This is a genomic window from Winogradskyella aquimaris (assembly GCF_042676105.1).
Classification (GTDB): domain Bacteria; phylum Bacteroidota; class Bacteroidia; order Flavobacteriales; family Flavobacteriaceae; genus Winogradskyella; species Winogradskyella aquimaris.
Window position 1 is genome coordinate 1 of the sequence record NZ_JBHTJQ010000003.1, and the last position, 57,671, is coordinate 57,671.

General features: G+C 33.9%; 56 protein-coding genes and 1 other RNA gene (1 of these 57 running past the window's edge). 27 read left to right on the plus strand and 30 right to left on the minus strand.

What is annotated here, in order from left to right; all coding sequences use genetic code 11:
- Positions 1-3,671 (minus strand): HYR-like domain-containing protein (locus tag ACFQ1K_RS02855; RefSeq protein WP_386133769.1); only part of this gene is annotated, 3,671 nt, incomplete at its 3' end.
- Positions 3,672-3,996: 325 nt separating this feature from the next.
- On the opposite strand from ACFQ1K_RS02855, the gene ACFQ1K_RS02860 reads away from it, so the two are divergent.
- The 4 genes from ACFQ1K_RS02860 to ACFQ1K_RS02875 all read left to right on the plus strand — a co-directional run bounded on the left by ACFQ1K_RS02860 (position 3,997) and on the right by ACFQ1K_RS02875 (position 8,085).
- Positions 3,997-4,491: a SixA phosphatase family protein gene (locus tag ACFQ1K_RS02860; protein ID WP_320554897.1), complete on the plus strand. Its 495-nt coding sequence runs from the start codon at positions 3,997-3,999 to the stop codon at positions 4,489-4,491.
- Positions 4,484-6,538, plus strand: coding sequence for a polyphosphate kinase 1 (gene ppk1, locus ACFQ1K_RS02865; protein ID WP_320554898.1), 2,055 nt, complete (start codon positions 4,484-4,486; stop codon positions 6,536-6,538). The genes ACFQ1K_RS02860 and ppk1 overlap by 8 nt, the downstream gene beginning before the upstream one ends.
- A gap of 1 nt (position 6,539) precedes the next feature.
- A complete protein-coding gene (locus tag ACFQ1K_RS02870; protein WP_320554899.1) occupies positions 6,540-7,451 on the plus strand; it encodes a Ppx/GppA phosphatase family protein in 912 nt (303 codons plus the stop codon).
- A gap of 100 nt (positions 7,452-7,551) precedes the next feature.
- On the plus strand, positions 7,552-8,085 hold the full coding sequence (locus tag ACFQ1K_RS02875; RefSeq protein ID WP_320554900.1) for a porin family protein: 534 nt from the start codon (positions 7,552-7,554) through the stop codon (positions 8,083-8,085).
- 158 nt (positions 8,086-8,243) lie between these two features.
- Here the strand turns inward: ACFQ1K_RS02875 and miaE are convergent, their stop codons facing one another.
- From miaE to dnaX, 3 genes are read right to left on the minus strand one after another with little or no spacing between them, the layout of a single operon-like run.
- Positions 8,244-8,825, minus strand: a complete 582-nt coding sequence (gene miaE / locus ACFQ1K_RS02880) for a tRNA-(ms[2]io[6]A)-hydroxylase (protein ID WP_320554901.1) — start codon at positions 8,823-8,825, stop codon at positions 8,244-8,246.
- A 4-nt stretch (positions 8,826-8,829) separates the two neighbouring features.
- On the minus strand, positions 8,830-9,417 hold the full coding sequence (locus ACFQ1K_RS02885; RefSeq protein WP_320554902.1) for a hypothetical protein: 588 nt from the start codon (positions 9,415-9,417) through the stop codon (positions 8,830-8,832).
- Between the two features lie 4 nt (positions 9,418-9,421).
- On the minus strand, positions 9,422-11,146 hold the full coding sequence (gene dnaX, locus ACFQ1K_RS02890; protein WP_320554903.1) for a DNA polymerase III subunit gamma/tau: 1,725 nt from the start codon (positions 11,144-11,146) through the stop codon (positions 9,422-9,424).
- 102 nt (positions 11,147-11,248) lie between these two features.
- Between dnaX and rnpB the strand changes: the two genes are divergently transcribed.
- Positions 11,249-11,564: RNase P RNA component class A (gene rnpB / locus ACFQ1K_RS02895), an RNA gene on the plus strand.
- Positions 11,565-11,619: 55 nt separating this feature from the next.
- On the opposite strand, the gene ACFQ1K_RS02900 is transcribed toward rnpB, so the two are convergent.
- The 4 genes from ACFQ1K_RS02900 to ACFQ1K_RS02915 all read right to left on the minus strand — a co-directional run bounded on the left by ACFQ1K_RS02900 (position 11,620) and on the right by ACFQ1K_RS02915 (position 14,392).
- Positions 11,620-12,147, minus strand: coding sequence for a nuclear transport factor 2 family protein (locus ACFQ1K_RS02900; protein WP_320554904.1), 528 nt, complete (start codon positions 12,145-12,147; stop codon positions 11,620-11,622).
- Positions 12,148-12,315: 168 nt separating this feature from the next.
- Complete coding sequence (locus ACFQ1K_RS02905; protein ID WP_320554905.1) at positions 12,316-12,858, minus strand: RsmD family RNA methyltransferase; 543 nt, start codon at positions 12,856-12,858, stop codon at positions 12,316-12,318.
- Positions 12,858-13,664 carry a DUF3822 family protein gene (locus ACFQ1K_RS02910; protein ID WP_320554906.1) on the minus strand — a complete coding sequence of 269 codons (807 nt, stop codon included), beginning with the start codon at positions 13,662-13,664 and terminating at the stop codon, positions 12,858-12,860. Before ACFQ1K_RS02910 ends, ACFQ1K_RS02905 begins: the two co-directional genes overlap by 1 nt.
- A gap of 2 nt (positions 13,665-13,666) precedes the next feature.
- On the minus strand, positions 13,667-14,392 hold the full coding sequence (locus tag ACFQ1K_RS02915; RefSeq protein WP_320554907.1) for a hypothetical protein: 726 nt from the start codon (positions 14,390-14,392) through the stop codon (positions 13,667-13,669).
- A gap of 149 nt (positions 14,393-14,541) precedes the next feature.
- Here ACFQ1K_RS02915 and ACFQ1K_RS02920 point away from each other — a divergent pair, with 149 nt between their 5' ends.
- Genes ACFQ1K_RS02920 through ACFQ1K_RS02940 form a run of 5 tightly spaced genes read left to right on the plus strand, consistent with a single transcriptional unit; the run spans position 14,542 to position 19,128 of the window.
- Positions 14,542-15,984, plus strand: coding sequence for an ATP-dependent DNA helicase (locus ACFQ1K_RS02920; RefSeq protein ID WP_320554908.1), 1,443 nt, complete (start codon positions 14,542-14,544; stop codon positions 15,982-15,984).
- A gap of 40 nt (positions 15,985-16,024) precedes the next feature.
- Positions 16,025-16,753, plus strand: coding sequence for a 3-deoxy-manno-octulosonate cytidylyltransferase (gene kdsB, locus ACFQ1K_RS02925; protein WP_320554909.1), 729 nt, complete (start codon positions 16,025-16,027; stop codon positions 16,751-16,753).
- The gene (locus tag ACFQ1K_RS02930) at positions 16,744-17,454 is read left to right on the plus strand and encodes an HAD family hydrolase (RefSeq protein ID WP_320554910.1); all 711 of its coding nucleotides are present in this window, start codon (positions 16,744-16,746) and stop codon (positions 17,452-17,454) included. Before kdsB ends, ACFQ1K_RS02930 begins: the two co-directional genes overlap by 10 nt.
- 41 nt (positions 17,455-17,495) lie before the next feature.
- A complete protein-coding gene (locus ACFQ1K_RS02935; RefSeq protein WP_320554911.1) occupies positions 17,496-18,578 on the plus strand; it encodes an iron-containing alcohol dehydrogenase family protein in 1,083 nt (360 codons plus the stop codon).
- A 1-nt stretch (position 18,579) separates the two neighbouring features.
- On the plus strand, positions 18,580-19,128 hold the full coding sequence (locus ACFQ1K_RS02940; protein WP_320554912.1) for a 1-acyl-sn-glycerol-3-phosphate acyltransferase: 549 nt from the start codon (positions 18,580-18,582) through the stop codon (positions 19,126-19,128).
- A 97-nt stretch (positions 19,129-19,225) separates the two neighbouring features.
- Here ACFQ1K_RS02940 and ACFQ1K_RS02945 read toward each other — a convergent pair whose 3' ends face one another.
- The 4 genes from ACFQ1K_RS02945 to ACFQ1K_RS02960 all read right to left on the minus strand — a co-directional run bounded on the left by ACFQ1K_RS02945 (position 19,226) and on the right by ACFQ1K_RS02960 (position 21,552).
- Complete coding sequence (locus tag ACFQ1K_RS02945; RefSeq protein ID WP_320554913.1) at positions 19,226-19,690, minus strand: nuclear transport factor 2 family protein; 465 nt, start codon at positions 19,688-19,690, stop codon at positions 19,226-19,228.
- Between the two features lie 283 nt (positions 19,691-19,973).
- The gene (locus ACFQ1K_RS02950; protein WP_320554914.1) at positions 19,974-20,945 is read right to left on the minus strand and encodes a sodium-dependent bicarbonate transport family permease; all 972 of its coding nucleotides are present in this window, start codon (positions 20,943-20,945) and stop codon (positions 19,974-19,976) included.
- Positions 20,946-20,986: 41 nt separating this feature from the next.
- Positions 20,987-21,298: a hypothetical protein gene (locus tag ACFQ1K_RS02955; RefSeq protein ID WP_320554915.1), complete on the minus strand. Its 312-nt coding sequence runs from the start codon at positions 21,296-21,298 to the stop codon at positions 20,987-20,989.
- A 32-nt stretch (positions 21,299-21,330) separates the two neighbouring features.
- A complete protein-coding gene (locus tag ACFQ1K_RS02960) occupies positions 21,331-21,552 on the minus strand; it encodes a hypothetical protein (protein WP_320554916.1) in 222 nt (73 codons plus the stop codon).
- A gap of 107 nt (positions 21,553-21,659) precedes the next feature.
- Between ACFQ1K_RS02960 and ACFQ1K_RS02965 the strand changes: the two genes are divergently transcribed.
- The gene (locus tag ACFQ1K_RS02965) at positions 21,660-22,583 is read left to right on the plus strand and encodes a LysR family transcriptional regulator (protein WP_320554917.1); all 924 of its coding nucleotides are present in this window, start codon (positions 21,660-21,662) and stop codon (positions 22,581-22,583) included.
- Here the strand turns inward: ACFQ1K_RS02965 and ACFQ1K_RS02970 are convergent.
- From ACFQ1K_RS02970 to ACFQ1K_RS02995, 6 genes are all read right to left on the minus strand, one after another.
- Entirely contained in the window at positions 22,580-23,674 is a 1,095-nt protein-coding gene (locus ACFQ1K_RS02970; protein ID WP_320554918.1) for a heparan-alpha-glucosaminide N-acetyltransferase domain-containing protein, read from the minus strand. The genes ACFQ1K_RS02965 and ACFQ1K_RS02970 overlap by 4 nt on opposite strands.
- A gap of 114 nt (positions 23,675-23,788) precedes the next feature.
- Complete coding sequence (locus tag ACFQ1K_RS02975) at positions 23,789-24,535, minus strand: YebC/PmpR family DNA-binding transcriptional regulator (RefSeq protein WP_320554919.1); 747 nt, start codon at positions 24,533-24,535, stop codon at positions 23,789-23,791.
- Between the two features lie 53 nt (positions 24,536-24,588).
- On the minus strand, positions 24,589-24,876 hold the full coding sequence (locus tag ACFQ1K_RS02980) for a 4a-hydroxytetrahydrobiopterin dehydratase (RefSeq protein ID WP_320554920.1): 288 nt from the start codon (positions 24,874-24,876) through the stop codon (positions 24,589-24,591).
- Between the two features lie 53 nt (positions 24,877-24,929).
- Complete coding sequence (locus tag ACFQ1K_RS02985) at positions 24,930-25,763, minus strand: sugar nucleotide-binding protein (protein ID WP_320554921.1); 834 nt, start codon at positions 25,761-25,763, stop codon at positions 24,930-24,932.
- A 27-nt stretch (positions 25,764-25,790) separates the two neighbouring features.
- On the minus strand, positions 25,791-26,873 hold the full coding sequence (gcvT, locus tag ACFQ1K_RS02990) for a glycine cleavage system aminomethyltransferase GcvT (RefSeq protein WP_320554922.1): 1,083 nt from the start codon (positions 26,871-26,873) through the stop codon (positions 25,791-25,793).
- Between the two features lie 110 nt (positions 26,874-26,983).
- On the minus strand, positions 26,984-27,460 hold the full coding sequence (locus ACFQ1K_RS02995) for a hypothetical protein (protein ID WP_320554923.1): 477 nt from the start codon (positions 27,458-27,460) through the stop codon (positions 26,984-26,986).
- 141 nt (positions 27,461-27,601) lie between these two features.
- On the opposite strand from ACFQ1K_RS02995, the gene ACFQ1K_RS03000 reads away from it, so the two are divergent.
- A complete protein-coding gene (locus ACFQ1K_RS03000) occupies positions 27,602-30,526 on the plus strand; it encodes an FAD-binding and (Fe-S)-binding domain-containing protein (protein WP_320554924.1) in 2,925 nt (974 codons plus the stop codon).
- Here the strand turns inward: ACFQ1K_RS03000 and ACFQ1K_RS03005 are convergent.
- Positions 30,518-31,366: a UDP-2,3-diacylglucosamine diphosphatase gene (locus tag ACFQ1K_RS03005; protein WP_320554925.1), complete on the minus strand. Its 849-nt coding sequence runs from the start codon at positions 31,364-31,366 to the stop codon at positions 30,518-30,520. The two genes, ACFQ1K_RS03000 and ACFQ1K_RS03005, sit on opposite strands and share 9 nt — an antisense overlap.
- A gap of 208 nt (positions 31,367-31,574) precedes the next feature.
- Here ACFQ1K_RS03005 and aroC point away from each other — a divergent pair, with 208 nt between their 5' ends.
- From aroC to ACFQ1K_RS03040, 7 genes are all read left to right on the plus strand, one after another.
- Complete coding sequence (gene aroC, locus ACFQ1K_RS03010) at positions 31,575-32,645, plus strand: chorismate synthase (RefSeq protein WP_320554926.1); 1,071 nt, start codon at positions 31,575-31,577, stop codon at positions 32,643-32,645.
- Between the two features lie 89 nt (positions 32,646-32,734).
- Positions 32,735-34,180: a dicarboxylate/amino acid:cation symporter gene (locus tag ACFQ1K_RS03015; RefSeq protein WP_320554927.1), complete on the plus strand. Its 1,446-nt coding sequence runs from the start codon at positions 32,735-32,737 to the stop codon at positions 34,178-34,180.
- A 49-nt stretch (positions 34,181-34,229) separates the two neighbouring features.
- Positions 34,230-35,267 carry a glutathione synthase gene (gshB, locus tag ACFQ1K_RS03020; protein ID WP_320554928.1) on the plus strand — a complete coding sequence of 346 codons (1,038 nt, stop codon included), beginning with the start codon at positions 34,230-34,232 and terminating at the stop codon, positions 35,265-35,267.
- A gap of 12 nt (positions 35,268-35,279) precedes the next feature.
- Positions 35,280-36,107 (plus strand): hypothetical protein, encoded by an 828-nt coding sequence (locus tag ACFQ1K_RS03025; RefSeq protein WP_320554929.1) that lies wholly within the window; start codon positions 35,280-35,282, stop codon positions 36,105-36,107.
- A gap of 9 nt (positions 36,108-36,116) precedes the next feature.
- Positions 36,117-36,452 carry a hypothetical protein gene (locus ACFQ1K_RS03030; protein ID WP_320554930.1) on the plus strand — a complete coding sequence of 112 codons (336 nt, stop codon included), beginning with the start codon at positions 36,117-36,119 and terminating at the stop codon, positions 36,450-36,452.
- The gene (locus ACFQ1K_RS03035) at positions 36,452-37,282 is read left to right on the plus strand and encodes an N-formylglutamate amidohydrolase (RefSeq protein WP_320554931.1); all 831 of its coding nucleotides are present in this window, start codon (positions 36,452-36,454) and stop codon (positions 37,280-37,282) included. The genes ACFQ1K_RS03030 and ACFQ1K_RS03035 overlap by 1 nt, the downstream gene beginning before the upstream one ends.
- Positions 37,282-38,442: a flavohemoglobin expression-modulating QEGLA motif protein gene (locus ACFQ1K_RS03040; RefSeq protein ID WP_320554932.1), complete on the plus strand. Its 1,161-nt coding sequence runs from the start codon at positions 37,282-37,284 to the stop codon at positions 38,440-38,442. Before ACFQ1K_RS03035 ends, ACFQ1K_RS03040 begins: the two co-directional genes overlap by 1 nt.
- Before the next feature lie 532 nt (positions 38,443-38,974).
- Here ACFQ1K_RS03040 and ACFQ1K_RS03045 read toward each other — a convergent pair.
- Both ACFQ1K_RS03045 and ACFQ1K_RS03050 read right to left on the minus strand, forming a co-directional pair.
- The gene (locus tag ACFQ1K_RS03045; RefSeq protein ID WP_320554933.1) at positions 38,975-39,397 is read right to left on the minus strand and encodes a thiol-disulfide oxidoreductase DCC family protein; all 423 of its coding nucleotides are present in this window, start codon (positions 39,395-39,397) and stop codon (positions 38,975-38,977) included.
- 60 nt (positions 39,398-39,457) lie between these two features.
- Positions 39,458-41,623, minus strand: a complete 2,166-nt coding sequence (locus ACFQ1K_RS03050) for an endonuclease MutS2 (protein ID WP_320554934.1) — start codon at positions 41,621-41,623, stop codon at positions 39,458-39,460.
- Positions 41,624-41,724: 101 nt separating this feature from the next.
- Between ACFQ1K_RS03050 and ACFQ1K_RS03055 the strand changes: the two genes are divergently transcribed.
- On the plus strand, positions 41,725-42,399 hold the full coding sequence (locus ACFQ1K_RS03055; RefSeq protein WP_320554935.1) for a uracil-DNA glycosylase: 675 nt from the start codon (positions 41,725-41,727) through the stop codon (positions 42,397-42,399).
- A gap of 354 nt (positions 42,400-42,753) precedes the next feature.
- Here the strand turns inward: ACFQ1K_RS03055 and ACFQ1K_RS03060 are convergent, their stop codons facing one another.
- The 5 genes from ACFQ1K_RS03060 to ACFQ1K_RS03080 are packed head-to-tail and all read right to left on the minus strand — an operon-like array spanning position 42,754 to position 46,723.
- Complete coding sequence (locus tag ACFQ1K_RS03060) at positions 42,754-43,608, minus strand: substrate-binding domain-containing protein (RefSeq protein ID WP_320554936.1); 855 nt, start codon at positions 43,606-43,608, stop codon at positions 42,754-42,756.
- Between the two features lie 27 nt (positions 43,609-43,635).
- The gene (locus tag ACFQ1K_RS03065; protein WP_320554937.1) at positions 43,636-44,508 is read right to left on the minus strand and encodes a nucleoside phosphorylase; all 873 of its coding nucleotides are present in this window, start codon (positions 44,506-44,508) and stop codon (positions 43,636-43,638) included.
- Complete coding sequence (locus ACFQ1K_RS03070) at positions 44,498-45,439, minus strand: DUF1835 domain-containing protein (RefSeq protein ID WP_320554938.1); 942 nt, start codon at positions 45,437-45,439, stop codon at positions 44,498-44,500. The genes ACFQ1K_RS03065 and ACFQ1K_RS03070 overlap by 11 nt, the downstream gene beginning before the upstream one ends.
- 4 nt (positions 45,440-45,443) lie before the next feature.
- Positions 45,444-45,773, minus strand: coding sequence for a translation initiation factor (locus ACFQ1K_RS03075; protein WP_320554939.1), 330 nt, complete (start codon positions 45,771-45,773; stop codon positions 45,444-45,446).
- Complete coding sequence (locus tag ACFQ1K_RS03080; RefSeq protein WP_320554940.1) at positions 45,773-46,723, minus strand: isopenicillin N synthase family dioxygenase; 951 nt, start codon at positions 46,721-46,723, stop codon at positions 45,773-45,775. The genes ACFQ1K_RS03075 and ACFQ1K_RS03080 overlap by 1 nt, the downstream gene beginning before the upstream one ends.
- A 144-nt stretch (positions 46,724-46,867) precedes the next feature.
- Between ACFQ1K_RS03080 and ACFQ1K_RS03085 the strand changes: the two genes are divergently transcribed.
- From ACFQ1K_RS03085 to ACFQ1K_RS03095, 3 genes are all read left to right on the plus strand, one after another.
- A complete protein-coding gene (locus ACFQ1K_RS03085; protein ID WP_320554941.1) occupies positions 46,868-48,868 on the plus strand; it encodes an alpha-ketoacid dehydrogenase subunit alpha/beta in 2,001 nt (666 codons plus the stop codon).
- 140 nt (positions 48,869-49,008) lie between these two features.
- On the plus strand, positions 49,009-49,488 hold the full coding sequence (locus tag ACFQ1K_RS03090; RefSeq protein ID WP_320554942.1) for an Hsp20/alpha crystallin family protein: 480 nt from the start codon (positions 49,009-49,011) through the stop codon (positions 49,486-49,488).
- A 434-nt stretch (positions 49,489-49,922) separates the two neighbouring features.
- Positions 49,923-50,294 (plus strand): 3D domain-containing protein, encoded by a 372-nt coding sequence (locus ACFQ1K_RS03095; RefSeq protein WP_386133880.1) that lies wholly within the window; start codon positions 49,923-49,925, stop codon positions 50,292-50,294.
- On the opposite strand, the gene ACFQ1K_RS03100 is transcribed toward ACFQ1K_RS03095, so the two are convergent.
- Entirely contained in the window at positions 50,291-50,854 is a 564-nt protein-coding gene (locus ACFQ1K_RS03100) for an ExbD/TolR family protein (RefSeq protein WP_320554944.1), read from the minus strand. The genes ACFQ1K_RS03095 and ACFQ1K_RS03100 overlap by 4 nt on opposite strands.
- A gap of 136 nt (positions 50,855-50,990) precedes the next feature.
- On the opposite strand from ACFQ1K_RS03100, the gene ACFQ1K_RS03105 reads away from it, so the two are divergent.
- Both ACFQ1K_RS03105 and ACFQ1K_RS03110 read left to right on the plus strand, forming a co-directional pair.
- Positions 50,991-52,499: a DEAD/DEAH box helicase gene (locus tag ACFQ1K_RS03105; RefSeq protein WP_320554945.1), complete on the plus strand. Its 1,509-nt coding sequence runs from the start codon at positions 50,991-50,993 to the stop codon at positions 52,497-52,499.
- Between the two features lie 88 nt (positions 52,500-52,587).
- The gene (locus ACFQ1K_RS03110; protein WP_320554946.1) at positions 52,588-53,334 is read left to right on the plus strand and encodes a hypothetical protein; all 747 of its coding nucleotides are present in this window, start codon (positions 52,588-52,590) and stop codon (positions 53,332-53,334) included.
- Here ACFQ1K_RS03110 and ACFQ1K_RS03115 read toward each other — a convergent pair.
- Entirely contained in the window at positions 53,324-53,905 is a 582-nt protein-coding gene (locus ACFQ1K_RS03115) for a pseudouridine synthase (RefSeq protein ID WP_320554947.1), read from the minus strand. The genes ACFQ1K_RS03110 and ACFQ1K_RS03115 overlap by 11 nt on opposite strands.
- The gene (locus tag ACFQ1K_RS03120) at positions 53,884-54,687 is read right to left on the minus strand and encodes a DUF1853 family protein (RefSeq protein WP_320554948.1); all 804 of its coding nucleotides are present in this window, start codon (positions 54,685-54,687) and stop codon (positions 53,884-53,886) included. The genes ACFQ1K_RS03115 and ACFQ1K_RS03120 overlap by 22 nt, the downstream gene beginning before the upstream one ends.
- Before the next feature lie 146 nt (positions 54,688-54,833).
- On the opposite strand from ACFQ1K_RS03120, the gene ACFQ1K_RS03125 reads away from it, so the two are divergent.
- Entirely contained in the window at positions 54,834-56,954 is a 2,121-nt protein-coding gene (locus ACFQ1K_RS03125) for an elongation factor G (protein ID WP_320554949.1), read from the plus strand.
- Positions 56,955-56,965: 11 nt separating this feature from the next.
- Entirely contained in the window at positions 56,966-57,346 is a 381-nt protein-coding gene (locus tag ACFQ1K_RS03130; RefSeq protein ID WP_320554950.1) for a hypothetical protein, read from the plus strand.
- A gap of 69 nt (positions 57,347-57,415) precedes the next feature.
- Here ACFQ1K_RS03130 and ACFQ1K_RS03135 read toward each other — a convergent pair whose 3' ends face one another.
- Positions 57,416-57,671: the 3' end of a PorP/SprF family type IX secretion system membrane protein gene (locus ACFQ1K_RS03135; protein WP_320554951.1), read on the minus strand. 734 nt of this gene lie beyond the right edge of the window; only the last 256 of its 990 coding nucleotides appear in the window; its start codon lies off the right edge, out of view; the stop codon is at positions 57,416-57,418.

Genomic DNA, 57,671 nt, shown 5'->3' on the forward strand with positions numbered 1-57,671 from the left:
GTCAATGTGTAGTCGTTATCACAAGTACCGGCAGTGGTAGTCTCATTAAAAGTCACCGTAGCCGTACCGCAGTTGTCCGAAGCCGTCAAGGTCTCGGCAGTAGGTACCGCATCGCACTCAACGGTAACATCCGCAGGAAGTGCTTCGTTAAATGTTGGAGCCACAGTATCCTGAACGGTAATGGTCTGTGTATGCACGGTCTCGTTGCCACAGGCATCGGTAGCCGTCCAAGTTCTGGTCAAGGTATAGTCGTTGTCACAAGTACCAGCGGTCGTGGTCTCTTCAAAAGTCACCGTAGCCGTACCACAGTTATCAGAAGCCGTTAAGGTCTCGGCAGTAGGTACCGCATCACACTCAACGGTAACGTCAGTAGGCAAGGCCTCATTGAACGTTGGTGCTTCTTTATCTTCAACTGTTATAATTTGTACTGCTGTTTCGGAATTATTACAATTATCTGTAACTGTAAATGTTCGTTCTACAATTAAAGGACAATTATCAGCTGATGTTATAATATCAGTATAAGTTATAGATGCTATATTGAAATCATCAGATGCATTATAATTTGGGTTATTACTAAAAACACTTTGGACATCAGCAGATCCAGAATCATTAAAATTAAATACAGTGTTTCCAGAAGTAATATCGGCAGAGGAACAACCTTCAATATCTAAATTACTAGGAACTGAAATTTGAGGATTCTCATTATCATTGATCCCAACATTGGCCATAATTGAAGTTGTACAGCCATTAGCATCCGTTACTAAAACAGTATACGATCCACTGGATAAATTTTCAAATAATCCAGAAGACTGATTTGTGGTTCCACCATCAATTGAAAATAGATAGGGTAGCGTTCCACCAACCGCAGAAACAGTGAAGTTACCATTAGCTATACCAGCACAATCCACATTATTTGATTCATCCAAATTAACTTCAAGTATAGCTGGTTCGCTTATAACTATATCTATAGTTTCTTCACATCCATTGTCATCCTTTACATAGACAGTATAACTACCTGCACTTAAGTCACTAAATACACCTGTAGTATTACTGAAGTCAATATTATCTAAACTGTAAAGATAAGGTGCGGAGCCTCCAGTTGCATTTATTGCAAAAGATCCATCTGATTCACCATTACATGAAACATCTTCTTTATCAACTGTTGATTCAGTTAATTCAATATCAAAAACTTCAACATTAAATTCACAGGTCAACTGATCTGTAGAACCATCAGGATAAGTATATGTTGCTGTATAAATAACAGTCGTGTCACCATCAGGGAAAGCATCACCTGGATTATAATTTGAAGTAACACCAAAATTAATTCCATCTAAACAAGCCGTTTCCAAAAGTATAGCGTTATAATACAGCCTATCAACTTCAATTTGGTCACTAGCATTTAAATTTGTTCCGTTGTCATCAAAATTAAATCTCAATCTGTAGTCACCGCTAGGCACTGAATTCGGGATTGTAATGGTTTGAAGACCGGAAGCAGAAATACTTGTTACTGTATTGGAGTATATAACAGTTGAATTTGCTAAAACTTCTAAGTTCCAATCAAAAGTTCCAGACGGAACTATTAGCTCCATATTGATGTCTACCCCTAATGATGTATCAAAATAGGATAGAGGTGTAGTAAAATTAACATTTGTACCACTAGATTGGAAGAGTCTTAAGTTATTAGATCCAATCCTTTGAACTCTATTATAGTCCCAACAGTCGTTACCACTTTCAGGCAAATCAAACTCCACATTGAATGAATAATCATCACCAGGAGAAGATGTACAGCACTGATAAGCGAAGTTTGGCGGATCCCAAGAAACCGGTGTTCCAAGATCATCATTACTACATGCAGTATCTACAGTAGGAGGACAATTATCTACAATAATTTGACATGGTACGGCATCTGGCTCTGTAACAGTAGCAGAATTTGTGGTAGTACATCCGTTAGCGTCTGTAATTGTAACGTTATAGGTGCCAGCAAATAAATCAGAAATATCTTCGCTTGTAGATCCATTACTCCACAAAAATGTGTAAGGAGGAGTTCCTCCATTTACGGTTAAGTCTACTGAACCTGTACTATCTCCATTACATACAACATCATTAATACTTCTAGTTGATGTTAGCCCTTGTGCTGGCTGATTAATTGTGAAATCTTGGGATATAATACAGTCGTTAGCATCAGTTATTGTTACCGTATAGTTACCTGCAATAACATTAATTAGATCTTCAGTTGTAGAACCATTATTCCACGAATACGTATAAGGTGGGTTACCTCCGGACACTGTAACATCTATAGAACCTGTAGCTTCAGATCTACATAATACATCTGTAATATTCTCAGTAAGATTTAAAGTCGTTAGAACTACAGGGTTACTTGTGTAACTCGTTACACAGCCTATAAATTTATTACGTACTAATAATGTATAACTTCCAGGTGATAATCCATCAAAAATCGGGGAGTCTTGATAAGTTGTTCCACCATCTACGGAATAATCATAAATATCACCTAAAGGATGCGTTACAGAGACTGTAAACTCATTAACGGTTCCATTACAACTTATTGTAAACTCTGGATCGTCTGGAGGAGCAATGTAACTCAGTGTTACTTCAGCTGTATCACAGACAGAAGTGTTAGGTGCTGGTAAACAGACCTCATATTCAAATGTTACATCACCAATAAAACCAGGTGAAGGTACGTAAGTATATGTTCCATCAGAATTGAATGAAAACGACTGACCAGCAGGACTCGGTGGGGTTACAATGGAATATGTAGATCCAAGAGGAACATTATTTACTTCATGAAGGTTCCCATTAAACACTTCATTTAAACATTTGTTACCCTGCTGATCTACTGCATATTTCTGTAAAATAAAAAATTTACCATCCCCATGATCTCGGGTGGCAGCAATAAATTCAATCTTCGTAATTTGTGAGCCCGTTGGTGCTAGATCGTCAAGATAAAATAATCCGATACCCACAGTCTGTCCATTTTCATTACAACGACCCGATTGCCAATAATCTGAATTTGGCAAAGGTGGGCCAAAATTACATCCAGTATAATTTCCTTGGTTTCTTACGAATGTTTCACCCAGTTTTTGTTCTGGACCACCACCAGGTGGTGTTCCCCAGACTTCAATATAAAAACAGTTATTACCACCACGTTCTGTAACTGCTAGAACACCACCTTGATTAGACGGTATTGCTGGGTTGTAAAAGATAGTTTGCTTTTGAGCATCAGTTGTAGGGGCAGCTCCAAAATTAGAACAAATATTTCTACCATTAGGATTTGCTTCGAAATAGTGATTTAAGTTTTTACTCTGAAATGCCTGGGTAGCACTAGTAGCCCAATTTGCTGCACTACTATTACCAACAACCACACCACCATTTAATCTAATGTTGTTAGGATTGTGTCCATCAGGACCTAGTCTTGTCATTTCGTAGCTAGAAGGTACAACGAATGTGTTGTAAACGGTACCATCAATCGTGATAGATTGGATTGTTGCCGAATCACTATTATTAGATTGGGTATCTGCCCATTGAAATGTTACACCAGTCTGAATCGAAGGTGATTGTTGGGCGAAAAATATATTTGGTAGTATAACCAGTAATATCATTAATAACCGACCAGCCACACCTGAGCCTGAAATACAATTGTATTTGTTTCTCATACTATACATAATAACTTATACGTGTATGATGCATCAAATTAAAAATGATAATTACCTTCAGTTTTGAAAATATTAATCACTAATAAGCTGCAACATTTGTTGTTTTGTTAATTGCAAAAAAATAGAGGGAAGTATTATTAATGTAAATGAATCAATGAATGGATTAATATATTTTTGATTTGGGGTCATTTACATTAATTTTACAAAAGCAAAAGAACTTATATCTAATCTCTAATACAAACATTAGAGTTAAAGCGCCAAAATAGTCGTTAAAACGGATATATGCAACATTTTATCGAAAAAAATTGCATTTAATCGGAAAATCATGAAATCATTAATACTAGTAAGACATGGAAAATCGTCATGGAAATACGATGTGTCAGATTCGCAAAGACCCCTACAACAAAGGGGTAGAGAAGATGCTAAGCTGGTGTCCAATCGATATTTAGAATTAGATAAATTACCTGATAAGATTTTTTGTAGTCCTGCTGTAAGGGCTTTCTCAACCTGTAAAATATTTTTAGAGACATTTAATCTTTCAGAAAAATCAATAGAGATTAGAGATGATCTTTATGACTTTGGTGGTGAAAGCGTCATAAATTTTATTAAAAACTTACCAAATGGTTATGATACCGTTATGATATTTGGCCATAATCATGCTTTTACATCTATTGCTAATATATTTGGGAATAAGTTTATAGAAAATCTACCTACTAGTGGTTTGATAAAACTTAATTTTGAAATTTCAAGTTGGGCTGACCTTAAGAAAGGTTCAACCGCTTTTATTATTACCCCTAAGGATTTAAAAAATAATGACTAAAGATAAAAACATATACATTAATAGAGAGTTAAGCTGGCTTCAATTTAATGCACGTGTACTACAGGAGGCTGCAGACGAAACAGTACCTTTGATCGAACGTTTGAGGTTTTTGGGTATATTTTCAAATAATTTGGATGAATTTTTCAAAGTACGCTATGCTACTGTAAAACGCATCTATGATGCAGGCAAGGGTGGAAAAAGTGAATTAGGAGGAATAAAAGCTGGTGAGTTGCTAGAAGAAATTACACAAGTAGTTATTGAGCAACAGAGGGAGAGTATAGAGATTTTAAATCAAATTGAACAAGAACTGGAAAGTGAAAATATATTCATCATTAATGAAACAGAGATTGATGAGGAACAGCACGTTTTCATTAATAATTACTTTTATCAAGAAATTAGTCCAGCACTTGTTGTCATCATTTTAGATGAAGATATTGATTTACCAGAATTAAAGGATAGTTCTGGTTATCTAACGGTTAAAATGTCTAATGTAAACGGCAAGGACAAATACGCTCTTATTGAGATTTCAAAAAGTATGGAGCGTTTTATTGTTTTACCAAGCAAGGGAGATGCCAATTATATTATAATGGTAGATGATGTGATCCGTCATTGCTTAAATGAAATATTCAATATTTTTAAATATGATTCGATTACTGCTCACATGATTAAGATTACACGCGATGGTGAGCTCGATTTTGATAGTGATTTAAGTAAAAGTTTTGTAGATAAGCTATCTCGTAGTGTTAAAGAAAGACAAAGCGGCGATCCTGTCCGTTTTGTTCATGATAAGGATATTGAAAGTGATACGCTCAGCTTTTTGTTGGAGCGTATGGAAATTGATACCAAGGACAGTATTATACCTGGAGGCCGTTATCACAATCGTAGGGATTATATGGATTTTCCGAGCTTAGGGAGAACAGATTTGCTCTATGAAAGAATCAAGCCTTTGCCTGTAAAAGGTTTAAGTTTACAGGAAAGTATATTTACGACTGTTGCAGAGAAAGACTACCTCGTTTATACGCCATATCATACGTTCTCCTATGTAGTTAAATTTCTAAGAGAAGCGGCTTTAGACCCAAAGGTAAGAACCATAAAAATTACCATTTACAGATTAGCACAGATTTCACACGTTGCAAGTTCGCTTATTAATGCCGCCAAAAATGGTAAAGAAGTTACGGTTTCTATTGAGCTAAGGGCACGTTTTGATGAAGAAGCAAATATCAATTATGCTGAGCAAATGCAAGATGCAGGTGTTAAGATGTTATTTGGTGTTCCTGGCTTAAAAGTTCACTGTAAAATGTGTGTTATTGAGCGAGAAGAGGAGTCTAAATTAAAACGTTATGGCTTTATAAGTACCGGAAACTTTAATGAGTCTACAGCAAAATTTTATACAGATTTTACTTTACTTACGGCAAACTCTAAGATATTAAAAGACATCAATAAGGTTTTTAATTTCTTGGAAGTTAATTACATGGTGAATAGATATAAACATATAATAGCATCACCTCATTACACTAAATCCAAATTATTCTCCTTAATTGATAACGAGATAGAAAACGCTAAAAAAGGAAAGAATGCTTATATAAAATTAAAAATGAATAGTATAAGCAGTTATAAAATGGTCGACAAGTTGTATGAGGCAAGCAGAGCCGGTGTAAAAATTCAAATGATTGTTAGAGGTTTGTGCTGTCTTGTGCCTGATATGAAAGGAATGAGTGAAAATATAGAAATCATTAGTATTGTCGATAAGTTTTTAGAACATACGCGTTTATATATATTCTCCAATAACGATAATCCATTGGTTTATATTTCTTCGGCTGATTGGATGACAAGAAATATCGAGCATAGAGTGGAGGTAAGTTGTCCAATCTATGATGAAGACATAAAGCAGGAATTACAAGATTTGTTTGAGATTTGTTGGAATGATAATGTAAAAGCCAGAATTATCAATGAGACTCAAGACAATACGTATCGTAGAAACGATAAGCCAAAAATTAGGGCTCAATTTGAAACCTATAATTATTACTTAAAAAAGTTAGAAGGATAATATGCTGAAGATTCAAAAATACGCCGCCATTGATATTGGATCAAACGCCGTAAGGTTATTAATTTCAAACATCATAGAACAGAAAGGTAAACCTACCGTATTTAAGAAAAATTCGTTGGTACGCGTACCGATTAGACTTGGAGCAGATGTTTTTATAAAAGGAGAAGTGACAGAATACAATCAAGAGCGTATGATGGACACAATGAAAGCCTTTAGTTTACTCATGAAGTCTCATGGAGTCGTTCGATATAAAGCTTGCGCTACATCTGCTATGCGTGAAGCCAATAATAGTAAGGAGCTAACCAAAAAAATTGCAGATAACTGTGGTATAAGTATAGATATAATTGATGGTGAAGAAGAAGCCGCTATTATTGCAGCTACAGATTTGAGTACCTATATAGATGAAAACAAAACTTACCTTTATGTTGATGTAGGTGGTGGTAGTACAGAATTTTCAATCATACATAATGGCAATAAAATAAAGTCAAAATCTTTTAAAGTTGGTACAGTAAGACTTTTAAATGATATTGTCACAAGAGAGACCTGGAGTGAGCTTGAACAATGGATTAAGGACAATACCTCAACCTACGATAAAATTGATTTAATTGGTTCTGGAGGTAACATTAATAAAATATTTAAGATTTCAGGAAAGCAACTGGGTAAACCTTTAACCTATTTTTACTTAAGTAATTATTACAATACCTTACAACAATACTCGTACGAAGAACGTATCACTGAACTTAACTTAAACCAAGATAGAGCAGATGTTATTATTCCTGCAACACGTATTTATTTATCGGCAATGAAGTGGAGTGGAGCGAAAGATATCTACGTCCCAAAAATTGGGTTGTCAGATGGTATTATTAAAAGTATATACTACGAAACAGTTTCGAGCGTGACGGTAGAAGAATAAACTTGGAAATTACCGTTTAACTACTTTTTTATTACTAAAATCTATTCATTTAACACAGAATGGGAATTTCATTTATATTCGTAGTCTCAAATTGAAAATTATGAAGAAATTATTACTTGCCTCATTGTTATTGTGTTTTACGACCATTTGTTTAGCTCAGGAAGTCCGTTATGGCGTAAGAGGAGCTCTTAACGTATCTAACCTGGATTTTGATCCTGATGCTACTTTTGAAAACAAACATAGAAATGGTTTTGCTTTTGCAGGTTTTGCTGAATTTGGCTTTACTGAAGAATTAGCATTACATACAGAATTACAATGGTCTGCAGAAGGCGGAAAGGATGAAGATCTTAGAGCAGATTATATTCAAATGCCAATTTTATTAAAATTATCTACTTCAGATAGATTGTCTTTTATGGCAGGACCACAGGTAGCCTTAAAAACATGGAAGAACAATGACGGTTTTTCAACATTCGCCTTTTCTGGTGTTGTTGGTGCAGAGTATATGATTACTGATGAGTTGTTTGTTGATGCAAGATATTCTTACGGATTAACAAATATCTTGGATGAAGATGACATACCAAATCTAGAAGCCAAAAACCACGTAATGCAATTTGGTTTTGGAATAAAGATTTAAAACAAATATTGATATAGTTTTAAAGGCTTTAACCAATGGTTAAGGCCTTTATTTTTTATAAACTTGAAACTACTTAGAATAGAAGTATTTTTATTTGTGAAAGCATAAGATAAACTTTGGGTAATTATTATTAATAACTCGATTGAATTTACAAGAAATTATCCGTGAACAGTTTCCTTTTTGCCCAAATCCCTCATGATTTCAGCCTCATATTCAAGAAGTTGCTGCCATTTTTTATCTACTTCTTTTCTGTCGCCATATTGCCTGGCAAAATTTAAGAACATAGTATAATGGTTAGCTTCGCTAATCATTAATTTTCTGTAGAATTTGGCTAGTTTTTTATCTTCTAATTCTTCAGACAGTAATCTAAAACGTTCGCAACTACGTGCTTCAATTAGTGCAGCATACAATAATCTGTGCACTAGCTGTGTGGTTCTGCTACCACCTTTAGGGAAAAACTTCAATAATGCAAGGACATAGTCGTCCTTACGATCTCTCCCCAGTATCCAACCACGTTCTAAAATAAGGTCGTGTACCATTTTAAAATGGCTCATTTCTTCTTCAACCAAATCAATCATGTCTTTTACCAACTCAGTATATTCAGGAAAGCCCACGATTAGTGAAATTGCTGTACTTGCAGCTTTTTGCTCACAATACGCATGATCGGTTAGTATTTCTTCGATATTTTTTTCTACAATATTTACCCATCTTGGATCAGTTGGGAGTTTAAGACCTAACATAGTTTTAATGTTTTTCAGTTTGAATGAAGTTTGCTTTTCCTTTGTCGTTAATCAATATCTTGTGATATGATACCTTATCTGTTTTCGGTATTACATACATAACGTCTATGGCTACCATATTGGCATAATTGGGGTCATCATTTACTTGTATAGCGTTTAATATGGCCAGTTTGTTAAAATTATAGAGATCTGAACCTTTTACCAGATTAGGATTAAATTTAAACGCTTTATTGGCTTTTTGCTTATCAAAACTCTTATCATAGATAACCTTGTTGTCTTTTTCAACTATAATGTCAAATTTAAAATTTCTGTAGTGCGTTTGGTAGTTTATAGTGTCCTTTATTTTTGTAAATATTACGCTATGGTTCATATCTGTATAGGCTTTTATCTTTACTCTAAAGCCATTGCTTAATGTAGTATCAACTCGATGTTCTGTGTAGCTTTCAGGCTCAAAAATCTCCAATTGTACCGAAACCGATTTCTTAAATTCCTCGATATCCTCTGCCAATGCCTGTTTCTTGGTTATACGGCCTTCGCAACTACTTGTAATGCCAAGAAGAATAATTAAAAGTATCCCAAATAAATTTCTCATTAGTTTATACATCTAACCCAAAAGTTTTCTTAAGTAATTCAATATTAGGATTCTTTTCCTTAAGCTTCTCATACTTTTCTCTCGGTGTAAAAGCATATTTTTTTGCCACTTCTTCGTTTACGGTAATGTCTAAATGTAGGTCGTAGTTTTTTAAGGTTTTACGCAAATAGGTGAGTAGTGGATATTGTGCGCGCTCTAATTCAATCTTGTTTGTATTGTTAGAATAGGTAAGATGAATGGCAGTATCTTTAAGTTTTGGTTTGTCCATTTGCAGGATAGATGCCAATATTTTTTCACCTTTCTTAGACATTGAAACTGTATAGTCATTCCATGCTTTAAATAAGGCTTCTTCTGAAACAGGTTCTTTTGGTAAATCTTCCTCATCTATAACAACATCTAATTGTCTTATTTGATGTTCTTTCTTTTCTTTTATACTTTTTAAAGATAGACCAGAAGTTGATTTTTTGGCTTTATCAATTGAAATTTTTGGTATTGAAACAGGCTCAGAAACTGAAGCGGTTGGTGTATGTTGTTCTTCTTTTTGTTCAACCTTTTTTTGTTTGGCAATTGGCTTTGTTTCTTCTTTTGTTTTTTGGACAGGAACTGGAGTGATGCCCTTTGCCTTAAAATATGAAGGAGGAATTATGAAATGTCTATTGTTTTTTTTTTCTCCATCAAAAGTGATAGAGGCTAACTGCATGAGCGTTAATTCAACCAATAATCTTTGATTTTTACTCGTTTTGTATTTTAAATCACATTCGTTAGCAAGTTCAATTCCTTTTAGCAAGAACGTATTTGATGTTTTACGGGATTGGTCTATATATTTTTGCTTGGTTTCTTCACCGACTTCTAAAAGGTCTATGGTCACTTGATTCTTACAAACCATTAAGTCCCTAAAATGAGAAGCAAGACCAGCGATATAATGATGCCCATCAAAACCTTTGGACAATATGGTATTGAATTGCACCAACAGCTCCGGAATCTTATTTTCTAGGATTAAATCTGTACTCTCAAAATACGTTTCGTAGTCTAGCACATTAAGATTTTCCGTGACAGCCTGTCTAGTTAAATTTTTCCCTGAAAAACTAACTACTCTATCAAAAATAGATAAGGCATCTCGCATGGCGCCATCGGCTTTTTGGGCAATAATATGTAAAGCATCATCTTCTGCATTTATACCTTGCTCTTCAGCAATGTACTTTAAGTATTCTTTTGCATCAGTTACTGTAATACGTTTAAAATCAAATATTTGACAACGCGATAAAATTGTTGGGATGATCTTGTGTTTTTCAGTAGTCGCCAGAATAAAGATGCAATGCTTTGGTGGCTCTTCTAAGGTTTTTAGAAAAGCATTAAACGCTGCTTGAGACAACATGTGGACCTCATCAATAATATACACTTTATATTTACCAACTTGAGGTGGTATACGAACTTGGTCCGTTAATTCTCTAATTTGATCTACACCGTTATTTGATGCGGCATCCAGTTCAAAAACATTAAAGGCAAAATCTTCATCTGCACTAGTGTTCTCGTCACTATTAATCATCTTAGCCAAAATTCGCGCACATGTGGTTTTACCAACACCACGCGGACCTGTAAACAATAAAGCTTGCGCTAAATGATTGTTTTCAATAGCATTGAGTAAAGTATTGGTAATAGCCTGTTGCCCAACAACATCCTTAAAGGTTTGAGGTCTATATTTGCGTGCCGATACTACGAAATGTTCCATCGAAAATTAACTGAAACACAAATTTAAGAATAACCTCTAAATAGTCATTTCTTCGGATTAAAATTTAATAGGAGTTATTAACAATTTATGTACTTTTAACGCCAAGTAGATCGCCTTATCGCAGACAATTAAATTTTTCTGAGGAAAGTCCGAACACCATAGTGCGAGCATAGTGGCTAACGGCCACCAGTCGAAAGGCTAGGAATAGTGCAACAGAAAGTATGTACAGGTTATGCTGTAGTGAAATCAGGTAAACTCTATGTGGTGCAATGTCATGTAAACCAACGTTTAAGAGCTGCACGCTTGATGTTGGAGGGTAGACAGCTAAAGTTTACTGGTAACAGTAAATGCAGATAAATGATAAGGGTGCTGACTTTATGTTGGCATACAGAATTCGGCTTATAGATTTGCTTGGACAAAAAAAACCTTCTGATTTTCAGAAGGTTTTTTTTAAACTTTATAAACTATTCATTTTACTCCATTTCTTCCATTTCTTCTGTTTCTTCCATAGTTGCTTCAGCCTCAGCTTGCATTGCTTTTACGGCTTCGTTCATTGCAGTTCCGTCAAAATAAACGTGTTCTTCTGTGATTTTACCATCAGTGAACTGAACCGCTAAATGCACAGGCATAGACAGTGCTGTACCGTTTGTTAGGGTTCCACTATGCAGTCCCCAATAGTAAACCCAAGTTTCATCATCTTTGTCTAGTACCATTTCAATATAGTCTGTTTCTTTATCAAACCCATAAGAAGACCATGCTTTAGTCGTCTCGTCAAGATTGTTCATTCGTGCTTCCACAGTCATAGCTTCCCTTGAATTTACATAGATTTTTGCAGTATCTGCAAAGTGACTTCTCCACTTGTCCCAATCGCCACTTTCATAAGCAGCAATGCCAGCTTCCAAGGTTTTGGTTTCGGCAGATTCTGCAAAATAACGTTGTTTTTGCTCCTGGCAAGAAGCAACGCAAATGACTAAAAGTCCCAGTAATAATAATTTTTTCATAATAATCGATTTAATTGGTTAGTATAAATTTAATAGAAAGCACAAACAGGTTAATTAAATTGTAGATGCGTAGGGTAAGCTTAATTTTACAAAATAAGATAGCGTAAGTTAATGAAAATTATTGGTTTAGAACCTCAATCTTATCTATAATTAAATAAAACAAAAAATTTACTGGCTATGTTCAAAAAAACTAAACATATTTCCACCATACTTTTTAGAATGTGAATAATTAGATAAATCACTCAAATCCGTATGCTTAGAGTGCTCAATAATAAGTAAGCCTCGATCATCAAGTAGCTTGTTGTCAAAAACTAATTTTGGAATTTTAGAGAATAAATCTATACTGAAATTATAAGGTGGATCAGCAAAAATGATGCTGTATTGTTGTTTACTATTTTCGAGAAATTTAAAAACATCACTTTTTATGGCTCTTATAGGCATTTCAAGAGCTTTTGCTGTATGGCTTATAAATTTTGTGCATTGATAGTGGTCATCTACAGCTGTGATATCTTCCGTTCCTCTAGACGCAAATTCGTAACTAATGTTGCCCGTACCAGCAAATAGATCCAAAACAGAAATATCATCAAAGTAATACTGATTATTAAGAATATTAAACAAAGCTTCTTTAGCCATATCAGTTGTTGGTCTCACAGGTAACTTGGCAGGAGCTACTATTTTCCTTCCTTTATATGTTCCAGAAATGATACGCATTAAAAGGTATTTAATATTAAATAGTGGTTATGTAATTGCTCTGTGTCAATAAGTTCGGAAAAACTATAGTTAAGATTTAAAGTCTCAAATTCTACATGTCTTATATATGTATAGAGCACGTTGTAAAGATCGTCATTTCGGTTTATGGTTCCACTCAGATAAATAACTGTAGTTTCTACGTCTAAATTTAGTTGTTCAAAAACAAACAGGACATAATAAATGAAATCTTCTTTGCTATGGTATTCAAAAACATTGAAAAGTTGAAGTTGACCTTTGTCAATTACTGAAATCTCAAGCATTTTACGGTTAACATGAAGGTGTACTTCTAAATCTGCATTCTGCAAAGATTTTTGCAATAAGGTATCTAGTAATACTGTAGAAGAATGTTTGTAGGTAAATGCGCCAAAGGTTTCAAATATATAATTATTGATATTTATGTAGGGGATGTATATGTTGATACTATCGTTTACTGCAATTTCATCCTGTGTAATAAAGTCCGTTTTTAAAATTTTTGTATTGAATTTAAGGTAGTCTGCTTTGTTATTATCATTATAAAGTGCTCGTGGTACAAGACTGGATAATTCATTTTGATGTATCACATTAACAGCATCAAACTCAACAGAAAATGAAGAATTAGCACTCAATTCGGTTTTAAGGCGGTTAAGCACATCAAAAGGATTAAGTGTTTGCTGAAATGGTAAACTTTGCAGTAATTCAATCGTATTTGACGTTCTATTTAGTATACAAAAAGAAAGCCCATTCAAATTAACTTGAATGGACAGTTCTTTAATGTTATTTTTACTCAAAACTATTCCTTATTAGAAAGGTCTTTACCCCAATTTCCACTGGTGCTAACCTCATCCATTGAGCCTATTTTCACAGACTCGCCTTTAACACCTGCAATAGAAATCGCTTGCTTTTCTTTATCTATAAGATATTTTTCCTGTCCGTCTAAAACTACTGCCTTATCTACACTAGCTTCAAATACAGGGATATCGTCTAACTTTCCAGCTTTTAATTCAAATTTTGCACCTGGTTTACCAACGCCAACTTCATCCATTGTTTTGTAACGATCACTACCTTTAAAAATAGAATCCTTTACAGTGTAAAAACTAAGGGTGTCTATTAAAGTAATAGTTTTGAAGGTTTCAACACCACCAAAGGCACGAGTACGTTCCTCATCCAAAACCAATGTGTCACGACGTTGCGTAATTGGAACTTGTCCATTGCCAACAAAGTCAATGAGTTTATCAAAGCTACCTGCATATTCACCTTTTACTTCCTTGTAAGCTAGTTGAGAGTCTCTTATATCTACCAAACGATCAATAACCACTTTGTAACGTTCTACTTTTAATTGATTGAATTGGATCTCTTTGTAAACAGACATAAAGGTAATGTAACCAAGAAAGATTATAAGTGCCCAAAGCACTAAATTGATTATTGGTTTTAACTTTTTAGGAACAAACTTGTCGATTAACCAAACAATAAGAATGGTTAGAAGAATAATGCCAACTATAGCTGCGATTATTGTCATTTTTTTATTTATTAGTTAATTTAGGTCTCTCGCAAATCTACAATTTTTTTTTATTGCTTAAAACTATCTAAATAAAAATCATTCAAAATATGATTATGCCTTTTTTATGAAGATATAATAATGGTATATTGTGCTTAATTTATTTCTATATGGTTACTAATGCTTCTGCATTTTACACACTTTTAAAATCAAAGTTTCCTTTTCAGCCTACTTCAAAACAAGATATGGTGCTCATGCAGTTGTCCCAATTTATCTTTGATAAATCTTCAAATCAGATATATTTATTATCAGGTTATGCTGGTACAGGTAAAACTAGTATTGTTGGTACCATAGTTAACAATTTGTGGCAGGCAAAAAAAAGTGCCGTTTTGTTAGCTCCAACGGGAAGAGCTGCTAAGGTCATTTCTAATTATTCAAATAAGGAAGCTTTTACAGTACATAAGAAGATCTATTTTCCAAAAAAAGAAAAAGGTGGAGGCGTAAAGTTTGTGATGCAACCTAATAAACATAGAAACACTCTATTTATTATAGATGAGGCATCAATGATACCAGATATGCCGTCAGATTCTAAACTCTTTGAAAATGGTTCACTTTTAGACGATCTAATGCAATATGTGTATTCTGGTCATCAATGTAAATTGCTTTTAATTGGGGATAAAGCCCAGTTGCCACCAGTGAAATCAGATTTAAGCCCTGCATTAAACGCAGATCAGTTAAGCCTTAATTACAATAAAGATGTTTCTGGTATAGAATTGGATGAAGTTGTGAGACAAGAGGAAGATTCCGGAATTTTAGAAAATGCAACAGAACTTAGGGCTACCTTAGATACTGGTATTTACGAGAGTTTTAAATTTAATGTTGCCCCCTATAATGATATTGTTCGATTAATAGATGGTCATGAAATTATGGATGCTATTAATGATGCTTACAGTAATGAAGGTTATGAAGAAACGGCCATTATTGTCCGCAGCAATAAAAGAGCTAATCTTTACAACAAACAAATCAGGGAACGAATATTATTTAATGAAAGTGAATTGTCTGCGGGCGACTACCTCATGGTGGTTAAGAACAATTACTTTTGGATTAAGCCTACAACCGAAGCAGGCTTTATTGCGAATGGTGATATTATCGAAGTTTTGGAAATCTTTAGCATAAAAGAACTATACGGTTTTAAGTTTGCCGAAGTAAAAGTAAAAATGGTAGATTATCCACGTATGCGACCTTTTGAAACCGTTTTGCTTTTAGATACTATAAATGCTGAAAGTGCTTCTTTAAGTTACGACGATTCTAATAGACTTTATCAGGAAGTTGCTAAAGACTATGCCAATGAAAAAAGTAATTACAAACGGTTTTTGGGAGTTAAGAATAATAAATATTTTAATGCGTTACAAGTAAAATTTTCGTACGCTATAACGTGTCATAAATCACAGGGTGGTCAATGGAATACTATTTTTGTAGAACAACCATATCTTCCTAACGGAATGGATAAGGATTATTTACGCTGGCTATATACTGCCGTAACACGTGCTAAAGTAAAGCTCTACCTCATAGGGTTTAAAGATGAAATGTTTTTAGAAATAGACCCTAATTAGATTAGAAAACTTTATTTTTGAATACAAGTAAAGCTGATATATGAAGATTATATCCATGATTCCTGCACGTTATAGTGCATCTCGTTTCCCAGGCAAATTAATGCAAAATTTAGCTGGAAAATCAGTGATATTACGAACCTATGAAGCCACTGTTGCCACAAATCTGTTTAGTGAGGTTTATGTTGTGACAGATAGTGATATCATTTTTAATGAAATTGTAAACAACGGAGGTAAAGCTATTATGAGTAAAGGAAACCACGAATCGGGTAGTGATAGGATAGCTGAGGCCGTTGCTGATATAGATTGCGATATTGTGGTAAATGTGCAAGGGGACGAACCTTTTACAGAACGTGAAAGTTTAAAAAAGGTGCTGGGAGTTTTTGAAGATGACCCGAATCATGAAATTGATCTGGCGTCATTAATGGTAGAAATTAAAAATTGGGATGAAATTAATAATCCAAATACGGTAAAAGTCATTGTAGATCAAAACTATTTTGCCTTATATTTTTCTAGAAGTCCAATTCCTTTCCCAAGAGATAAGAATGCCGGTGCGCGCTATTTTAAGCATAAAGGAATTTATGCATTTAGGAAGCAAGCGTTATTGGATTTTACGATATTACCTATGCAATTTATTGAGGCAACAGAGAAGATAGAATGTATTAGGTATTTAGAGTATGGTAAAAAAATTAAAATGGTAGAAACTAAGATTCAAGGTGTAGAGATTGACACACCAGAAGACTTGGAGAGAGCAAAACGATTGTGGAAATAGATTACGGCAATATAAAAGTGATTGGTTTTGATGCCGATGATACGCTTTGGGTAAATGAAACCTATTTTAGAGAAGCTGAAGAAGCAGTAGGTCAATTATTATCGCATTATGAGACGCCAAATAAAGTTGATCAGGAGCTCTTTAAAATGGAAATGAAAAACCTTCCAACTTATGGATATGGTGTTAAGGGCTTTGTTTTATCTATGATTGAATTAGCTATAGAACTTTCAGCTGGCAGCGTATCCAATGAGATTATCGGCAAAATATTGGATATAGGAAAGGACATAATCAATAAACCTATTGAGTTGCTCGATGATGTAGAAGACGTTTTGAAAACTTTATCAAGAGATTACAGATTAATCTTGGCTACAAAAGGAGATTTACTTGACCAAGAGCGTAAATTGGAAAAATCTGGATTGCTTCAATATTTTCATCACATAGAAGTTCTTAGTGAGAAACAAGAGCCTAATTATCAGAAATTATTAAATCATTTAGACATCAAGCCATCCGAGTTTTTAATGGTAGGTAATTCCTTAAAGTCAGATATTCTCCCTTTGATTAATATAGGGGCAGAGGCCATACATGTACCTTTTCATACCACTTGGGAACATGAGAAAGTCAGTAAAGAGCGCACGGATGGCTTAAAATATAATACGATTGAACGCTTAAGCGATATTTTAAGTTTTATTAAGGTTAAATAAATAAACTAAGTTTTTATTTTTGTTAAAGATTAAAAAAGTAAATGTTATATAAGAATTATCCAATGGTGTCCAGAGTAGTTTTTGGACGCGGAAGTTTCAATCAGTTAGATGAAATTTTAGCGCCTAAGCGAAAAGGTCGTAATGCACCCTTTATATATTATGTAGATGATGTCTTTAAAGGCAACCATTGGCTAACTTCAAGAATTACTTTGTCTTACAATGACAAAATTATATACGTTCCAACGAAAGAGGAACCTAAGACCTCTCAAATAGATCAATTAGTTGAAGATATTATTCTAGAGCATAGTGAGTTGCCCTCAGGCATCATAGGCATTGGAGGAGGTATCGTTATGGACATTGCCAAGGCAGTTTCACTCATGTTAACCAATAAGGGTGAATCAAAAGATTATCAAGGTTGGGACTTAATTAAAAATCCTGCAGTATATCATGTAGGGATACCAACTATATCCGGAACAGGTGCCGAAGTATCAAGAACCACAATTTTAACAGGGCCTGAGCGTAAGTTAGGAATCAATAGCGACTACACACCATTTGACCAAGTCATTCTAGATCCTGAACTAACAAAAGATGTTCCTAAAGATCAATGGTTTTATACAGGCATGGACTGTTTTGTGCATTGTGTAGAATCTCTAAACGGCACGTATTTAAATGCATTTAGTCAGAGTTATGGTGAAAAGGCATTTGAACTTTGCCAGGAAATTTTCTTAGGCGATAGTTTATCAAAAGAAGAGGCTCAAGATAAATTAATGATGGCGTCGTGGCATGGTGGTATGAGCATTGCGTACTCTCAAGTTGGGGTAGCACATGCTATGAGTTATGGTTTAAGTTACTTGTTGGGCGTTAAACACGGTATTGGTAACTGTATTGTATTTGATCATTTAGAAGCATATTACCCGGAAGGAGTTGCTATGTTTAAAAAAATGAAAAACAAACATAACATTACTTTGCCACAGGGAATTTGTGCCAATTTAGATAGTACTCAGTTCAATACAATGATAGATGTAGCTCTTAGTTTAGAACCCTTATGGGAAAATGCCATTGGTAAAAACTGGAAATCTAAGATTACCCGAGAAACACTTCTTGAGCTTTACAAAAAAATGTAACATGCGTTGGTTGGCAAAATTCATTTACTTTAAGCTTCTCGGTTGGAAAATCGTTGGAAATACCAATTTTTCAAAAGATAAAATAAAGAAAGCTGTTATTATAGCAGTACCTCACACAAGTTGGCACGACTTTTACATTGGCATTCTACTTCGAAAAATAACAGGAGTTAAAACTAATTTTGTTGGTAAAAAAGAACTCTTTCGTTGGCCTTTTGGCTATTATTTCAGAGCTGTTGGTGGAAAGCCCTTGGATAGAACTTCAGGGCAAAACAAAGTTGAAGCCATTGCAAAATTATTTGAGCAAGAAGATGAGTTTAGATTAACATTAGCACCAGAAGGCACCCGTAAAAAGGTAGATAATTGGAAAACAGGCTTTTACTATATTGCTAAAGCAGCTAAAGTCCCCATAATCATGTTCACATTAGATTTCAAGAATAAACAAAATAAGGTTTCAGAACCTTTTTACCCTACCGATAATGTTGAGGAAGACTTCAAATTTATGACCTCTTTTTTTAAAGGTGTAGAAGGAAAGGTAAAAGCATATAGTTGAAAATTTGGTATAAGATTTGTACTAAAGAATACGCAATGAAACATAAAGTAAACTAAAAAGTCCCTAAAAAGAAACATTGCCTTAAAAAGCTGCCAAATTAAACAGGTAGCTTTTTTTCGTTTATATACCCATCTAATAAATAATTAGTTTGAGACTGTAGTTTCCTTTTAAAAAAACTTGAATTACCTAATAGCCAGCCTTTAAATCCCATGGCTTGCTTTGCCCAATGGTGAAGATTGAAAGTGTCTATATGTTTTATAATTAAACCATCTTTAAACTCAAATTGCGCATCAATTTTGTTGTGTACTTTTTTACCTGTTCTACTAAAAATATAAAAAGCCTCCCAATGCGCAGTATTTTCGGTAATATCAGAGGCTTCAACTCTAAAATTTTTTCCCTTTTGGGATTCACAAAGCATTTGCCACATAGCCTTCGCTCTGTTGCCTTCTATAATACCAAAAGCAGGATCTTCAAAAATAATGTCTTTGTGATAAAAAGAGGCCATTTTTTTGCCATCAAGGTTTTTAAAAGCATCATAAAAAGCCTCAATTAAATATTTCATAATGAATATATTAGCATGATAGAGTGAAGTTTTTTGTTTTTTATAAAACTCACCATTACATAATTACGTAAGTAAAATACAAACAAAAACTGATAAATTATGAAAGTTTAAAAACTATTAAAAACCAATAAATCTAAATTTATTTAGGTGGAAACATAAGACCATATTATAAGAGTGACTTTGCCTCAGTTCAATCAGTTTTTAATTAACAATTAATGTTTATTGAGTTTTAAAATTGTTATGAAAAAGAAGAAGGCTTCCGTTTGGAAGCCTTTTTTATTATCTAGAAGATTCCACAGGACTGAATAATACATAAATAAAGTGGCATTCCTAACGTAATATTAAAAGGGAATGTTATGGCCAAGGCCATTGGTAGATACAAACTCGGGTTTGCTTTTGGTACAGCTATGCGCATCGCAGCTGGTACTGCAATATAAGAGGCGCTTGCAGCCAAGATGGCAAAAAGCAATCTGTTGCCCTCACTTTGCGTAATTGCCGAACTTAACATAGCCACAATACATCCATTTATTATTGGTATAATAATAGCAAATACCAGAGCAAACCAACCTTTTTTAATAAATGCCGACAATTCCTTGCCACTTGTAATACCCATGTCTAAAAGAAAGACCGCCAAAAAACCCTTAAAGATATCGGTTGTAAATGGCTTTATACCTTCTGCCTGTTGTTCACTAGCAAGAAATCCAATTGCCAAACTACCCAAAATTAATAATACACTGCCATTGGTAAGTGCGTGTTTAACCACTTTACCCATCGACAGTTTGATGGTGTTTTCTTTATCATAGATAGAAATTAATAATAATCCTATTATTATAGACGGTGCTTCCATGAGTGCCATCACGGCAACCATATGACCACCAAAAGTTATTTTTTCAATTTCAAGAAAAGAAATTGCCGTGACAAAAGTCACCGCACTAACAGAACCATAGGATGCAGCTATGGCACCAGCATTGGCTACACTAAATTTTCTTCTTAAGATAAAATAGGTATAAATGGGAACAGCAAGGGCTAATACAATCCCAAATAAAAGCGACCAAATTATTTCTAAATTAAGATCGCTGTGTGAAAGCTCTTGTCCACCTTTAAATCCAATGGCCAAAAGCAAATAAAGCGAAATAAATTTAGAGGAATTAGGTGGTATTTCTAAATCGCTTTTTAGCTGTACAGCAATAATGCCTAGGAAAAAGAATAGAAGTGCTGGATTCGTTAAATTATCGAATAGTAGGTGTAAGTCCATAAAATAAACCAATTACGAATCCTTTCGTAATTTTTTGGTATTTATTTTACAAATGAAATATTTAGTGTGCCATTTATAACTACGTTATAACCTTCTTTTCTGGCTATAGAGATATAATCCTTAGCGATTTGCTTTTCGTTTAAAAGCTCTTCAATACGATTATTTTCGTAGGTTGTGTCTGCTGTTTCACAGCCTTCACACATACTCAATTTTTGCAACTTGTGAAAGTTAATCTTTTGTTCAATAAGCACATTTATAATGTGATTGGCTTCAGAAGGAGTGAACATTCCTTCAACTAGTTGAACTTCTTGCGTTGCTTTTTCTACGCTTTTTTCTGTTTTTGTATTAGACATGGTGATAAGTTGTTATGAATGATAATTGTGGACTATTTGGTTTCCATTAATTTAATGATAGCAATGCACGATATTATAAAGCCACATACTGCTAAATGCTCCATAAAAATATGACCATTCATGTAAGAATAGGTCAAGAGGGCTGTAAGGACTAAAAACGTAATGGCAATACTTATCTTTGTTTTCTGTGATTCTCTTTTAACCTCTGAATCAGTTGTTTTTTCAAATGTCGCATTAGTTTCTAATCTAGACATGTTTTCGGAATTAATAGTTTAAAATAAATTAATGAACAGTGCAAAGTTGTAATAATTATTTTATTTATTTTTATATATATTTTTTATCATACATATAAATATATCTTATGAATTATACATTGCATCAACTTCAGATATTCTTAAAAATCACGCAATTAAAGAGTATAACAAAGGCTTCAGAAGCTCTTTTTTTAAGTCAGCCTGCAGTTTCTATACAGTTAAAGAAATTTCAGGATCAGTTTTCTATTCCCTTGACAGAAGTTGTAGGAAGACAGCTCTATGTTACTGATTTTGGATGGGAAATCGCTGAAGCAGCTGAAAAAATCCTAAATGAAGTTGACGCTATTAATTATAAGACAATGTCTTTTAAGGGACAGATTGCTGGGCGATTGAAAATTTCTGTAGTATCTACAGGCAAGTATGTAATGCCTTATTTTTTATCGGATTTTACTAATAAAAATAAAGGTGTAGATCTTATCATCGATGTTACTAACAAGCAAAGTGTTGTAAAAAGTCTTGAGAATAATGAAGTTGATTTTTCTTTAGTTTCGGTTATACCAGAGCAGTTGAATCTGAGTAGGGTAGAACTAATGGAAAATAGGCTTTATCTTATTGGTGGCACAAAAGATAAATTTAATCCTAAGGTTTCAACGAAGAAAATTTTTGAAACCTATCCCATGTTATATCGTGAAGATGGTTCTGCCACACGAAACGCCATGGAAACATTCCTTGAGGGACAACATATTTCTACACCAAAACGTATTGAACTTACCTCAAACGAAGCTTTAAAACAAGCCGTTATTGCAGGCTTGGGCTATTCTATTATGCCATTAATAGGCATTAAGAATGAATTGAAAAACGGAGATTTACAAATTATTCCATTTAAAGGCTTACCTATCGTTACAAACTGGAATTTAGTATGGCAAAAGTCTAAAAACCTATCTCCTGTTGCACTAGCTTATCTTGACTTTGTTAAAAAAGAAAAAGACCGAATTATTAAAGAAAATTTTGATTGGTATAGTGAATATTAATTATGCCTTAGTTTATCTACTAGTCTTCTTACTCCATTATATACAAATGCATTGGTCTTTACATAATAAAATGAAATAAAACATACGATGGTTAAAAACATTAGAGCACCAATTATCGCCTGCCATGGCAATAATGTTTTACCAATAATTGTGTTTAGTCCAATTCCTGTAAAACTTCCATAGATTATTATAAAATGTATGACATAAATTGATAAGGTCTTTTGACCAATTTTAAGAATTAGAGGCTTTTTAATATAGTTTTCAGCAGCATAGAATAAAGCAAATAATATTAAGACGTTACCCAATCTTGTAAACAGGTAATTATAAAACGCAACATCCTTTAATAGCTTTAGGTCAGTAATATAATATATACGCATTAATATATAGCCAGACTTGAATATCAACAATGTACCAACAATCAGAAACCCTAGAATAATACCAATTTTAAATTTAGGGCGTTCTAGATACCTATAGAAAATTGTTGCAATAAACGCTCCGAATGCTACATAGCCAAACCATGGTAAAATGGTAAAGACCGAACCATAATCTTTAGTCATCCAATTTGCGAATAGTTTTGGTAAGTTCGGTAAATCTATATATCTGTAAAGCGGTTCTGTGAGGAAAGTAACAAAGCCTAAAATGAACATTAAAATTGAAAAAATCAAAGTCCTTTTTAATGTAAGTTTATAAATGCCTACCACCAGAATTAATGATAAACCAATGCACTGCAGAACATCAATGACCAAAAAATAGAATGAATCAAACTTCCAAAATAACCATTCGAAAATAGGAATTCGTAGTAAGTAGCCTATACCAATGAGCATCAGACCACGATAAAACCCTTTTTTCATTCGCAAGTTAGCATTCCCGCTACGTTTTGCCTTTATTAGTAAGTATGAAAATATTAATCCAGAAATGGTGAAAAATGTAGGAGCTGTAATACCTCTAAAATATTTCCAAATCGTGAAAACTGTACTGCTATCATCTCTATAGGATACATCTAACAGTGTATCTATGAAATGACCTTGTAACATCATTAAAATGGCAAATGCTCTAACAGCATCTATAAAATAAAGACGATTTGTATTCAATGGGCTATGAGTTACACAACAAATATAGTATTTAGTGTTTTAATTGTATTTTCATTTTTTTAAAATAAAAAAAGGGCATATTGCCCTCTTAAAATTAATAACCTTAAAATACTTTTAATCAGTTGTTTCTTCCATGGTGTGGTAGACGTTTTGCACATCATCGTCTTCCTCGAGCTTTTCAAGTAGTTTTTCTACATCTTCAGCTTGCTCTGGTGTTAATTTTTTAGTGACTTGTGGAATACGTTCAAAACCAGAAGAAATAATTTCAATATCATTTTCTTCCAAATATGACTGTATGCTTCCAAAACTTTCAAATGGCGCATAAATCATAACGCTGGTTACTTCGTTGCCATCTTGATCTTCATCTGTATCTTCAAAGATTTCTTCTACACCAAAGTCTATAAGTTCGAGTTCTAGTTCTTCCAAATCCAAACCCTCGCCTTTAATCTTAAAGTTACAGGTATGGTCAAACATAAAAACCACAGAACCTGAAGTACCTAAGCTGCCATCACATTTATTGAAATAACTACGAACATTGGCTACAGTACGCGTATTATTATCCGTTGCGGTTTCTATAAGTATAGCGATACCATGTTGAGCGTAGCCTTCAAAAAGAACTTCTTTATAGTCACCCTGACTTTTATCTGATGCACGTTTTATGGCACGCTCTATATTGTCTTTTGGCATATTTACAGATTTGGCATTCTGTATCACAGCTCTAAGACGAGAGTTACTATCTGGATCTGGACCACCTTCCTTAACGGCCATTACTATATCCTTACCAATACGAGTAAAAGCTTTACTCATGGCAGACCATCGTTTCATTTTCCTTGCTTTTCTAAACTCAAAAGCTCTTCCCATAGTATTCTTATTTTATATTGTAAAAGTAGTTAAATATGTTAATTGATTAAAGCTTATTCTTCTGCCTCTACAATGGCTTCAATTGCTTTAGCTAAATCAAAATCTTTTTGCGTTACACCACCTGCATCGTGAGTAGAAAGAGAAATATTCAAAATATTATAAACATTACTCCAGTTAGGATGATGGTTTAAAGCTTCGCACTCAAAAGCGATACGGCTCATTGCACTGAAACAATCTTTGAAGTTGTCGAACTCTAATTCTACATGTAATGCATTGTCATAATATTCCCACTCTGGAAAGTGAAGCAATTTTTTTTCAATTGTAGCGTCGTCTAATTTCATATATTAATAATTAAGATTGTGAAAAGTACTAAATTACTATAAGCCTAACAAGCTTATTTTTTAAGTGCTTCCAAAACTTTATCACTTGTAATTTGAAGATGTTTTGGGAGCTTATTGAATTTTGGCAGAACTGCCAGATATCTATCATCATTTGTGGTATAAACATGTTTTAATAGTACTTTTTCATGACTAATAATCTGTAGTATCTGTTTTACAAATTCGTCGTGATGTACCAAGTCTGTACTGCCTAAGTGAAAAATCCCAAATTTCTCACGGTTAATGATGTAATGTATTTGTTGTGTTACCTTATGGTCAAGGGTAACGTTCATTATTAAATTAGGGAAAATTTCTACTGATTCATTTGTAGAAATATAATCTCTCATCTCCATGATTCTTGGGCATTGATTCCCAAATACCATAGGAAGCCTAAGTATAGCAACTTGCTTTTTAGGCAGCCTAAGAAGCATATTCTCAATTTTTATTTTAAAATGGCCATAAATGCTATGGCTTAATGTTTTGTCCAGTTCATAGCTAGGGTATTTACTATAAGCATCAAAAACATTTGCAGAGGACAAGAAAATAATTTTTGAGCCATACTCTAAAGCATACTCCGCTACATGCTGATGGGCAATGGTTTGCGCATTAAAATCTCCTCTAATAGCTGAAATTATAATGGAAGGCTTAGTGGCTTCTAAAATTTCATAAACATCGTCTTCTTCAACATTATAATGAAGGAATTGCTTATTGCTTTCAAAAACTTTCTTTGAAGTTCTATAGGTGCCAAAAGTCTTAAAATAAGGGCCTAATTCTTTATAAAGTACATTACCAATATAGCCACTAGCACCAAGAATAAGGATTCTGTGTTTGCTTATATTTTTCTTCTTCATTAATCCAACTACAAATTTATAAATGAACTATCCTTTATAAAAAGGAAGTTTAACTACAGTGGCAGGAATTGCTTTTTTACGTACTTGAATATTTATTTTACTATCGACTTTAGAAAATACCTTAGGCACATAACCAAGACCAATACCTACACCTAAGCTAGGACTCATGGTGCCAGAGGTCACATTACCTATAATATTTCCATTGCTCTCCACAATATCATAACCTTGTCGCGGAATACCTCTTTCATCAAGCTTAAAGGCCACTAATTTACGTTCTGGTGTGCGTTCTTTCTCGGCTTTTAGTGCTTCGCTATTAGTAAATTCTTTATTGAATTTACAGATCCAACTCAGTCCAGCTTCAATAGGTGATGTAGTGTCGTCAATGTCATTACCATACAGACAATAGCCCATTTCTAAACGTAGTGTATCTCTTGCTGCTAAACCTATTGGTTTTATACCATAGTCTGCACCAGCCTCTAAGACTTTTTCCCAGATTTGTTTGACTTCAGAGTTTTTACAATAAATTTCAAAACCACCACTTCCTGTATAACCTGTAGCAGAAATAATAACATGTTCTATGCCTGCAAAATCCCCTACAACAAAATTGTAAAATTTAATAGCTGATAAATCATGACTTGATAACGATTGCATGGCTTCTACAGCTTTAGGACCTTGTATAGCTAAAAGCGAATAGTCTTGACTTAAATCTCGCATCTCAGCACCAACATCATTTTTAGAAGAAATCCAATTCCAGTCTTTCTCTATATTACTCGCGTTAACCACTAGCAAATATGTCTCGTCTTTTACTTTATAGATTATTAAGTCATCTACGATACCGCCATTGACATTGGGCAAACAGCTATATTGTGCTTTTCCTACGTCTAACTTTGACGCATCATTACTGGAGACTTTTTGAATAAGTTCTAAGGCACGAGGCCCTTCAATTAAAAATTCACCCATATGAGACACATCAAAAACTCCTACCGCCTTACGTACAGTTTCATGTTCTATATTAACTCCTTCGTATTGTACGGGCATATTGTAGCCTGCAAATGGTACCATTTTAGCACCCAAAGCTATATGTGTTTCAGTTAAAGCGGTGTTTTTCATTACATTCATCATTTTTATTAAAGTTGCGCTAAATTAAAGAAATTTTGTGGCTTTATACCATAAAAAAAGTCACCATAAATATGGTGACTTTTATGATTTATGATTAGTTGTTAGAACTGATATCTAATACCTAATGCAATATCAAAATCTAAATCGTCTCTAAAATCCCCAAAGCCTAACTCCGGTCTAAAATCCAAAGATAAGAGCAGAGGAATATCAAAATTATACTCTATACCAATATCACCAGCAACAAAGAAGAATGTTTCATCATCAAAGTCATTATTGTCAAAACTATAAGATCCAAGTCCTCCACCAGCACCAGCGTACCAATTAAAGTTGCCATCTAGCTGCCATACCCATTGGTATAGACCTGTAAGTTTAAAACCATCAAAACCATTACCACTTCTCCAACCTAAATCAGCTTCAAGTCGGTTGTTATCTCCCAATGCACGTTGGTATGAAATTTCAGCACCAAATCCGTCACTGTCTCCAAGTCTAAGACCTATGGCGTTATCAGCAATTTCTTGAGCACTAGCTCCAAAAGTGAACCCCGCAAAAACCGCAAGTAATAAAATCAATTTTTTCATAAAGTTTGTAGTTTTAAGTTTAGTATTTTTCTAACAATAGGAAATATCGTTAATTTACATAACGACAAAATTATGTTAAAATTTGATTTTTTTCCAAGTTTTAAGACAACATTATAATTTAAAAATTGCTCAACTTACTCAATGAAAGGCTTAAATACCGATGCGTTATCATCTCTAAAACTTCAGATGAAGGGAGAATTGTATTACGATGATTTAATGCTTAAGCTTTATGCTACAGATGCATCGGTTTACAGAATTTTGCCCACGGCAGTTGCTATTCCTAAGGCTAAAGAAGATATAAGATTACTCATTGATTTCGCTCATAAAAACGAGACGTCCCTTATACCAAGAACAGCTGGGACTTCACTCGCTGGACAAGTTGTTGGCAAAGGAATAGTTGTAGATGTTTCAAAGTATTTTAATAAGATTTTAAACGTTGATTTGTCTTCTAAGACGGTAGTCGTACAGCCAGGCGTTGTGAGAGATGAGCTTAATAATCACCTCCAGCAATTCGGGTTGTTTTTTGGCCCTAACACATCAACATCTAATCGGTGTATGCTTGGTGGTATGGTTGGTAATAATTCTTCAGGAACTACGTCTATACAATATGGTGTTGCAAGAGACAAGGTTTTAAGTTTAAAAGTACTTTTGAGTGATGGGAGTGAAGCGGAATTTAAAAGTGTATCCAATTTGGAATTTGCATCAAAAACAAAATTAAAAACACTTGAAGGCCATATATATCGAACCATATTAGAAGAATTACAATCTGAAGAGGTTCAACAACAAATAACGGAAAACTTTCCGAAGCAAGGGATTCATCGAAGAAATACAGGTTATGCGATTGATGAGTTAATAAAGTCTGAAGTATTTAAAAATTCAGATCAAAAATTCAATATGTGTAAGTTATTAGCTGGTAGTGAAGGCACCTTGGCTTTTTTTACGGAAATAACTTTACAATTGGATGATTTACCACCAGTACATAGTGCAATGGTGGCGTTTCATTTTAAAAGTATTTCCAATTGCATGAAGGCTGTAAAACCTATTATGCATCACGATTTGCATACTTGTGAAATGATGGATGATTCCATCTTGAACCTAACAAAGTTTAATAAAACCCAACAAGAGAATAGGCAGTTTATTGAGGGTGATCCGGTTGCGATTTTAATGTGTGAAGTCAAAGCTGAAACTGAGGATTTATTGTCTGAAAAATTACAAGCGCTGATTGATACGTCTAAAGAACTACAACTTAGTTATGCTTTTCCTATTCTTAGAGGTAATGACATATTAAAGGCCCTTGAATTACGAAAGGCTGGTTTAGGACTTTTAGGCAATATGATTGGTGATAAAAAGGCCGTAGCATGTATAGAAGATACGGCGGTAGCAGTAGAAGATTTAGATAGTTACATTGAGGAGTTTACGGCCTTAATGAAAAAATACGATCAAAAAGCTGTGTACTATGCGCATGCTGGAGCAGGAGAGTTACACTTGCGGCCAATATTAAACTTAAAGGATACAAACGATGTTAAAGACTTTAGAGCAATAACAACAGATGTCGCGAGGCTTGTAAAAAAATATAAGGGATCCCTATCCGGCGAACATGGCGATGGTATTGTGCGCGGTGAGTTTATACCCTATATGATAGGAGAAGACAATTACAACATACTAAAACGAATTAAAACAGCTTTTGATCCAAGGCAGATTTTCAATCCAGGTAAAATTGTTGACGCTTATCAAATGGATAACAATTTAAGATACGAGCCAGGAAAGACAGAGCCTGAAATCGAAACTTTTTTAGATTTCAGCAATTCAAAAGGTATTCTTAGAGAAGCCGAAAAATGCAATGGTTCTGGCGATTGTAGAAAATTACCAGAATTTGGTGGTGTAATGTGTCCTAGCTATAGAGCTACCCGAAATGAAAAAGATACGACAAGGGCACGTGCGAATGCCTTACGCGACTATTTAACGAATTCAAAAAAAGCCAATAAATTTAATCATCATGAGCTTAAAGAGGTTTTTAGTTTGTGCTTGAGTTGTAAAGCATGTGCGAGTGAATGCCCAAGTAGCGTAGATATTGCTACTTTAAAGGCTGAGTTTCTTTATCAATATCAAAACGAAAATGGTGTAAATTTTAAAGATAAATTCTTTGCAAATGCGACTAAGTATAACAAAATGGCATCTCAATTACCATGGTTTTACAACATGCTTTTTAAAACCAAGTTTGTAAAAGGGTTTATGAAAATCTTGTTGGGAATTCATCCTAAAAGAAGTCTTCCAGAAATCTCAACATCATATACAAATTTATCTAAAGCCAATGATGTAAGTGATACCAATAACAACCCTATTAAAGAGGTCTATTTATTTGTAGATGAATTTACGAATTATTTAGAATCCAATATTGCGGCAGATGCTAAACATTTACTTTCAAAATTAGGGTATAAGGTATTTGTTATTAATGAATTAGAAAGCGGAAGAAGTTTTATTTCAAAAGGATTTTTAGAAGAAGCTAAAACCATTGCAGACCATAATATTAACCATTTAAAAAGTCTCGTTAATGATGATTTTTCTTTAGTAGGTATAGAGCCTTCCGCCATATATACGTTTAAGGATGAATATTTAAAATTAGCAGATGATAGGGATTTGGCAAGATCTTTAGCGAATCGTACATTTTTAATAGAGGAATTTATTCAAAAAGAAATTGAATTGGGTCATATTACCTCAGAACATTTTACTAAAGAAAGTAAAACTATTAAATACCATGGTCATTGTTATCAAAAGGCATTGGCTAATCAAAAATCCAGTTTTGATATTTTAAATTTACCTGTAAACTATTCTGTCACCATAATTCCTAGTGGTTGTTGTGGAATGGCTGGAAGTTTTGGATATGAAAAAGGGAATTATGAGGTGAGTATGGCTATTGGTGAACAAACCTTGTTTCCAGCATTGCGAAAAGCTTCGGACACCGTTATTATTTCTGCAAACGGAACGAGTTGTAGGCATCAGATAAAGGATGGCACAGGACGCATAGCTAAGCACCCAATCACAATTCTTAAAGAAGCTTTAGTTTGATTTCTTTTTTGGGGATTCTACTATGGTAATGGCAGCAATTAAGTCTTTAACGTCCATATCCTTTAGATCTTCATCCGCAAAAAAAGGTGAAAGTTTATCACTGTTATAATTATAGACTTTCCAACGCTTAAACTGATATTCTAAAGCCGTAAAATTTTCTACCCAATCACCAGAATTTAAATAAGTGGTCTTACCGAATTTATTCTCTTTGAGTAACATTTTTGGCTGATGTATATGACCACAAATCACATAGTCATATCCATTTTCAATGGCAAGATCAGTAGCTACTTTTTCAAAGTCATTGATGTATTTTATTGCACCCTTCACACTATTCTTGATTTTTTTAGATAGGGAATAGCGTTCTTTTCCCATTTTCTCTAAACACCAATTTACGAATCGGTTACTAAGAATTAATAGATCATAGCCCCAACCACCCAACTTTGCCAACCATTTAGCGTTTTGAATAGAGATATCAAATACATCACCATGGAAAAACCATGCTTTTTTTCCATCCAAATCTAAAACTACTTTGTTAACAATAGAAATATTACCAATCTCAGTATCAGTAAACTTCCTTAGCATTTCGTCGTGGTTGCCTGTAATGTAAATAACCTCAGTGCCATTGGCAGCAAAGTCCATTATTTTCTTAATGACACTAAGATGTGATTTTGGGAAGTACCTTTTTTTAAATTGCCAAATATCAACAATATCACCATTAAGGATAAGCTTTTTGGGTTCAATACTATTAAGGTAGGTCAGCAGTTGTTTGGCATGACAACCAAAGGTACCAAGGTGCACATCAGAAATTACCGCTATTTCAACTTTACGTTTAAGATTCAAGACACTCTTTTAATAATGCAAATAACTTACTAACATATTAACTCATTGTAACCTAAGAATTAATTATTTATAATGAGAATGTTATCATAATGTTACTAGATATTCTACTCTTATTCCCATAAGTATTTCAATAGATATAATCATAAAACAAAAGGGTGTATTTTGGTTTCTGTAATAATACATTTACATTAGCGTAAAAAAGGACTTAATGGCAGGAAATTCTTTCGGAAAACTATTTAAATTAACCACATTCGGGGAGTCCCATGGAGCCGCAATTGGTGGTATTATTGATGGCTGTCCTTCAGGCTTAAAATTAGATTTTAGTTCCATTCAACATGAATTGGACCGTCGTAAACCGGGACAGTCTAAAATTGTTACGCAGCGAAAAGAGCCAGATACAGTTGAGTTTCTTTCAGGCATATTTGAAGGCCAAACCACTGGAACACCAATAGGTTTCGTTATAAAAAACACCAACCAAAAATCTAAGGATTATTCGCATATTAAAGATGTATACCGTCCAAGTCATGCAGATTATACTTATGACAAAAAATATGGTGTAAGGGATTACAGAGGAGGGGGTCGAAGCTCAGCACGCGAAACAGCCTGTAGGGTAGTAGCCGGAGCTATTGCGAAACAACTACTTGAATCCGTAAAAATTCATGCATATACTTCTTCGGTTGGCGATATTTTTGTCGATAAACCTTATTACGATTTGGATTTCAACAAGATTGAAAGCAACGTTATCCGTTGTCCTGATGAAGATATAGCGGAAAGAATGATTGCCAAAGTTAATGCAGTAAAAAAACAAGGAGATACCGTTGGTGGCACCATAACTTGTGTGTTACAAAATGTACCTGCCGGATTAGGTGAACCTGTTTTTGATAAGCTTCATGCCGAATTAGGTAAGGCCATGTTATCCATAAATGCGGTTAAAGGTTTTGAATACGGAAGTGGTTTTTCTGGTGCTAAAATGAAAGGCAGTGAACATAACGATAAATTCAATGAAGACGGTACTACTCAAACCAATTTGTCAGGAGGAGTACAAGGTGGTATAAGTAATGGTATGGATATTTATTTCAGAGTCGCTTTTAAACCTGTAGCTACCACACTTCAAAAGCAAGACACCATCAATAGTAAGGGTGAAACTGTAGAAATGCAAGGTAAGGGAAGGCATGATCCTTGTGTAGTACCAAGAGCCGTACCTATCGTTGAAGCTATGGCTGCATTGGTTTTAGCAGATTATACACTTTTGCGGAGACAAGAGTCTAAAGATTGGTAGATATCATTTCATAAAGCATTTTTAATAAATAAAACAGATAACGAATTAATTACACTTCTTTAGGAAGATATTTAAAGACAAATGAGCCTATGAAAAAACTCGCACTACATTGGAAAATAATTATTGGAATGGTTCTCGGTATCATTTGGGCTCTATTATCAAGCTCTTTGGGATGGAGCCAATTCACAATAGATTGGATAGATCCTTTTGGGACTATCTTTATCAATCTACTAAAGCTAATAGCCGTTCCTTTGGTGTTATTTTCTATAATTAGTGGTGTTGCAAATATTGGTGATCCATCGAGCTTAGGTAGAATGGGAGGAAAAACCCTAGGAATTTATCTTGTTACAACGGTTTTGGCAATTTCACTTGGTTTGTTGCTTGTTAATGTGGTAAAACCAGGTAAACTAATTGATGAACAAAGCAGAATTGATAATAGAATCAGTTATGAAATATGGGCAGATGCAGAGGGTTACGAAATAAAAGATGGTATTAACTATCTCCAAGATCCTAAATTTTTTATAAGAGCTCAGGAAATTTCAGAATTATCAAAAAGTGAATTACAAGATGCGGCGGTTGCTGATAAGATGGAAACCGTAAATAGGCAAAAGCAAAGCACACCACTTCAGCCACTTGTAGATATAGTACCTAGTAATTTCTTTTATTCGTTATCGAATAATGGTCTAATGTTACAGATTATATTTTTTGCCATATTTTTTGGGATTTGTCTGTTGTTTATTCCAACCGAAAAATCCTTACCTGTTTTAAACCTCGTAGATGGTATCAATGAAGTCTTTCTTAAAATGGTAGATGTTGTGATGCAGGCTGCACCATTTTTCGTCTTTGCTTTATTAGCAGGTGTAGTGAGTAAGATGGCCGGTGATGATATTGGCAAAGTCGTTGAGATATTCAAAGGATTAAGTTGGTATTCATTAACAGTTCTTGTTGGTTTACTGTTAATGATATTTGTGATTTACCCATTGATTTTAAAGTCATTTGTTAAGAAAATACCCTATACTGGTTTTTTCAAATCTATGAGTCCTGCACAAACTTTAGCCTTTTCCACATCTAGTAGCGCAGCAACATTACCAGTAACGATGGAATGTGTTGAACAGAACTTAGGCGTGAATAAAAAGATAAGTAGTTTTGTTTTACCAATAGGTGCTACGGTAAATATGGATGGGACAAGCTTGTATCAAGCGGTAGCAGTTATCTTTTTGGCGCAGATGCATATGATAGACTTAACCTTAGGCCAGCAAATTACAGTTGTGTTAACAGCTACATTGGCATCTATAGGATCTGCTGCTGTTCCAAGTGCCGGTTTAGTAATGTTGATTATAGTCTTAAGTTCAGTGGGACTTAATCCGGCTTGGATCGCCATTGTTTTTCCAGTAGATCGTATTTTAGATATGTTCAGAACAGTAGTTAATGTTACTGGTGATGCAACGGTTTGCTCAATAATAGCTGATGGTGAAAATATGTTAGATTACACCGAACATGAGAACCCAACAGAAACTTTTGATTTAGACTCATAATTTTTATATCTTCATTATATCAAAGGATAAACTGCTAAAATAATAAAGGATGAATATTTGCTTTTTGATGTATCCTTGGGAAAACATAGATCCTGAAAACGATACAAGCCTTGCTTTAATTAAAGAATGTGCTAAAAGAGGTCATGGTGTAGCGATGTGCACACCTGCTAATCTCACCATAAGAAACAGTGTTACTAATGCTTTTTGTAAAGTGGTGGGTCGTATGGATAAAGTACCTAGTACCTTGAAATCGTTTTATAACAAAGCGAAATTAAGAGATGAAATGTTACCCTTAGCAGGTTTTGATGCTATCTTTTTTAGGGCCAATCCTCCTTTAGACCCTCTAATGCTCAATTTTTTAGATTCTGTAAAGGATGACGTTTTTATTATCAACTCGCTTGAAGGCATGAGAGAGGCCAATAACAAACTTTATACAGCTGCTTTTGGAGATGCACATAGTAATATTATACCAAACACACATGTTTCAAAAAACAAAAAGTATCTGGTAAAGCAAATTAAAGAATCCAAGTCAGATAAAATGATCATAAAACCACTTAACGGTTTTGGTGGTTCTGGTGTTATCTTGATTGAAAAATCAGCAATGAGCAACATTAACTCATTGTTAGACTTTTATATTACAAATTCAGATGGAACTTCTAACTACGTTATTTTACAAGATTACATTGAAGGTGCAGATCAAGGTGATGTTAGAATATTAATGTTGAATGGTGAACCTGTTGGCGCGATGAAACGTGTTCCAGGTTCAGATGATCATCGCTCTAATGTCTCTGCTGGTGGTAGTGTGCAAAAACACACATTAACCAAAGCGGAAAAGGCGTTGTGCAAACAAATAGGTCCTAAATTGGTAAAGGATGGGTTGTATTTTGTTGGTATTGATGTTATAGGTGGAAAATTAGTTGAAGTTAACGTAATGTCTCCTGGTGGTATAACTTATATTAATAAGGTCTACAAAAACAAGATAAAGGTAGAGGAGAAGGTAATTGACTTTTTGGAAAGTAAGGTGTTGGATAAATTACAAGCCTTCGATAGACGTACAAGACTTCGTAAAACAGTCGAAGAAGCTTAATCATTTTATGTTGTGAAACTAACCATACCAAAAGTATATCGGTTTTTAATCGTAACTGTTATTCTCATAATTTTGTGTTTAGTATTGTCCCAAACAGAATCCTTTAAAGAACATTACAGGGCATACAAATGGGAGGCTAATAGACTTTCTAATCATAATTTACAAGTATATTCAGAATTAAAAGATTTAGATAAAAACGATTACATCAAATTTGAAAACGTAGAGGGTTTTAATGTCAATAAAACCTATAATTATGCTAGAGTTGTAAGAATTACTAAAGATTCTGTTTCAATTAAGCCCTTTCTGTTTATGAATGGTACAAAACTTAAGGATATAGATAACTACTATGATAGAGAAAAAGATAATTTAAAAGAAATCACCTTGTCCTTTGACGATTTAAAGTACGGTATTTGCGATTCCTATTTACCTTTCATAGGTTTTAAATTTTGTGGTTTGCAACTTTTAGATTCTGAGGAAAAACTCAGGCTTTCTAGCATAAATAATTCCAATGAACCAATAATAAGGTTTTCAGATATGGACATTAATGAATCAGGAAAGTTTTACATATCCATGTACAATGTAGGTCAGGAGATTTACATGCAAAATATTAAAGCCTCACAAGATTCTATTCGTTTTTTTCAAAAATTTAAATTTCCTTACCTCATAGGTAAAAAAGATTCTAGAAATAGCCATTTTGCAGTTGCAGGTGTTGGGTGGAATCAAAGTGAAGATGCCGAGATAGAGTTTACCGTTGTAACGGACACTTTAAGCACTAAATTTTATCGCTATAGATTATCTGCTCTAGGAGAATTCACACGAAAGTTTGAGCGGATAAATTAAAATTGAAATATGAAAACAATCGATTGGACCAGAGATGAACTTGTAGCATACATATTATTGTTTGCAGCAAATTCAGATTTTAAGGAAGATAATCATGAGCGCAATGTGATTATCTCTAAAGTAGATATGGACACATTTCAGGAAATCCATGATGAGTTTGATAAAGACAATGATTACCAGGGTATTCAAAAAATCATGACAAGTCTGCGCCAGCATAATTACGAAAAGGACGACATCGAAATTTTACTCAGTGACATAAAAACCTTATTCTTTTCCGATGGTGACTTTAACATTAACGAACGCATTATGCTTAAATCCCTTGAGCGACTGTTTAAAACCTTGTAATGGAAAGACTTTCAATTGATACTATTATAGCTAAAATTTTGGCTGAAGAAACTTTTCACGCAGTTTCAGAAGAGTATTCACTTACTTTAAAGATTGATGAATACGTCCCTTATCTTTGTGGTGCTGTACATGACGGACACCAATTTAGAAAAGAGTTATGGGATAATTGTCTTCATTCCGAATATGACCGATGGTACGAGGAAGATCCAGAAACCAAAAATATGGTCAATTCACACCCAATTGTTATATCTGGACTTGATTCTCGTTTTGAGTATGATCTTAATCGAGATCCTGATAATGCTGTATTTGATACAGCATGGGGAAAACAATTATGGAAAAGGCCATTACCGGATTTTGAAAAAACGAAAAGCTTGCAAAAGCATACCAATTTCTATAAGGTAGTCCATGCCTTAATATCCAAATTAGAAAAAAGATTTGGTATTTGTATTGTCTACGATATACATAGTTATAATTGGCAACGATGGGATAGGGAAGTACCTACATGGAACTTGGGAACCTCAAATATAGATAATGAGCGTTTTGGTGAGTCAGTAGAGTCTTGGAGACAAATGTTGGAGAGCATCAAATTACCTAATGATATTAAACAAACAGCTAAAATTAATGACACCTTTCAGGGTAATGGATATTTTTTAAAATACATTACTAATAATTTTGAAAATACATTAGTTTTAGCAACCGAAATAGCAAAGGTGTATTGTGATGAGTATAAGCAGATTATTTATCCTGAAGTTGTTGCATCAGTTGAACAGCAATTGAAGATACTTATACCAAAGCATGCAGAAGAATTTTACAGAAAGTTTAAGGCCTAATGTCCCAAATTAAGACGACAGAAGAATTTCAGGATTTATTTGATATTGATGCCAATCTTAATCGACTGGTAAAGAATATTGAATTACTTAATTATATAAACCCTCACAATATCGCAGCTGAAAAGAAAAAATTCTTTTCGGCAAAATACAACTACGAGCCAGACTTTAACTATCCCAAAATGCGATTTAATGGGTATAAATTACATCGTTTGTTTTTTTCTCAGCGCTTAGAGCGCATAGAGGATGAGGATATTAGACAGCTTTATGAAGATATCATTTATGAGTATTCGGGATTAATTGAGTGCATTGAAACTATTGGTCAAGGTCGTAAGTTTTATTTTAATAGTCTTAAAAGTTTTGGGACACCTACGGAAAAGGATATAGAAAATGCTAAATTTATTCTACGTTTTGATAACTCTGATTTTGATGAAGAGATGCTGCCGTTATACAATGCTGGTGAGGCAAGGGATTATTTTGACGAGTTTTCCAAACGCTATGATTTTAGGTACAACATAAAGATTTCAAACAATCTTTCAGCTGCGGCAATGGTATTGAATAACACGCAGACCTTGGTACTTAGAAAAAGCCATAAATACAGCTTAAATCAGCTTAAAGTTTTAACAAATCATGAAATTGGTGTCCATATGGTCACCACATTCAACGCATTAGAACAGCCTTTAAAGATTTTCTCAAATGGTTTACCTAATAACGTCGAAACTCAAGAAGGTTTGGCAGTGTATTCAGAATTTATGAGTGGATGTTTAACGATTGAGCGCCTAAAAGAATTGGCTTTTAGGGTTGTTGCTGTAGATAGTCTTAATAAAGGTTATAATTTCTCAGATACGTTTCATTTGTTACACAATCAGCATAAATTAAATAGAGATAAAGCTTTTGCAATTACACTGCGGGTACATCGTGGTGGCGGATTTACTAAAGATCATTTATACCTTAAAGGGATTAGAAACATATACAAGTATGCTAATGCTGGAAATGATTTAGGAGTTTTATTGACTGGTAAAGTTAGTCTAGAGTATATTCCAACGATTAAAAAATTAATTGACTTAAGATTGGCCTTAAAACCTAGATATCTTACTGATGCTTACGAGGTAAATAATAACACCAATCCTAATTTAGATTTTATTTTAAAGAGTTTGAAATAATTTTGAATTATAAAAATAATCTTAATAAAACCTCAAAGCTAAATACGTATTCTATCCTATAAAAGGCACCTTAAAGAAGTTAGACATGCTTCTTTTAAGGGATTTAACTCATTCCCAACTAACTGAAGTTAGGGTTAAACCAAAGAGTATTCTACTTTGAGGTTTGTAATTACTAAGCTTAAAAACCATTAACTCAAAAGCTTTTGTTAAAAGTACTTCAATTTGTTTGTACGGGAAATTATAATTGAGTAGAACCGTATTCTGAATGCGTGAATGGTATTTTATGATGAGTTTGTACACAACTTACAGAACATATTTGCACTTTTAACCTTTAAAACAATTAATCTGGGGTTATATCGATTTTTTTTAACAAGGCAGAATAGATTATTTTATTTTTGACTAAACAAAATATGTGCTATAACCAATTCGACGTTTTCCCTCAAACCGAATTGAATTTTGTTTGAAGTTAAATTAGTTTTAAGTAAGTTGTTAATTTAAGAAAGCCTTTTAGTTAACGTGCTAAAAGGCTTTTTTACATCAAAAACTTAGCTTTTAATTCCGGTGTGGGTATCATACAGGCCTCTTTTTTACCATACCATTGATAACGGTTTTTTGCTACATAATCATAAACCCAATTTCTTATAAAAGCAGGGATAATTAAAAACAAAGCCATTAGTTTGGTTGGAAAATTGAGTTGCTTGGCTACTTCTAGTGCAGCCGTAGATTTATAATAAATTTTTTCCTTTGTTGGACTATATAAAATAATAGAATCCACTAGTTCAGTATCTATTTCAAAATGCTCTGTAATAGTTTTACCCACATCACCTTGAAGAGGAGCAAATAAGAACTTATTCTTTTTATCGCGCTTTATCACAAACAATACACTACTGTTGCATAGATTGCAAACTCCATCAAATAAAATAAGTTCCTTATCTTTTGGTATATCATTTAACATATTACAAAGATAGGGTTTAGATACATTTTTACTAAGGTCATTAACAAGCTATTAGGTCTATTATTTCTTTGATTGCACTAGTTCTAGCAAATCCAAACTTACATTAGTGGTGAACATACCATAGTTTACAGTTGCTTTACCTTTTTCTATATCATCAATATTACCTACTGCCTTACCATCGTGCATTCGAACACGATCACCAACTTTTAATACAGGCTTTGGTTTTTCAATAACAACTTCTTTCTTCTTAGCAGCTTTTTTCTTTTTCCGAATGACGTCTACTTTCTTTTCGGCTTCTTGTTTAATCTGCTTTTCTTTAGCTTTTTCAGCACGTTTTTGTTTTGCAGACATTTTCTTTCGTTTTGCATTTTCAATTTGTACCAAACGGAAGAGCTCTGACATTAGTTCACGTTTTCTTCTGTTTTCGAAAAACTTTTCTGCAAGATCATTTACCTTTTGTCCGAGATAGATGAGGCGTTGATTACTGTCATATAACTCTTGAAAGCTTTCTAATTTCTTTTGAATCTTTTCGTTCGTCTCTTCTAATTTTTCAGCCTCAGAAAGTTTCTTTTTTTCGTTCTCCTTTAGTAAACGCTCAGTACGTTCTAGTTTGCTACGTTCTTTCTGCAACTTTGCAATAGTAGCATCAAACCTTACTTTACCACGTTCAATCTTTTTTTTCGATTTGTTTATTAAACTGTAGGGAATCCCATTTTTCTGTGCTACTTCAAACGTAAAAGAGCTACCAGCTTGACCTGTTACCAATTTGTACATGGGTTCTAAGCTCTTTTCATTAAAAAGCATATTGGCATTTTGCATGTGCGGCAGCTCGTTTGCCAATAATTTTAAGTTTGAATAGTGTGTTGTAATTATTCCAAAGGCATTACGCTCATAAAATACTTCTAAAAATGTTTCAGCTAAAGCGCCACCCAGTTCAGGATCACTTCCCGTACCAAACTCATCTATTAAGAAAAGCGTTTTTTTGTTTACTTTCTTTAAGAAGTAATTCATTTGTTTTAATCGGTAGCTATATGTGCTTAGATGATTTTCGATAGATTGATTATCCCCAATATCGCTCAAAACACGATCAAAAAAACAAGCTATACTTTTCTCATGAACAGGAATAAGCATGCCACTTTGAAGCATGACCTGCAATAGCCCAACTGTTTTTAGAGTGATGCTTTTACCGCCAGCGTTTGGACCCGAAATAACAATGATTCGATTGTCGTTATTCAGTTCAACGGTCTGAGGAAATGTCTTTTCACCTTTCTCTTTATTTGTTAAATAAAGTAATGGGTGATAGGCATCCTTAAGAATCATTCTGCGCTCGTTACTTATTTCCGGCAAAAGTGCATTCATGCTTCTGGCATATTTTGCTTTTGCGGCAATAACATCTATTTTGGTCAACAAGGATTGATAATCATGTAAAAGCGGTAGAAAAAGTCTAATATAATCGGTTAACTCTTTAAGAATTCTAATGATTTCCTCTTTCTCTTCGTATTGTAGATTGTTGAGTTCCCTGCTATGTTGCAAGGTGGTTTCTGGCTCTATATAAACAATACTGCCTGTTTTACTGCCGCCCATAATGGCGCCTTTAACTTTACGTCTGTACATCGCCTTTACAGCAAGCACACGTCTATTGTCAACAACGGATTCACGGATATCATCTAAATAATCTAAGCCATGATATCTAGTTAAGGCTGAGGAAAAACTACTATTAATCTTTCCTTTTAGCTTGCTAATTTCCTGACGCAATCTTGAAAGTTGCCCAGAAGCATCGTCTTTAATATCACCAAAACGATCTACCACAACATCTACCTGTTCTACAATAGCGGTTGTGATTTCTATGTGCTGACTATATTGGTGTAACTTTGGGTAATAGTCTTTAAATTTCTCAAAAAACTTTACCAGAGCATTAGAAGTTTGGGATATGCCCACCAATTTTTGTAAACCAGAAACTTCCAAATAGGTGTTTTCTATTGAAAGAAGCTTTATCTCTTTTGAAATGGATTCAAATCCGTGATTTGGAATACGATTATCATTATCAAAAGAAGACACATATTCATTGACATAGTCCAATTCACGAATAAGCTGTGTTTCAACCTCAAGAGGTCGTACAGCAAGAACAGCCTCTTTGCCTAAAGCTGTAATGGTTTGTTCGGAAATTTGTTCTAAAACCGTAAAGAATTCAAGGTCTTTTAGGGTTTTATCATGAATATGTATCACGTGTTCTTATTATTTTAGAATTGCAAATTTAGGGTAAATGTTGTGATATGCCTAACATCAATGTGTTATGGTAATTCTTATTTTTGAATAAAATGAAACTTATGAATGTTAGTATACATCCTAGTTGGAAAACACATTTGCAAACAGAATTCGATAAATCATATTTTAAAAGTTTGACGGATTTTGTGAAAACTGAATATAAAAATCAAAAATGTTTTCCAAAAGGTTCTGAAATATTTAATGCTTTTAATCATTGTTCCTTTGAGGATGTCAAAGTGGTAATCATTGGTCAAGATCCATACCATGGCAATGGACAGGCCAATGGACTCTGTTTTTCAGTCAATGATGGCATCCTGCATCCACCGTCGTTAATTAATATCTTTAAAGAAATAGAAGCCGATTTAGGGATACCCTATCCAAAAAGTGGAAATTTAATACCATGGGCAGATCAAGGTGTACTATTATTAAATGCTACATTAACTGTTAGAGCACATCAAGCAGGAAGTCATCAAAACAAAGGCTGGGAACAATTTACGGATGCTGTGATAAAACTAGTAAGCGAGAAAAGACAAAATCTAGTATTTTTACTTTGGGGTGGTTTCGCGAAAAAGAAAAAGCGATTAATTGACACCTCTAAACATTTTGTTTTGGAAACAGGCCATCCATCTCCATTAAGTGCGAATAGAGGTTATTGGTTTGGGAATAAACACTTTAGTAAAACTAACTCCCTGTTGCAGCAAGTTGACCAGTCGGTAATTGATTGGCAGCTAGAGTAGGTATAGGTTTTTTAGTACGTATTATACGTGGTTTTTTGTTTTCAGTTTCCCTAGAAGTTTTGTTGCAACTAAATATTAAGAGCACAAAATTTAAGGCAACTAAAAAAGACAGAATCAGAGTAATTGTTAGAATCATATTAATCTTTTTCTTGTGTTAATAGCTCGATTTGGTTAAACAAATGTAACTAAAAATTTGAAATACTGAAAGTTATGAACAAAAAGTGTAAGATTTAACTGAAAAATCGTTAACAATTTTTTAACGTCTTTTATCGATGTTTACTAATGTTATGACGATTTTCAACAAGTTGGTAAAAATTGAGAGAATTCTATTGAAGTTTTGCGAAAATTTTAAAGTTATAGTTTACAAACTATTTCATTATAATCTATTTTCTTAGATATAATATCCAGGTCAAAGAGCTGTTCTTGAACCATATTTATTGTCTCCTCATCAATCAATTCTTGAGACCATTCTGTTATGGACAACCATTCACTAACATCGTTTATATCTTGATCATAACGATTGGCAATTGTTCGGTCTATACTTGGTATTGACTTAAACTCTGCAGTAGTTGTATTTATAATATTTAAAATTGTCTTTAAGTCTTCTATATGATGTGCTATAAATTCGTCTCTGACAGCAATAACAAAACATGGCCATGGAGTAGGGCATTCACCAATACGTCTAAATGTACCGTTATCAACTAACGGTTTCGTAGTGAATTTTTCCCACATAAAGTAGTCTGCACTGCCACTTGTAAGACCTTCTACTGCACCATTAAGATTTTCAATGACTTCAAAATTAAGATCTGAATCTAAATCCCAATGATTATTTTTTGCATGGATGTAGGCCATTAAATGCGAACCTGATCCATATCTACTTATAGCGGCTCTTGTGCCTTTAATGTCCTTAATTGTTTTAAATCTTGATTTATCAGCAACATGAATTCCCCAAACCAAGGGTGTTTCAACAAAGGTTTGTACAATATGCGATGGGTTACCCTCTATGATATCTTTTACAATACCTTCTGTTAAAATTACTGCAATATCTATATCTCCTGAACGAAGTGCTTTGCACATGTCACCAGTACCTCCATAATAATCGTGCCAACGAAGATTAATATCTTCTGCTTTATATTCTCCATTTTTGAGGGTTAAATACCAGGCAAGATTAAAATGTTCAGGAACTCCTCCTATGTTTACTTTTTTCATCTATACTGAGTGTGTATTTTAGTGCGACTAAATATTAACAATTCGTTCCAAGGCATAGACAATCAATTTCTCAACAGTTGCCTTTGGGTCTTTACTAAAGTCGCCAGTAGCTCGATTTGCAATTATGGCATTCAAGGAAAGAGCCTCATGGCCAAGTAATTTTGATAGACCGTAAATAACAGAGGTTTCCATTTCAAAATTTGTAATCCGGAAATTTTTATAATTAAAGTTGTCTAATTTGGCATTTAAACCAGCATCATGCAAAGGGAGACGTAATACGCGACCTTGTGGCCCGTAGAACCCACCTGCAGTACCTGTCATACCTTTGAATATTTTTTTGCTTTCAAAATACTTCTCTAAGTATTTGCTATTGTTAATAATTATGGGCCTTGCTTTATTTTTGTCCCAATTGGTATGTGCAATAAAGGCATCTTCAATCTCAGGATTACTAATGCCATCGATCTGATAGAAATGTAACATACCATTAAGGTCTAAACCATGAGTGCTCATTACAAAAGCATCAACAGGTATATCAGCTTGCAATGATCCTGATGTCCCTATCCTTATGATATTAAGGCTAGTGAGATTAGTTTTAGGTTTTCGTGTTTTTAAATCGATATTAACTAAAGCGTCTAATTCGTTAAGAACAATGTCAATATTGTCTGGCCCTATACCAGTAGACAACACGGTAATTCTTCTATCTTTATAATAACCTGTTTGGGTTTTGAACTCACGTTTTTGAGTGCTGAACTCTATACTATCGAAGTGTTTGGTTATTTTTTCAACACGATCCTGGTCTCCCACAAATATAATAGTATCCGAAATATCCTCTGGCTTAAGATTTAAATGATAAACACTGCCATCTGGATTTAAAATAAGTTCTGAGTCTTTAATTGACATGCAATATGGTCTTTACAAGTTTGTTTTGGTCTACACTAAATTGAAATTCAAGGCGATTTACACCACCGTAAGTCATGTTGTTATTGACTTCTGCTGCGAAATTGTGTTGTCGTAACAGGGCCTCATGTCCTTTTCTATTCAGTTTTAAACTGTTTTCGGTTTCTTCGAAAAAGATACTCAATTTTTCTATTAATCGTCGATGTTGAGAATCACCAAAACCATAATACCCCTGATAATTAAGGCTATACCCTAATAGGTGATGTTTGGATTTTATATCATTATCCCTAACAAGTCTAAGAATATTGTCTTCCAATACACTTAACCCACTTTTTTGATGAGGAAAACGCTTCAAATGCGCTTTTAAACAACTGCTCATGTAGGCAAAATTGGACTGCTTTGTAATGTATGGCTTAAGAATATTATGATCTTTACCACAATAGGTCCTCCATAGTGTAATCGCTAACTGCTTATCATCGTCAGTTAATCGAATACGTTTCTGATAATGATCTAATAATTGGGCTTGGGTAAGTTCGCTTAAACCTTTTAAATTTTTTTCTCCTTCAACGCGACCACTACATACAAGGTAAAGCGGCTTTTTAATTTCTTTTTGATGCAAAAGATTGATAACACCAAGTAGATTGATATGGCAGAATAAATCGTACTCAAACCAAAGATGAATTTCATCATACTTATTGGCATCATTCAACTTTGACAATTCCTTTTCAAGTTCTTTATTATCAACTACAATGTCGTAAAACTCTTTTAAGAATTTTGCCCTTATTTCAAAGAATTCTTTAGAGTCAATCTTTGCAATGGTTGGCCCTTCGCAAAGCATTTCTTGCCAGGTCAAAATATCATCTTTAAAATCTAGTTCTCTCAGATATTCTGTGAGTGCATTTCCATTAGTAATATGAAGGATTTGTTGCGTCATAAAATCAACCTCCAACACGTTTTACACTAAAACCCTTTTCTTTGAGAATAGTCATAATCTTATCTCTGAAGTCTCCTTGTATAATTATTTTATCGTCTTTGAAACTACCACCAACACTAAGTTTTGTTTTTAGTTCCTTGGCTAGTTTTTTAAAATCCTCTGTTGCACCTGTATAGCCTTCTAAAATTGTAATAGGTTTGCCTTTACGCTTTTCATATTTACAAATTATAGGATCGTCTTGTAACCAAATGCCACTTTGCTCTCCATCTTCATGTTCCGATGTTTCAGAAACATGGTCTGGAAACAAATTTTTTAGTTGATCTTTAAGGTCCATTATTTCTTAATTAATCCTAGTTCAACTAAACGTTCATTTAAAAATTCACCAGCAGTAATATCATCATATAGTTTTGGGTGTTCATCATCAATACAACTATCTAAAACATCCAATTTCATTTCTGAGATAGGATGCATAAAGAATGGAATGGAGTAACGGGACGTTCCCCAAAGTTCACGTGGCGGATTCACAACACGGTGTATGGTAGACTTTAATTTATTGTTGGTATGTCTAGATAGCATATCTCCAACATTTATCATTAATTCATCTGGCTCAGCAATAGCATCTAACCATTCACCATCATGACGCTGAACTTGCAAGCCACGTCCTTGAGCACCCATTAGAAGGGTAATAAGATTAATATCCCCATGAGCAGCCGCTCTTACAGCGTTTTTAGGTTCTTCCGTAATCGGTGGATAATGAATAGGTCTTAAAATTGAATTACCATTATGAATATATTCATCAAAATAGGTTTCTTCCAAACCTAAATGTAATGCTAAGGCTCTAAGTACATATTTTGCTGTCTTTTCTAGCATTTTATAGGCTTCTTTTCCTACAGTATTAAAATCTGGTAATTCCTTGACTTCAACATTTTCAGGGTATTCTTTTTTGCGTTCTTCGTCATCCTCTACATACTGACCAAAATGCCAAAACTCTTTTAAATCTCCTTCCTTTTTACCCTTAGCGCTTTCCTTCCCAAAAGACACATAACCCCTTTGGCCACCGATACCAGGGATTTCATAGCTCTCTTTTACCTCTAAAGGTAAGTTAAAAAAGTTACGAACTTCACCATAAAGACGGTCTACCAAATCATCATCTAAAAAATGGCCCTTTAAAGCTACAAAACCTATATCTTGATAGGCCTTGCCAATTTCATTTATAAACTTTTGCTTTCTATTTGGATCATCAGAAAGAAAATCCTTTAAATCTACACTAGGTATTCTATCCATTGTAATTTCATTTGAAAATTTAGTCAATATACAAAAGTAACTAAATACTCATGAATTATAAATATGAAATACTTACAATTGAATTCTGTTTTCGGTAATATTGAAGCATTTTATTTACATTTGGAGCAATAGAAATTATAATATATGCCAACCATAACCAAAAGCAATATAGATTACGACAAACGCAATTTGAGTGATAAGGTTTTATTGAAACTTTATTACAACATGCTTAAACCTCGCCTAATAGAGGAAAAAATGTTGATTTTACTTCGTCAAGGTAAAATTTCAAAATGGTTTTCAGGGATTGGTCAAGAGGCTATAGCTGTAGGTGTAACTATGGCTTTAAAACCAAGTGAGTATATATTACCAATGCACCGAAACCTAGGTGTTTTTACCACTAGGGAAATTCCTTTGCACCGTTTATTTTGTCAGTGGCAAGGTAAGGCAAGTGGTTTTACAAAGGGCAGGGATCGCTCGTTCCATTTTGGTACCCAAGAATACAATATTGTAGGTATGATTTCTCACCTAGGTCCTCAACTCGGTGTTGCGGATGGAATTGCTTTGGGTAATCTTTTAAAAAACAATGGTCAGGTTACTGCGGTTTTTACAGGTGAAGGTGGTACGAGTGAAGGTGATTTCCATGAGGCATTGAATGTGGCGTCTGTCTGGCAATTACCAGTTATATTTTGTATTGAGAATAACGGTTATGGGCTTTCAACACCTACAAATGAACAATATCATTGTAAACATTTGGCCGATAGAGGAAAAGGCTATGGCATTGAATCCTTTGTACTGGATGGTAATAATATTATCGAAACCTATTCGAAGGTTAAAAAGCTTGCGGAAAGTATAAGAAAACGACCAAGACCCATCTTAATAGAGTTTAAAACATTTAGACGACGTGGCCATGAAGAAGCTAGTGGTACAAAATATGTACCTAATGCTTTGATGGAAGAATGGGAGGCCAAGGATCCAATTGAGAATTTTAGAAGCTATTTGTTTAGCAAAAAAATATTATCTGCAGAAGTGGATGAGCAATATATATCTGAAATTAAATCTGAAATCGATACTTCATTGGAATCTGCTTACGCGGAAGCAGATATCACATCCAATGAAATAAATGAATTAGGTGATGTATATCAAACCTTTGATTATAAAGATATTAACCCAAGTAAAGAACTTAAAGAAGTACGATTAATTGACGCTATTTCTGAAGGTTTAAGTCAATCTATGGAAAAGCACAAGGACTTGGTAATTATGGGACAAGATATCGCGGAATATGGTGGTGTTTTCAAAATTACGGAAGGCTTTGTAGAGCAATTTGGAAAAGAGAGGGTTAGAAATACACCAATCTGTGAATCTGCAATTGTAGAGACAGGCATGGGATTATCGATTATAGGTATGAAAGCTGTTGTTGAGATGCAATTTTCGGATTTTGTAACATCAGGTTTTAATCCTATAGTGAATTATTTGGCAAAGTCGTATTACCGATGGAAACAAAATGCAGATGTTGTGATTAGAATGCCTTGTGGTGCTGGTGTAGCAGCAGGTCCATTTCATTCGCAAACCAACGAAGCGTGGTTTACAAAAACACCAGGATTAAAAGTGGTTTACCCTGCTTTTCCTTATGACGCTAAAGGCTTGTTGGCAACAGCCATAAATGATCCAAACCCAGTCCTATTTTTTGAACATAAGGCGTTATATAGAAGTATAAGACAGGAAGTGCCTGTAGATTATTATACATTACCTTTTGGCAAAGCCTCACTCTTAAAAGAAGGTGAAGCAGTTACCATAATCACCTACGGCGCTGGTGTGCATTGGGCCTTAGAAACTTTAGAAAACAATACTGATATTTCAGCAGATTTAATAGACTTGAGAACGCTTCAACCTTTAGATAAAGAAGCTATATTTAATTCAGTTAAAAAGACAGGTAGAGCAATCATTCTTCAAGAGGATAGTATGTTTGGTGGCATTGCCAGTGATATTTCTGCACTAATAATGGAAGAGTGCTTTGAATATTTAGATGCACCAGTAAAGCGTGTAGCCAGTATGGAAACACCAATACCATTTGCGCCACAACTCGAAGCGCAATATTTAGCCAAAGGCAAGTTTTATGAAGCATTGTTAGAACTATTAGCGTATTAGGCATTACTTCGTATAATACTGTTTTTTAATAAGTTAACTGAAATATTGTCAGTGTTTCTGAAAATATTTCAGTCGTATTGAATTGGCATTTATTTTGCTCATCAATTGTAAAATGAATGTTTAATTAAAATTTAAATCTTATGAGCAATTTAATTCCAACTGTAAAAAATGGTAGTGAGTCAAATTCTGGTTTAGGTTTTAAAACACTGCCAAGCTTATCATCATGGATGGATGATATCATTAACAAAAGTTTTGGTAACGAATTTATATCAAACTTTAATACAGGGATTACCTTACCTGCCGTAAATGTGTTAGATCATGATGAGGAGTATATTGTAGAGATGGCTGTTCCAGGATTAAAAAAATCAGATTTTGATATTAACTTAGATAATCAAATGCTATCAATTTCTGCTGAATTAAATACAGAAGACGAAGACTCCAATTTAAACTTTACAAGACGTGAGTTTGGTTATTCTTCATTCAAACGAACCTTTTCGTTGCCAGAAACAGTAGAATTTGATAAAATAAAAGCCAAATACGAAGATGGAATCCTTAGAGTTTTATTGCCAAAACGTGACGAGGCCAAGAAAAAACCTATAAAACAGATAAAGATTTCATAAGGGGTAGTATTGATTCCACTAAGTAAAAAAACCAACACTTTTTCAGTGTTGGTTTTTATTTTTCTGTTTTTGGGTGATTAGTCCAATTCATAATTTAATGTTTTCCAAGTCATCATCTAAACTGTGAGATGTATTGACAATTTTTGATAAAGCTTTCATAATTGATTTAATTTAATGATTGATGATTGTCGTTATGATCTGTAACGTCTTTTACTGTTCCAAGTATAACTTCTTGTTTCTGTTGCAGTACTTGTTAATTGATTGTTGTTTAAAGTTCTCATAATTTTCGTTTTTTAATTGATTACACTTAATAGACGAGCAAACTTTAGAAATGTTACAGTACTTTGTATAACATAGTTGTAATTTAACGTTTTTTAACTATTCTGTATCTTTAGTTCATGAAAATCAGGATTTTAATACTTCTATTTTGTGTAATGATGTTCAGTTGTAATGAGCAATCAACGGATTGCACATTAAAATCGTATACAGTAACAGCTACAGCCTATAATTCGTTAGCTTATCAAACTAATTCAAATCCTAGTATCACGGCTTTTGGGGATAGTTTAAAACCAGGTCTTAGATATATAGCTGTTTCGAGAGACTTATTGGATTCAGGTTTAGTTCATGATACCAAAGTTAAGATTGAAGGTTTCGATAGTCTCTTTACAGTAAAGGACAAAATGAATAGACGCTGGCGAAAACGCATTGATATCTACATGGGTAGGGATGTAAAAAAAGCTAAAAAATGGGGCAAAAAAAAGGTGACTATTGAATATTGTATCCCGGTTAATGATTCTCTTCGTTAATCACGTTTCACCAACACTTCAGAGACAATAAATGGATAGGCATTTTTTACTATTTTGAATTCCTCATCGGTAATCTCTTCTGGTTTTTTATTAAACGTTTGTTTAATATAGTTTGCTCTTAATTCATAAAATGCTTTTGTGATTTCATCCTGTATCGCTATAAATAGTTGATACTTTGTTAAAGCATCATGACTCAAAGAGATGACAGCTTCTCTGGGGTGATCTGATGATTCGGAAAGCTTTTTACCCATACAATAATCACATTGCGATGCACCATTATTGTCTACAAAAGATTTTACTAATTCTTTTACTTCTTCAAGCGTTACTACTTTATCTTCAATCAAAATTTCTTGATGTCTGTTTGCATTTATCCTAAGAATGTTTCGCTCATGTATAGGTTTTGAACAATCTTTTGTAGGGCAGTCCTTAGGTAATTGTCTCAAAATACCCTTATCAGCGGAAATGGTCGTTGTTACCAAAAAGAAAATGAGTAATAGGAATGCAATGTCTGCCATAGATCCTGCATTGATCGTTGCAGGATGTCTTCGAAATGATTTCATATGATATTATTTAAAGGTTAATGTTTTCTTAAGCACAATAACGGTACCAATCTTGTTAAAGGTTATTAACAATTCATTCCATAAACACTTACAATATGCTATTTTTGCAAAATTAACGTTCGAGGAAATTTATCATATGTCTATAGACACAATTAAAGAATCCACATCTGAGAAAAAACTCTACGACTATCAAATCAAAGATCTTAATCGCATTTTTGATGTCATGGATGAAGAGGCTGATGATTTTAATCTCCTTTATCAGCTCCCTACAGGCGGTGGTAAAACAGTAATTTTCTCAGAAATCGTTAGGAAATATATAGAGCGACAGAATAAAAAGGTAGTCATCCTTACGCATAGAATTGAGCTTTGTAAGCAAACCTCTAATGTCCTTTCTGGTTTTAACGTTAAGAATAAAGTGATTAACAGTAAGGTTAAAACCCTGCCAGACCAAGATGACTATAAATGTTTTGTGGCTATGGTAGAAACATTAAATAATCGCTTGTCCGATAAAGATTTTGAACTTAAAGATATTGGACTGGTTATTATTGATGAAGCTCATTACAATTCCTTTAGGAAACTATTTAAATTTTTTGAGCATTGTTTTATCCTTGGTGTTACTGCTACGCCATTAAGTAGTAACATAAAGTTGCCTATGAAAGATAATTACGACAAATTAATTGTTGGTGATGATATTTCAACGTTGATAAAAAATGGGTTTTTAGCCAGTGCCGAAGTTCACCATTATGATGTCGGGTTGACTTCCCTGAAAATTGGAATTAACGGTGATTATACCGTTAAGTCTTCAGAAGCATTATATACCAATTCATTGATGCAAACCAAACTGCTTTCTGCTTATGAGGAATTGGCAAAAGGTAAAAAAACACTTATTTTTAATAATGGTATCTATACATCTAAAGAAGTGTTTTACACTTTTAAAAAAGCAGGTTACAACGTAAGACATTTAGATAATACGGCGAGCAAACAAGAGCGCAAAGATGTATTGAAGTGGTTTAAACACACACCAGATGCCGTACTAACCTCCGTAAGTATACTTACCACTGGTTTTGATGAACCATCTGTAGAATCAATAATCCTAAATAGAGCTACACGTTCTTTAACCCTATATTTTCAGATGATAGGCCGTGGTAGCCGAATTTATAAAGATCGCAAAACGTTTCAGGTTATAGATTTAGGGAATAACGTGTCAAGATTTGGCCCTTGGAGCCAACCCGTTGATTGGAATCATATCTTTAAATATCCAGATTTATATCTAGAAAACATTATAGATGATGAAGCTTTAGAGCGTGATTTTGTCTATGTCATGCCAGATACCTTGAAAGAGAAATTCAAAAAATCAGAAACCTTAGAATTTGATGTTAAGGCCGCCTATAAAGATGCTATTAATTCTGGAAAAAAGTCTTTCACCGTTATCGAGCAATCCATTGCCCAGCACTCTCAAATATGTATTGAAAATAGTGAGGATATTTATGAGGCTAGGGCCTTGGCAAAACTTCTTCAAGATGAGATTTCCTATCGTATAAAGCAATACGGTTATTGTATCATGAATAGTACTGACAATTATAAGGATTGGTTATTTGAAGAATACAATCGTAAGCTCCGAATAAGCTTCAACGGTAAGTTTTAACGTTTTTTTGTAAGGAATTATTTTTTTATACGTTTATTTTGAAATAGGTATAGTTTTTGCGCTACAGGTTATAGATATCTATTTTTTTGTGAAATATTTTAAACTAATATTATTTTCCCTTTGTCTGTTTTACGGAACAGCCACTTTTTCTCAGGTTACTGACAATGAGAAGAAAACCATTCGTATACCAGCAGAACCCTCTAAAACAAAAAAAGACTCACTACCAGTAAAAGTAAAAGTAGCACCGAAGCTTGAAAAAAAGGACAATAACTCCAGTGGTAAATCTAAAGAAGAGGAGAAAAAGAAATTTATAATAAAAGATTCTGAAAAGCCATTTTCTATGATAGAGGAAGATGGACTAAAAAGTCCTGCCGAAATCTTTGAAAAACGATGGAGTAAAGATTTAGAAAAAGGAGGTGTAGTCAAAACCATGTCCGATCAATTTTTGGGAGAGCATCGCGTAGATACAAAGTTTGTAAATATTATTTGTAGGGATCATGAATACCCTGATGGAGACCGGGTACGAATTTATATAAATGACATTGTTGTTAAGGAAAATTTACTGCTTAGAAGTAGCTACAGACGTGTCGAGGTGGATTTGATTCAAGGCAAAAACACAGTGGTCATTGAGGCATTGAACCAAGGAGAATCAGGCCCTAATACAGCCGAGTTCATAGTTTATGATGATCAAGGCAAACAAATATCTTCAAAAGAGTGGAATCTATTGACTGGAGTGAAGGCCATTATTGTCTTTCAAAATGAAAAAACAGTCATCAAGGAAAAATCTGAAGTTGAAAAGAGTTCAGAAAAAGAAGAGACCGCTTCTAATAACTGATGGTTTCAATATCGCCTGGCGACATCATTCCTAGCTTATAATCACCTATTCTAACCCTTACTAATCTCAAAGTGGGTAAACCTATCTTTGCCGTCATTTTACGGACTTGTCTAAACTTCCCTTCCGTCAAAACTATCTTTAGCCAAGAAGTGGGTCCATGCTTATCATCTCTAACATATCGTTCAACAATATGTGAGGTGTCTTCAAGCAATTCGGCATAACAAGACTTGGTGATATAGGGTTTACCATTAACAGTGATTTCAACACCGGTTTTTAATGAATCTATTTCCTGTTGCGTAATTAGCCCATCAACCATAACATGGTATTCCTTTTCAATCTTAGTACTAGTAATATAATTACTGAATTTTCCATCTGTTGTAAGTAGGAGCAAACCTTCGGATTTTTCGTCTAATCTTCCTACGGCCATAATAGTTTCAGGAAGATCATAAATTTCAGATAATAACCTCTTATTTCGTCGTTTATTCTGATTATTAATAAACTGACTTAAATATCCATAAGGTTTATAGATCTTAAAATAGCTATTCTCATTTACCACCACGTTACAAAACATTTTGTCAATTGATTATTTTCATCCTTTAACCAGCAAAGTGGTGACTGTTTTTTATCCATAAACATCCCTATGGCTGTAACAGCATCATTAAAATTAAGCCATTTTACATTCAATTGAGGTTCAACCAACCAATCCAATTTAATCGGTATATAGAAATGATATTTCTTGAGAATTTCAATTTGATTAAAATGTATATAAAAACCTTGTATGCAATCTTTATTTAATGCTTTAAAAACAATAGTTCTTTTATGATACGGCACAAATAACTGTGCTTTAAAATTGACAAACTGTTTGATATCATTGCTGTTTAAACCTAATCTCTTTAAAGCTGGTTGTGTTTCAGGTTGTAATAATAGCGGTAATTGTTTATTGGTTAACTTTTTTAATTTCAGAGTTAAACTATCCGTTCTATTTGGTCCAATCCAATAATCCAAGTGGTGATCATATTCCTTTGTATCATCATATAAATAGAATTTGTATGCTATTTCTAAATGTATGGATTGCTCTTGTTGAAGTAACAAAACATCTATTTCGCCAATGGTTTGTTTGTTGTTTTTAACCTGAAGGTTCTCAGCAATTATTTTAATCCCTTCGATTTGTTGTAATTGAAAGGCTGTAAATATTTCAATCCATTTCCCTAAGCGTAATTTTTTATGATTTCTTTCGGGATTATAGTTTAGGTCAACAAAAGGGATAGTGAATTGTGGGAGAGTTTCAATGGCATTAAAATCCCATAATTGTGCTGTTTTTTGAAAACCCTTAAATCTATCCGTAAAATTCAAAACTGCTGTAAATTAATTGTTGTAAAAAACCTGATGAAAACAAAAATATTGAAAACCTAACTTATATCATGTTTTTTCTTTTTTACTAGGGTTACCTTTAAAGGTATAATTTTCAAGGAGTTTTAATATTCAAAATTACATGACATATGAAAGTATTCGATAACAAACACATCAAAAATGTGGCATTTGTTGGTGCGCATCGCTCTGGCAAAACCACTTTATCTGAGACCATGCTTTTTGAGGCAGGTTTAATAAATAGAAGAGGTACAGTAGAGCAACAAAATACAGTTTCCGATTATCATGAATTTGAGCACCGCAGAGGTGCTTCTGTTTTTGCGACCCCTTTACATACTGAGTGGCGCAATTACAAGATTAATATCATAGACACACCAGGTTTGGACGATTTTATAGGTGAAATTATGTCATCTATCAGAGTAGCAGACACTATCGTAACAGTAATTAACGCGAAGCATGGTGCAGACATTGGTACAGAAATTATTTGGAATTATGTAGATAAATATCATAAACCAACACTATTTGTCATTAATAAAATAGATAGTGAAAAGGCCAATTTTGAAAAAAGCTATGAAAGCTTAAAAGAACTAGTTGGTAACAACGCTGTATTGGTTCAGTATCCTATAAAAATTGACGGGGCACAATGTATTATTGATGTTTTAAAAATGAAATGCTACAAGTTTGGACCTGAAGGTGGCAAACCTGAAAAATTACCAATTCCGGATGATCAACTTGAGTATGCAAAACAACTTCATAATGAGTTGGTAGAAAAAGCAGCAGAAAATGACGAAGAATTAATGGAACTCTACTTTGATAAAGGAACGCTAAATGAAGAAGAGTTGCGTAAAGGCATAAAACTTGGTATGCTCAATCATGATTTCTTCCCTGTGTTCTGTGTATCCGCATTAAAAGATATGGGAACAGGAAGGCTTATGGGCTTTATTGATAATGTAGCACCTGCTGCTGCTGATTTAAAACCAGAACAAACTTTAGAAGGTGATCTTGTAAAACCTGAATTAGAAGCAGATACCTCTTTATTTGTCTTCAAAACAATATACCAACCAAACCTGGGTCAGATTACATTTTTTAAAGTGAAGTCTGGTGAGGTAAATGTGAACGACAAATTATTTATTACACGTACTGGTGAAAGCGAAACATTGAACCAGTTATACATTATGGATGGCAAAGAAAAGCATGCTGTTCAAAAACTAACTACTGGAGATATTGGTGCAACAACCAAACTTAAATATACCGAAACCAATGATACGTTAGCTTCAAAAGCTGAGGCAGGGACGATTAAACCTATTAAATTTCCACAACCACGATTAGTAAAGGCTGTTTTTGCTGAAAACTCAAGTGAAGAAGAGAAACTGAGTGAAGCTTTAAAACGCATCCATAGTCAAGATTTAACAGTAGACTTAAGCTATAACAGCGAAACACACCAAACTTTAGTTGGTACACAGGGAGAACTTCATTTGGCGACATTGACTTGGATATTAGAAAACATCTATGACGTAAAAGCAAGATTTGAAGCTCCGAAAATATCTTATCGTGAAACCATTCAGCGCAGTGCAACAGCTAATTACAGACACAAAAAACAAAGTGGAGGCTCTGGTCAGTTTGGACAAGTGCATTTAAAAATAGAACCGTACTATGAAGGCATGCCAGAACCTGAAGGGTTTTCATTACGAGGCAAAGAAGAAGTAGACTTGCCTTGGGAAGGGAAATTAGTTTTTTATAATTGTATTGTTGGTGGTGTTATAGACCAACGTTATTTACCTTCCATAATGAAAGGAATTCTAGAGGTTATGGAATCTGGTCCTTTAACCAAATCTTACATAAGAGACGTCAGAGTAATGGTTTACGATGGTAAGATGCATGCTGTAGATTCTAACGACATTTCATTTAAAATAGCTGGTGCTAACGCCTTTAAGGAAGCATTTTTAAATGCGAATCCTAAACTTTTAGAGCCGATTGATCACATGACCTTACGTGTACCAGAACAAATGGTAGGGAGTGTTATGACCGAACTCCAAAGTAGACGAGCTATGATTCAGGGTGTAGAAACGGAATTTAATTACCAAATACTTAAATGTACAATTCCTTCAGCTGAATTAACGGATTTCTCGACTCAGTTACGCTCATTAACGCAGGGTAGAGCCACGTATTCAACAACCTTTGATGGCTATGCTTCCGTACCAAATCATATACAAAAGGAATTAATAAAAGAACAAGAATTAATAACCACCTAAAACATTGAGATATGCACAGTAAAGTAATGTATTTAAGCGATTTAAAGTTTAATATAGAAACATGGAAACGAGAGTTAAGATTTCATTTTAATGAAATGGACACATTTCAAGAAAAATTAGAAGAAGCCGTTGAGCGTATTGAAGAACCAATAGCTTTAAAAAAGTTAGAAGTCTTTCAAAATAGAATCATGATAGAGAAAGACGCTATTTCTAAATTAATGCACAGATGCCGAAATAAATTGGCTAATATCAATAATGTGGATTTTAATGAAAATATAGATGGAAGACTTCAAAATGAGCAACATACGCTTAGAGAAGATATGAGAACCTATATAAAATTACATTATGACCTCAAGGAAGAAATGATGGACTACTTTTTAGAAGTCCTTTAGTTCTATTCATAGCTTTACAAAGAAAAGCCACGATTTTAATCGTGGCTTTTTATGTATAATAATATCTTATTATAGTCTGTAATAACTTTGACTACTTCCTTTCGTACAAGGGCAATTACTGGCACTTTGTAACAAATTTAGACCGATTGTTACAACATGGGTTCCAGTATTAAAGCCAGATAAATCGTTAAAGGTTAACTGGTAGGAGTACGCGAAATAAAGCTTATTATGAAGTATACCAGCCATTGGTCCAAGGTTTAAAGGGTCTAAAAACTGATCGTTTAAAAATCGGTATGAAGCACCAATCCAATAATAATCTCCATTT

Coding starts and splice junctions, on each gene's coding strand:
- ACFQ1K_RS02860 (WP_320554897.1), top strand. CDS start 3,997: ATGAAATCATTAATACTAGTAAGACATGGAAAATCGTCATGGAAATAC.
- ppk1 (WP_320554898.1), top strand. CDS start 4,484: ATGACTAAAGATAAAAACATATACATTAATAGAGAGTTAAGCTGGCTT.
- ACFQ1K_RS02870 (WP_320554899.1), top strand. CDS start 6,540: ATGCTGAAGATTCAAAAATACGCCGCCATTGATATTGGATCAAACGCC.
- ACFQ1K_RS02875 (WP_320554900.1), top strand. CDS start 7,552: ATGAAGAAATTATTACTTGCCTCATTGTTATTGTGTTTTACGACCATT.
- miaE (WP_320554901.1), bottom strand. CDS start 8,825: ATGTTAGGTCTTAAACTCCCAACTGATCCAAGATGGGTAAATATTGTA.
- ACFQ1K_RS02885 (WP_320554902.1), bottom strand. CDS start 9,417: ATGAGAAATTTATTTGGGATACTTTTAATTATTCTTCTTGGCATTACA.
- dnaX (WP_320554903.1), bottom strand. CDS start 11,146: ATGGAACATTTCGTAGTATCGGCACGCAAATATAGACCTCAAACCTTT.
- ACFQ1K_RS02900 (WP_320554904.1), bottom strand. CDS start 12,147: ATGAAAAAATTATTATTACTGGGACTTTTAGTCATTTGCGTTGCTTCT.
- ACFQ1K_RS02905 (WP_320554905.1), bottom strand. CDS start 12,858: ATGCGTATCATTTCTGGAACATATAAAGGAAGGAAAATAGTAGCTCCT.
- ACFQ1K_RS02915 (WP_320554907.1), bottom strand. CDS start 14,392: ATGACAATAATCGCAGCTATAGTTGGCATTATTCTTCTAACCATTCTT.
- ACFQ1K_RS02920 (WP_320554908.1), top strand. CDS start 14,542: ATGGTTACTAATGCTTCTGCATTTTACACACTTTTAAAATCAAAGTTT.
- kdsB (WP_320554909.1), top strand. CDS start 16,025: ATGAAGATTATATCCATGATTCCTGCACGTTATAGTGCATCTCGTTTC.
- ACFQ1K_RS02935 (WP_320554911.1), top strand. CDS start 17,496: ATGTTATATAAGAATTATCCAATGGTGTCCAGAGTAGTTTTTGGACGC.
- ACFQ1K_RS02940 (WP_320554912.1), top strand. CDS start 18,580: ATGCGTTGGTTGGCAAAATTCATTTACTTTAAGCTTCTCGGTTGGAAA.
- ACFQ1K_RS02945 (WP_320554913.1), bottom strand. CDS start 19,690: ATGAAATATTTAATTGAGGCTTTTTATGATGCTTTTAAAAACCTTGAT.
- ACFQ1K_RS02950 (WP_320554914.1), bottom strand. CDS start 20,945: ATGGACTTACACCTACTATTCGATAATTTAACGAATCCAGCACTTCTA.
- ACFQ1K_RS02955 (WP_320554915.1), bottom strand. CDS start 21,298: ATGTCTAATACAAAAACAGAAAAAAGCGTAGAAAAAGCAACGCAAGAA.
- ACFQ1K_RS02960 (WP_320554916.1), bottom strand. CDS start 21,552: ATGTCTAGATTAGAAACTAATGCGACATTTGAAAAAACAACTGATTCA.
- ACFQ1K_RS02965 (WP_320554917.1), top strand. CDS start 21,660: ATGAATTATACATTGCATCAACTTCAGATATTCTTAAAAATCACGCAA.
- ACFQ1K_RS02975 (WP_320554919.1), bottom strand. CDS start 24,535: ATGGGAAGAGCTTTTGAGTTTAGAAAAGCAAGGAAAATGAAACGATGG.
- ACFQ1K_RS02980 (WP_320554920.1), bottom strand. CDS start 24,876: ATGAAATTAGACGACGCTACAATTGAAAAAAAATTGCTTCACTTTCCA.
- ACFQ1K_RS02985 (WP_320554921.1), bottom strand. CDS start 25,763: ATGAAGAAGAAAAATATAAGCAAACACAGAATCCTTATTCTTGGTGCT.
- gcvT (WP_320554922.1), bottom strand. CDS start 26,873: ATGAAAAACACCGCTTTAACTGAAACACATATAGCTTTGGGTGCTAAA.
- ACFQ1K_RS02995 (WP_320554923.1), bottom strand. CDS start 27,460: ATGAAAAAATTGATTTTATTACTTGCGGTTTTTGCGGGGTTCACTTTT.
- ACFQ1K_RS03000 (WP_320554924.1), top strand. CDS start 27,602: ATGAAAGGCTTAAATACCGATGCGTTATCATCTCTAAAACTTCAGATG.
- aroC (WP_320554926.1), top strand. CDS start 31,575: ATGGCAGGAAATTCTTTCGGAAAACTATTTAAATTAACCACATTCGGG.
- ACFQ1K_RS03015 (WP_320554927.1), top strand. CDS start 32,735: ATGAAAAAACTCGCACTACATTGGAAAATAATTATTGGAATGGTTCTC.
- gshB (WP_320554928.1), top strand. CDS start 34,230: ATGAATATTTGCTTTTTGATGTATCCTTGGGAAAACATAGATCCTGAA.
- ACFQ1K_RS03030 (WP_320554930.1), top strand. CDS start 36,117: ATGAAAACAATCGATTGGACCAGAGATGAACTTGTAGCATACATATTA.
- ACFQ1K_RS03035 (WP_320554931.1), top strand. CDS start 36,452: ATGGAAAGACTTTCAATTGATACTATTATAGCTAAAATTTTGGCTGAA.
- ACFQ1K_RS03040 (WP_320554932.1), top strand. CDS start 37,282: ATGTCCCAAATTAAGACGACAGAAGAATTTCAGGATTTATTTGATATT.
- ACFQ1K_RS03045 (WP_320554933.1), bottom strand. CDS start 39,397: ATGTTAAATGATATACCAAAAGATAAGGAACTTATTTTATTTGATGGA.
- ACFQ1K_RS03055 (WP_320554935.1), top strand. CDS start 41,725: ATGAATGTTAGTATACATCCTAGTTGGAAAACACATTTGCAAACAGAA.
- ACFQ1K_RS03060 (WP_320554936.1), bottom strand. CDS start 43,608: ATGAAAAAAGTAAACATAGGAGGAGTTCCTGAACATTTTAATCTTGCC.
- ACFQ1K_RS03065 (WP_320554937.1), bottom strand. CDS start 44,508: ATGTCAATTAAAGACTCAGAACTTATTTTAAATCCAGATGGCAGTGTT.
- ACFQ1K_RS03070 (WP_320554938.1), bottom strand. CDS start 45,439: ATGACGCAACAAATCCTTCATATTACTAATGGAAATGCACTCACAGAA.
- ACFQ1K_RS03075 (WP_320554939.1), bottom strand. CDS start 45,773: ATGGACCTTAAAGATCAACTAAAAAATTTGTTTCCAGACCATGTTTCT.
- ACFQ1K_RS03080 (WP_320554940.1), bottom strand. CDS start 46,723: ATGGATAGAATACCTAGTGTAGATTTAAAGGATTTTCTTTCTGATGAT.
- ACFQ1K_RS03085 (WP_320554941.1), top strand. CDS start 46,868: ATGCCAACCATAACCAAAAGCAATATAGATTACGACAAACGCAATTTG.
- ACFQ1K_RS03090 (WP_320554942.1), top strand. CDS start 49,009: ATGAGCAATTTAATTCCAACTGTAAAAAATGGTAGTGAGTCAAATTCT.
- ACFQ1K_RS03095 (WP_386133880.1), top strand. CDS start 49,923: ATGATGTTCAGTTGTAATGAGCAATCAACGGATTGCACATTAAAATCG.
- ACFQ1K_RS03100 (WP_320554944.1), bottom strand. CDS start 50,854: ATGAAATCATTTCGAAGACATCCTGCAACGATCAATGCAGGATCTATG.
- ACFQ1K_RS03105 (WP_320554945.1), top strand. CDS start 50,991: ATGTCTATAGACACAATTAAAGAATCCACATCTGAGAAAAAACTCTAC.
- ACFQ1K_RS03115 (WP_320554947.1), bottom strand. CDS start 53,905: ATGTTTTGTAACGTGGTGGTAAATGAGAATAGCTATTTTAAGATCTAT.
- ACFQ1K_RS03125 (WP_320554949.1), top strand. CDS start 54,834: ATGAAAGTATTCGATAACAAACACATCAAAAATGTGGCATTTGTTGGT.
- ACFQ1K_RS03130 (WP_320554950.1), top strand. CDS start 56,966: ATGCACAGTAAAGTAATGTATTTAAGCGATTTAAAGTTTAATATAGAA.